Genomic DNA, 43261 nt, shown 5'->3' with positions numbered 1-43261 from the left:
GGGGACCAGGGCACGGCGGGCCCGGTCGACGAGGGTGCGCAGGCCGGACTCCAGGCGGGTGTTCCACACACCGGGTCCGGTGGCCCGGGCGTCGGCCTCGGTGAGCACCTCGAGGAGGTCGAGGGTGTCGCGGTCGTAGTGTACGGCGTCGAGAAGCAGGTCGCGGGTGTCGTCGGCGGTGGGGTCGTGCCGTGTCGCCAGGCGGGCGATGGTGGTGTGCTCGGCGACGAGTGTCTGCACCCGGGAACGGTCCGGCAGGTTGAGGCCGAGGCGGGCGGCCATCCGGGCGACGAACTCCGCGCCGACCTGCTCGTGGGGCCGCCCGTAGCCCTTGCCGATGTCGTGGAACAGCGCCCCGAGATAGAGCAGGTCCGGCCGCGCCACCGAGACACCCACCGCCGCGCAGTTGGCGACCGTCTCCAGGCTGTGCTGGTCGATCGTGTGGATGTGGGTGCGCTCGCGGGGCATGCGGCCGCGGATGTGCCCCCACTCGGGCACCAGCCGGGTCCACAGGCCGTGTCGGTCGAGTTCGTTGACCACCTCCGGGTGGGCGAGCAGCCCGAAGAAGTCCTCGGCGGCGGTCGCCGGGTACACCGCCGGCATGTCGGGCAGTTCCCGCAGGCGCTGCCAGGTGTGGGTGGTCACGGGCAGCCCGGTCCGCGCACTGGCCGCCGCGACGCGCAGCACCAGGGCGGGGTCGTGGAAGTTGGGGCGGCGCGACAGGGTGATCTCGGAACCGGCGGCGACGACGTCGACGTCGAGGGGGCGGCGCACCCGGCGGACGCGCGAACCCAGCGCCGCGCGGGAGGCGGCCAGGGCGGCGGTGACGGCGGCGTCGATACGCCGGGCGGCGGCGGCCACCTCCCCGGAGAGCTCATGCCGGTCCGCCATGCCGAGGTCGGCGGCGATGTCGGTGGCGAACTCCGGGTCGAGGACGTCGCGCCGACGGCGGGCGTGGGTGTGGAGGAGCGCGCGGACGTCGAGAAGCAGCTGCCTCTCGGCGGCGAGCGCCGGCACGTCGCAGAGCTGCGCCAACGCCAGCGCCCGGAGCAGATCCAGGTCACGCAGGCCCCCGCGGCCGTTCTTCAGGTCCGGGTGCGTCATGGTCACCACCGACCCCGACAGCCGCCACCGCGCGATCGCCGCGTCGACGAGCGCGTCGAAGTTGCGGTGGATCTCCACCCGCCACTCGCGCAGCACCAGCTCCCGGGTCCGCGCGGTGAGCTCCGCGTCCCCCGCGAGGTGCCGCATCTCCAGCATCGCCAGCGCCGCGGTGGAGTCCGCGTTCATCATCCCCGCGCACTCCGCGGGCGTGCGCACGGCATGGTCGATGCGCCACCCGCTGTCCCACAGGGGGTACCACAGCTTCTCGACGTCCGGCTCCACCCCCTCCGGGTGCAGCAGCAGCAGATCGAGATCCGAGTGCGGCGCCATCTCCCGCCGGGCCAACGACCCGGTGGCCACGAGGGCGCACCCGGGTGGGACGGGCAGGTCAGAGAGCAGCTTCATCGTGTTCGCCGGTGCGCACCCGGACCACACGCTCCACGGAGCTGACCCACACCTTGCCGTCACCCATCTTGCCGGTGTACGCCGCACGGGTGATCGCGTCGATGACGTCATCGACCTGCGCGTCGGTCACCAGTGCCTCGATCTTGACCTTCGGCACGAAGTCGGTGGCGTACTCCGCACCCCGGTACACCTCACTGTGTCCCCGCTGGCGGCCGTAGCCCTGCACCTCGGTGACGGTGAGTCCGCCGACGTCGAGCGCCTCGAGCGCGTCCCGGATGTCGGAGAGGGTGAAGGGCTTGATCACGGCGGTGACGAGTTTCATGGCCCAGATTCTAGGTCACCGGGCAGCAAAAAAGGGGCCCGTGGGCCCCTTCCTCACTTCCCGACGTCTACTTGCCGCCGAGCAGCGCGTCCACGAAGCCCTCGACCTCGAAGGGGGCGAGATCATCCGCACCCTCACCCAGGCCGACGAGCTTGACCGGCACGCCCAGCTCCTCCTGCACCTGGAAGACGATGCCGCCCTTGGCGGTGCCGTCCAGCTTGGTCAGCGCCACGCCGGTGATGTCCACGACGTCACGGAACACACGCGCCTGGGTCAGGCCGTTCTGGCCGACGGTGGCGTCGAGCACCAGGAGGACCTCGTCCACCACGGCCTTCTTCTCGACGACACGCTTCACCTTGCCCAGCTGGTCCATGAGACCGGTCGCGGTGTGCAGACGGCCGGCGGTGTCGACGAGCACGACGTCCGCGCCCTCCTCGACGCCCTTGGCGACGGCGTCGAAGGCCACCGAGGCCGGGTCCGCACCCTCGGCACCACGCACGGTGGTCGCACCGACGCGACGGCCCCAGGTCTCCAGCTGGTCGGCGGCGGCCGCACGGAAGGTGTCCGCCGCACCCAGCAGCACCTTGTGGCCCATGGAGACGAGCACGCGGGCCAGCTTGCCGGTGGTGGTGGTCTTGCCGGTGCCGTTGACACCGACGATGAGGATCACGGCCGGCTTGCCCTCGTAGGGCATCGCCTTGATGGAACGGTCCATCTCCGGGTGGCAGACCTCGATGAGGGTCTCACGCAGCATGGCGCGGGCCTCGGCCTCGCTGGAGACACCCTGCTCGGCGATCTTCTCGCGCAGGGAGTCGACGACGTTCATGGTGACGGTGGTGCCCAGGTCGGCCATGAGGAGGGTGTCCTCGATCTCCTCCCAGGCGTCCTCGTCCAGGTCACCGGCGCTGAGGATGCCCAGCACACCCTGACCGATGACGCTCTGGGAACGCGCCAGACGACCACGCAGACGACCGATGCGGCCGGCTGCCGGGGCGATCTCGTCAACCTCGGCAGGGGCCGGGGCCGGCTCCGGGACGGTGTCCGGCACCGGGGTCTGCTCGAGGGCGGCCTCGACGGCACCGGCGGTGACGGAGGCGGCGGCCGCCGCTTCGGTGGCCTCCTCCTCGACGCGCTCGCGCTCCTCGACGACCTCCTGGATCTCCGGCTCCTCCTCGACCCCAGTCTCAGCCTCGACCTCGGCGGGGGTGTCCAGCTCCGGCTCCGGTGCCTGCTCCTCGACCTTCTCCTCGGAGATCTCCTCGAGCTTCTCGGCGACCGGCTCGGTCACCTCGATCTCGACGGGCTCCTCCGGCTCCTCAGGGACATAATCGGCGGCCTCGGCGGCACCCTCGAGGGAGAAGGACGCCTCCTCGTGCTCGAGAGGCTCGGCGACCTCCGCCGGCTCGGGGACGACCGGCTCCTCATGCGGCGGGAGGTCCTCGGGCTGCGGCTCGGGCGCGGGCGGCTCAGCGGCGAGGCGCTGACCGTCGAGAAGCTCCGGCTCCCGCTCCTCGGCCTTGGCGGGGGCGAAGTTGAAGCCTCCGGTGGCCTGGTAGTTGCCGGACTTCTCCTGCTGGGTGAGCTCCTTCGGAGTCTCCTCCTTCTTCTCGAAGCTGACCGTCTTGGACTTCTTGCGGTTGAGCCCGATGATGACGAGCAGGATGAGCAGCAGAATCGCGACTACTGCGATGCCGATGATGAGGTAGGTCGTGTTCATGACCTCCATAGTGTCAGTCCGGGCGTGAATATTCACGCCGGACTCTGTGCCGGACTCATCCGCTGGCTGATGACGCGGGTGACGCCGTCGCCACGCATGGTCACGCCGTAGAGAACGTTGGCGACATCCATCGTCGGCTTCTGGTGCGTGATGACGATGAGCTGCGAGTCCTGCCGCAGATCCTCGAACAGGGCGATGAGGCGGCGCAGGTTGACGTCGTCGAGGGCGGCCTCGACCTCGTCCATGACGTAGAAGGGGCTGGGGCGGGCCTTGAAGATCGCCACGAGCATCGCCAGCGCGGTCAGCGATTTCTCGCCACCCGAGAGGAGCGAGAGGCGGCGGATCCTCTTGCCCGGCGGGCGGGCCTCGACCTCGATGCCGGTGGTGAGCATGTCGTCGGGGTCAGTGAGGAGGAGGCGGCCCTCGCCGCCCGGGAACAGCGTCTGGAACACCAGGGGGAACTGCTTCTCCACGTCCACCCACGCATCCGTGAACAGCTGCAGGATCTTCGCGTCGACCTCGTCGATGACGCCGCTGAGGTCCCGGCGGGCCTGGAGGACGTCGTCCAGCTGCGTGGACAGGAACTCATAGCGTTCCTCGAGGGCCTTGAACTCCTCGAGTGCGAGCGGGTTGACCTTGCCCAGCGAACGCAGGTCCTTCTCCGCCTGTGCCAGCCGCTTCTCCTCCTCCGCGCGGTCGAAGTCCGCGTCCGGGGTGTAGTCGGCCATGAGGTCGGCGATGGCCAGGCCGAGCTGTTCGACGATCTTGGCCTCGGCCTCGTCGATGCGCACCTGCGCGCGGGAACGGGCGATGTCGCCGGCGTGGGCGTTGTCGGCCAGGCGCCCGAGCTGCTGCCGGGCCGCGTTGATCTTGTCCTTCGCCCGCGCCAGGCGGGAGTTCAGTTCGGTGCGCTGCCGGGCCAGCTCATCGCGTTCCGACGCCGCCCGCTCCGTCGCACCCGCCACCCGCGCCGCCACGTCGAGGGCCCCACGCTCGACGACGGCCGCCAGCTCCGCCGCCTCCCGACGCTTCCGCATGACCTCCTCGTGCCGGGCCTTCGCCTGGCGTTCGTGGGCGGCCTGCCGACGCAGGGACTCTCCCCGACCGGTGGCCTGCCCGGCGCGCTCCTCGGCGGTACGCAGGGCGAGGGTGGCCTCCATCTCCATGGCCTTGACCTGGGCGAGGGCGGTGTTCGCCTCATCGCGGGCGGCGGTCGAGGGCTCCTCGGGGGCGTCGGAGTCCTCCACGCGGGCGAGGCGGTCGCGGGCCTCGGCGAGCTGGTCGCGCAGGTCGGCGAGGCGGGCGTCGGCACCCGTGGCCCGCTCCGCGGCGCGCTGGTGCTCCGCGCGGTTGGCCTCGTACTGCTTCTGCAGGCGCGCGAGGTCCCGCTCCCAGCCGGTGACGGCCTGGTCGTGTTCGCGCAGGGCGGCCTTCCTGGCGGCGGCGTCGACGCGTGCCTCCTCCGCGGCGATCCGGGCGCCCTCGAGGGTGCCGGAGAGCTGGTCGAGGAGGGCGCGGGCGTCGAGAAGTCCTCTTTCGGCGGCGGCGATCTGTGTGCCCACCTCGACGGGGGACACGGTGCCGTGGCCGGCCTGCAGCCACCCTTCTCCGCACAGGACGCCGTCGGGGGTGACGGCGCGCAGCCGCGGGTCGGCGTCGACGGTGGCCTGCGCGGTGGGCAGGTCGGGGGCGAGGGCGACGTCGGCGAGCAGGCGGTTGAGGGTGCGCGTGATGCGCGCGTCGGCGTCCAGGTGGTCGAGCAGCCACGTCACACCCGCGGGCAGGTCCGCGGTGAGGCGCCAGGGGTCAACGTCGGTGGTCTCATCGATGAGGACGGTGCGCGAGGCCCCGTCGAGCTTCTCGACGACCCCCTCGTCCACCACACCCACCAACGCCTCAGCGTGCGCGCCGAGTGCCGCGGACACCGCCCGGCCCTGCTCCGTGCGGAGGAGTGCCGCCAGTCCCGGCCAGTCGAGGTCCACGGCGGCGACGGGCACGTTCTGCCGCAGCGTGTCGATGCGCGACTGCAGCGAGTACACCGCCCGTTCCCTCTCCCGCTGCTCATCGCGGAGCTGGTCGAGGCGTTTGTCGGCGGCCCCGGCCTCGCTGGCGGCACGGATGTGGGCGTCCTCGAGCGGGGTGCGCTCCCCCTGCAGCCCACGGATCCGCTCGGCCACCTCCTCGGCCTCCCGCTGCGCCGACCGTGTGCGCGCGAGGGTGCCGGCCAGGGTCTCCGCCTGGTGGGCGATCTCCTCCTCCGCGGCCGCGACCTGCCCGGCCAACGACTCCTCGGCCGCGATGAGCCGCACGACACCTTCCCGACGGTCCGCGATCGCCTGCACCTGCGCCATGTGCTCGGCCTCCGCTTCCCGACGTGCCTCCTCCCGTTCAAAAACCTCGTCGCGGATGGACTCGAGCCGTTCGGCGGCAATCTCCACGGCCTCGGTGAGCTCCGCGAGCTCCTCGTCGGCCTGCTCCGCGCGTCGCTCGAGGGCCTCCGGGTCCGGCCCGGTGTAGGCGACGACGTCTGCGTTCGCGGCCCGTTCCGCGGCGATGCGGGCGGTGGCGGAGACACGCTCCGCCAGCGTCGAGAGGGTGAACCACAGCTGCTGCGCGGCGTCGGCCTCGGGGACGAGGGTCTCGAGCTCCATCTCGATCTCCAGCTGCTCCCCGCTGGCCTCCTCCAGCAGCTCGGTGACCTCCTCCACCTGCTCCGCCAGCAGGCGGGCGCGCCGGTCGGCGTCGTCGAACTCGCTGCGCAGACGGTGGAGCCGGTCCCCGGCGAGGCGCAGCCGGGCGTCGCGGAGCGTGGCCTGCACGGTCTGCGCACGCTGCGCGGCCTCCGCCTGCCGGGCCAGCGGCTTGAGCTGCTTGCCCAGCTCATCGGTGAGGTCCTGCAGACGGTCGAGGTTGGCCTGCATGCCGACGAGCTTGCGCTGCGCCTTCTCCTTCCGGCGGCGGTGCTTGAGCACGCCGGCGGCCTCCTCGATGAAGGCGCGGCGCTCCTCCGGGCGGGACTCCAGGATCTGCGCCAGACGCCCCTGCCCGACGATGACGTGCATCTCCCGGCCGATGCCCGAATCGGAGAGCAGCTCCTGGATGTCCATGAGCCGGGCCCGCGAACCGTTGATCTCGTACTCGCCGGCCCCGTCGCGGAACATGCGGCGGGTGATCGACACCTCGGTGTAGTCGATGGGCAGCGCACCGTCGGAGTTGTCGATGGTGAGGGTCACCTCGGCGCGCCCCAGCGGCTTCCGGTCCCCGGCACCGGCGAAGATGACGTCCTCCATCTTGCCGCCACGCAGGGTCTTCGCGCCCTGCTCACCCATGACCCACGCCAGGGCGTCGACGACATTGGACTTACCTGACCCGTTCGGGCCCACCACCGCACAGATGCCGGGCTCGAATTTCAGGGTCGTCGCAGACGCGAAGGACTTGAATCCCCGGAGCGTCAACGATTTCAGATGCACCCGATCAGGGTAACAGCTGCTGATGCCCGGTCCCGGTCACCGCGGGAGGGAACGCTGCTGCGTCTCTCCCGCGTCCGGGGTCGGCACCGGGCTGAGGTTGTTCCTGCTCATGTAGGCGAGGGCGGCGTCGACGGCCCGGAGCTTCCGGTCCAGCTCGACGATGATGTCGGCCCGGGGGTCCGAGAACTCCGCCAGGCGGGCACGCTCCCGGCGCAGCACTCGTTCGGTGTCGGTGAGGCTCAGCCAGATGGAGTCGTCCGCCTCCAGGTGGTGCCGCGCCCGCAGGATGACCAGGGCCAGCTGCGATTTCACCAGGGACTCCACGGATTCGGCGCTGGTGGCGGGACTGAGCACACCCACGGCGATGCCGGTCGTGCCCGCCGACACGAGTGTGCCCGCGGTCAACAGCCCACCGATCATGCCGCCCGGCCCGAAACCGGCCAGGGCACTGGTGATGGCGGCCGCCCCGGCCAGCCCCGGCGTGGCGGTCAGCGCCAGCCCACCGGTGGCCACCGTCAGTGCGATCGCCCCGACCCCGACCAGACCCCACTTCACCCAGGATCTGCCCCGGTCGGTCCGCAGTACGTCGGCTGCCTCATCGAGTGCCTCGAAGACGTCGGTGCCGAAGGATGAGCCCAGCCCCATCCCCTCGGTGAGATCCTCCATCGCCAGCTTGCGGATCTTCTCGTCGACGTTGATCTCGAAAGGGGCTAGCAGGTTCTGCTCGGCCAGGGTCACCAGGAGGGTCACCGCCTCCTCCCTGCTCAGATGCCTGGTGGCGTCCGGCATCCGAGGGTCCTTCTCCATGTCCGTGAGATCGACATCCAGCTCGGCGATCGCAGCAGCCACCGGACGTCTCTCCCGGTGCGCCCGGGCCCTGATCTCGGCGACCGTGCCGGCCTGCACCTGTGCCAGTGCACCGAGGTACCGTTGCTTCTCATCCCCCTTCATCCGTTCGCTGATCAGGTGGGCGTAGCGCAGGGCCTGCAGACCGTCGCGCTCCTGCGAGTCCAGGGTGATGTCCACGCCCCGGCTGACCAGGTCGAGCTCCCGGGACCGGGAACCGAAGAGCGCGTACCCGATCGCGGTGGCCACGGCCGGGGAGGCGAGATACTCCCGGGAGGAGTGCGCCGACCCCGGGAACGGTGTCGTGGCCACCTTCTGGTCCAGCACCCACGGGAACACCGAGGACACCCCGCGTAGTGCTGCCACCGGGTCGGAGGGACTCCAGAAGTTGACCCACCAGGCGAGGTTCGTGGGCGGGACGGCCAGTTCCTGCCGCAGCTTATCGACGTCGAACTGCTGGTTCGTCAGCGGACTACCCACCGTGACCAGGCCGGTCACTTCCAGCCCCACCGGCAGCCGCCGCACCAGATCAGCCGCGATCACCGAACCGAGGCTGTGTCCCACGATGAGGATGCGCCCCTCACCGGGAAGCTCCTCCAGGATCCGGGTGAGCACCCCGGCACGGACCCGTTGGTCGGCCAGGTAGTTGCGGGCCTGCGCGAAGTTCGGGACACCCACGGCGACGTTGATGACGGCATCAGCCAGCGGGATGTGCCGGCCCCCGGTGTGCCGGCCCACCAGCTGCTCCATCGCCGACACACGCTGCTCGAAGTCACGGCGGTGGTCCCGCAGGGCTTTCCGGGCAGGTTCCTTGACCGTGAGCGGAGGCATCCGGAGATCATCCTCCACCCCGTGCAGGGCGTCGGCGTAGCGCGGCGCGATGACACGCACCCCGGAGAGATCGGAATAGCCGACGGCCTGCAGGGCCGGTTCCAGGGCGGTGCGCCACCGTCCGTCCGGATCCCCCTGCCCCACCCCGTGCAGGAAGAGCAGAATCGGCCGGCTCACCGGACGAGAAAACCCTGCTCGCCGAGCGGGTCCTCCCAGACCCATGTCACGGAGGTGACCTGGCCGGGGCGTCGATGAGCGGACGGCTGCGCCTCCAGACGCTCGAGCAGAGCCTGCACCGAGTCCCGGGTGCCCTCGGCGACGATGCGGACACGACCGTCCGGCAGGTTCTCCGCAGATCCATCGAGGTTGAGGTCCACGGACTGGCCGCGGACCCACCAGCGGAAACCGACACCCTGGACCTGGCCGTCGACATGAGCTGTGATACGGGTCATGCCGTTCATCCTATCGGCGATCCTCCAGTGCGCGGCGGGTGACGGGGTCGGAGCCGTCCCAGTACTCGACGTTCTTCAGCTCGGGCAGCATGTCGCGGTGGAAGACCGGGTCGATGCCGCGGCTGCGCTGCTCGCCGTAGTTGCGCAGCAGCTTGATGGCCACGCCGCCGAGCGGGACGATCGCGATGAGGTTGATGAACACCATCGTCGCGGCGAAGGTGTCGCCGAGTGCCCAGACGAGCGGCAGGGAGCCGACTGCGCCGAAGAACACGAAGCCGACGACGACCACCCGGAACACGGTGAGCCACAGATCCGACCGGGTGAGGTACTCGATGTTCGTCTGGGCGAGGTAGTAGTTGCCCAGGATCGAGGAGAACGCCAGGAAGAAGAGGATGAACGTGAGGAAGTGCGTGCCCCACGCTCCGACGGTGCCGGCCAGTGCCTCCTGGGTGAGCGAGGCACCCTGGACGGTCTCCCCGTAGGCGATGTCCCCGGCTCCCAGCAGGATGATCACGGCGGTGATGGAGCAGATGATGATGGTGTCGAAATACACGCCGAGGGTCTGCACCAGGCCCTGCTTCACGGGGTGGGAGACGGTCGCGGCGGCGGCGGCGTTGGGGGCGGATCCCATGCCGGCCTCGTTGGAGAACAGGCCGCGGCGCATGCCGTTCATGAAGGCGGCTCCGACCGCGGCACCGGCGATCTCCCGCAGGCCGAGGGCGTGGCCGACGATGTCGGCGATGACTCCGGGCACCTCCTGGATGCGCAGGGCGATGACGATGAGCGCCACGACGAGGTAGGCGACGGCCATGAACGGCACGATGATCTGGGTGGCGCTCGCGATACGACGCACACCACCGAAGATGACCAGCGCGGTGAGCAGGGCGAGGATGCCGCCGACGACCATCTTGAACATGTTGTCGTCGCGTTCGAGGGACCCTCCGACGGCCTCGACGATGGAGTTGGTCTGGATGGCGTTGTAGACGAAGCCGTAGGTGATGGAGATGAACACCGCGAAGATGAACGCCAGCCACTTCGCGTTGAGGCCGCGGGTCATGTAGTAGGCGGGACCGCCGTGGTAGTTGCCGTGGGCGTCCTTCGTCTTCCACAGCTGCGCGAGGGTGGACTCGACGAAGGCGGTGGCGCCGCCGATGACGGCGATCATCCACATCCAGAACACCGCGCCGGGCCCGCCGAGGGTGATGGCGACGGCGACGCCGGCGATGTTGCCGGTGCCGACGCGGGAGGCCGCGGAGATGGTGAAGGCCTGGAAGGCAGAGATGCCGCCGTACTCATCGTCCTTGTCCTTGCCCGGTATGCCGGGCTTCTCCATGACGGAGCGGAGCATGTCGGGCAGCATGCGGATCTGCACGAGGATGGTGCGGATGCCGAAGTACAGGCCGGCCGCGATCAGCAGCCAGGGGACGACGGTCCAGAGGTTGTCGTTGACCGTCCCTGTGACGAATGATTCGAGGGATTCCATTCCTCAAAGGTAGCGCCAAATGTGGCTCAGGTCACTGACACTTGTCGCAGAAATGAGAGGAACGCCCGCCGACGACGATGCGCCGCAGCGGGGTGCCGCACCGGTGGCACGGCTCCCCCTCCCGCCCGTACGCGTTCAGGGACCGGGAGAAGTATCCCGATTCGCCGTTGACGTTGACGTAGAGCGAGTCGAAGGAGGTGCCGCCCTCGGCGAGGGCGCGGCGCATGACGTCCTCGGCGGCGTCGAGAAGCGCCACCGCCTCCCGCTGCAGCAGGGACGAGGCCCGGCGGGTCGGGGCGATGCGGGCCTGCCACAGGGCCTCGTCGGCGTAGATGTTGCCGATGCCGCTGACGACCTCCTGGTTGAGCAGCACCGACTTGATCGGCGAGCGCTTCCGGCGGATGAGGCGGGCCACGGCCACCCGGTCGAAGTCTGATTCCAGCGGGTCGTGCGCCACATGGGCCACCGGCACCGGCACCCCGCCGACCTGCGGGGTGTACAGCCAGCGGCCGAAGGTGCGCTGGTCGACGAAGGCGAGCTCGCGTTCCCGCCCGGCGGTGTTGGTGAGCAGGGAACGGATGCGCATGTGCGGCGAGGTGCACACGCCGGGGTCGCCGACGAGCATCTGTCCGCTCATGCCGAGGTGGACGTAGAGGGCGTCATCGCCGAGGTCGAGCCAGAGGTACTTGCCGCGGCGCCGCACGGCGTCGATACGCGCACCGACGAGCAGGTCCGCCAGCGGCGCGTCCTGACCGCGGTTCGCACGGGGGTGCAGCACGGCGACGTCCTCGAAGGTGGCGCCGTCCAGGTGCGTCTCGAGCCCCCGGCGGACGACCTCAACCTCGGGGAGTTCCGGCACGCGGATTCTCCCTCAGCGCGAGGTAGGCCTCACGCGCGGAGGCCTGCTCGGCGATCTTCTTGCTCGGCCCGACACCGCGGCCCAGCTCGATGCCGTTGACGGTCACCAGGGCACTGAACGTGAGGTCGTGCTCGGGGCCGGTCGACGTGGCGTCGTACACCGGCATCGGGTACTTGAGCTCGGCGGCCCGCTCCTGCAGGGTCGTCTTCCAGTCGCGGTGGATGTTGCTGGCCGAGGCGGTGTTGATCTTCTCCTCGAACAGGCGCAGGACCACGCCGCGGGCGGTCTCGAAACCGTGCTCCAGGTAGATGGACCCCAGCAGGGCCTCGGTGGTGTCCGCGAGGATGGAGTCCTTCTCCCGGCCCTCGGTGACCAGCTCTCCCCTGCCGAGCAGGATGTGCGGGCCGAGGTTGATCTCCCGGGCGATGTCGGCCAGTCCGAAGCGGGACACGATGGAGGCGCGCATCTTCGAGATGTCCGACTCCGGGCGCGACGGGTACTGGTCGTAGAGCTGGTTGGCCACGGACAGGCCGAGGACGGCGTCGCCGAGGAACTCGAGGCGCTCGTTGTTCGGCAGGTTGCCGTTCTCGTTGGCGAAGCTGCGGTGCGTCAGGGCGAGCCGCAGGTGGTCGTCGGAGATGGTGACACCGAGGGCGTCGAGAAGCGGGGTGTGATCGACGGCCGCGAAGGCCGCGGCCCAGGCCTCCTCACCGGTGGGACGGGAACGCCTCCGGCTCACAGGAACTTCTCCAGGTCGGCCCAGCGCGGGTCGAGCGGCTCATACTCGCCGGAGACGCCGTCCGGGGCGGGGGTCTCGGAGTCGTCGCAGCCGTCCGCGCACTGCGGGTTGAAGGGCAGGGTGAGGCCGGCCTCGTCGATGACGGACTGCAGCAGGTCGATCTCGTCGCCGACGATCTCCGGCAGCTCGTCGACCTCGTCGTCGTCCTCGGCGTCACCGGTGACGAAGTCGTCCGAACCGGAGAACACCTGCTGGACACGGATCTCCAGCGGCGGGTTGAGGTCGGCGAGGCAGCGGACGCACTGGCCGGTGAGCTCGGCGGTGACGGTGGCGTCGACGAGCACTCCCCCGCCCAGCTGGGTGAGGGTGGCGTCGACGGTGACCTCCGCGCCCTCGGCGATGCCGATCATCTCCGGCCCGATGCGGGTGGGGGCGGGGCCGGTCTGGGTGCGCTGCTCGAAATCGGTGAGACGGGCGACGTTGAACACGAAAGGTGAAGTCATAACGTACCGAGCCTACTCACTTCGGCGGCGGGACACACCTGCGCCCCGACGCAGTGCCTGACGGTCCCGCGTGACGGTGCGCAGGACCTCGTTGAGGGAGCCCTCGAACTCGGAGAGCTTGTTGTCGACGAACTCGTCGCACTCGCTGCGCAGCCGTTCGGAATCGGCGTGGGCGGTGTCGACGATGCGGTGCGCCTCCTCGTTCGCGCGGCGCACGACCTCGGACTCGGAGACCAGGCGTTCCTGCTCGGCGATGCCCTCGTCGACGCTGCGTCGGTAGGAGTCGTTGCCGTCCTCGATGAGGCGGTCGGCCTCGACCTGCGCGCGGTGGATGGTGTCGTCCGCTTCGCGACGCGCCGACGTCACCATGTGGTCGGCGTCATCCTCGGCCTTCGCCACCATGGTGGTGGCGCGGTGCTGGGCGTCGTCGACCATGTGGTCGGCGTCCGCCTGGGCGCGGGAGACGATCTCGTGGGCCTCGGCCTCGGCCGCGGCGATCATGTCGCGGGCCCGGTCCTCGGCCCCGCGGAGGATCTCGTCCCGCTGGTCCAGGACATCCTGGGCGTCGTCGATCTCCACGGGCAGGGCGTTGCGCAGATCGTCGAGAAGCGCGAGGGTGTCGTTGCGCGGCACCATGCAGTTGGAGGTCATGGGCACACCGTAGGCCTGCTCCACGGTCTGGTTGAGCTCGTCCAGGGCTTCGAAGACTCTATACATGACTCAAAGATTACTGGCCCTGCCGCACAATGTGTGGTGCGGCAGGGCCAGGAGGCTGAAGGGTTCTCAGATGACGCCCTGGGCGAGCATCGCGTCGGCGACCTTCTTGAAGCCGGCGATGTTGGAGCCGACGACGTAGTTGCCCTCGTGGCCGTACTCCTCGGCGGTGCGGGACATGGTGCGGAAGATCTTGGACATGATCTTGTGCAGACGCTGGTCGGTGTACTCGAAGGACCAGGAGTCACGGGAGGCGTTCTGCTGCATCTCCAGGGCGGAGGTGGCCACGCCGCCGGCGTTGGCGGCCTTGCCCGGGGCGAAGTGGATGCCGCGCTTGCGGAAGACCTCGATGGCCTCCGGGGTGGACGGCATGTTCGCGCCCTCGGAGACGTAACGGATGCCGTTGTCCGCCAGGGTGCGGGCGTGGTCGCCGTTGAGCTCGTTCTGGGTCGCGCACGGGAGGGCGACGTCGGCCTTGAGGTCCCAGATGGAGCCGTCGGCGTGGAAGGTCGCGCCGGTGGCCTCGTCGGCGTAGCAGGAGACGCGCTCGCGGCGCTTCTCCTTGACGTCGTGGAGCAGCTCCACGTCGACGCCGTCGGGGGTGGAGACCCAGCCGGAGGAGTCGGAGAAGCCGACGACGGTGGCGCCGAGCTCCTGGGCCTTCTCGATGGCGTAGATGGCGACGTTGCCGGAGCCGGAGACGATGATCCGGGAACCGGAGAGGGAGTCGCCGTGGGCCTTCATCATCTCCTGCGTGAGGTAGACGGCGCCGTAGCCGGTGGCCTCGGTGCGCACGAGGGAGCCACCCCAGGCGAGACCCTTGCCGGTGAGGACACCGGACTCGTGCTGGCCGGCCAGGCGACGGTACTGGCCGAAGAGGAAACCGATCTCGCGGCCGCCGACGCCGATGTCACCGGCGGGGACGTCCTTGTACTCGCCGATGTGGCGGTGCAGCTCGGTCATGAAGGACTGGCAGAAACGCATGATCTCGAGCTCGGACTTGCCCTTCGGGTCGAAGTCGGAGCCGCCCTTGCCGCCGCCGATGGGTAGGCCGGTCAGGGAGTTCTTGAAGATCTGCTCGAAGCCGAGGAACTTGATGATGCCCAGGTTGACGGACGGGTGGAAGCGCAGGCCGCCCTTGTAGGGGCCCAGCGCGGAGTTGAACTGCACCCGGAAACCACGGTTGACCTGTACTACGCCGGTGTCGTCGATCCACGGCACCCGGAAGATGAGCTGGCGCTCCGGCTCGCACAGGCGCTGGATGAGGCCGTAGTCCGCGTAGTGCGGGTCCTTCTCCAGGACGATCTTGAGGGAGGCGAGAACATCTGCGACTGCCTGGTGGAACTCCGGTTCTCCTGCGTTCCGCTTGAGCAGCATGTTGTAGTAGGAGGAGACCTGCTCGTCAATAGACATACGAGTCCTTTCCGGCCCGCAGTCGCGGGCAGCCCGGGGGGTGGGTTTTCTAACGGCCTATAGTTTTCACGGGCGGCGGCGTTCACGCAAGTCACCACGGAGTTGAATATGTCACTCCCACTGGCCCTAGACTGCTTCCCATGGTCCACATCATCATCGCCCCCGACTCCTTCAAGGGCACTGCCACCGCTGATCAGGCCGCGCGGCTGATCGGCGAGGGTGTCCGCTCGATCATCCGGGACGCCGAGATCACCCTCGCACCCATGGCCGACGGGGGTGAGGGCACCGCCGCCACCTTCGACGGCCAGACCATCACCCTGCCCACCACCGACGCCGCCGGCCGCCTCACCGAGGCCTCCTACGTCTTCGACGGCACAACGGCCTACATCGACATCGCCGCGGCCTCCGGCCTCCCGGCGGTGGCCGACAACCCGGTCCCCCTCACCGGCGACACCTACGGCACCGGCGTGCTCATCGCCGACGCCCAGACCCGCGGCGCCACCCGCATCGTCCTGTGCCTGGGAGGTTCCGCGACCTCCGACGCGGGCACCGGCATCCTCGTGGCGCTCGGCGCGTCCCCCCTCGACGCGGAGGGATACTCCCTGCCGAAGGGCGGAGGCTCGCTCGGTCAGCTGGCCAGCATCGACACCGCCCAGCTCAACATCCCCGCCGCGGCCGTCGAATGGGTGCTGCTCACCGACGTCAACGCGACGGTCCCCGAGGCCGCCACCGTCTACGCGCCGCAGAAGGGCGCGTCCGCCGAGGACGTCACGCTTCTCGACGCCGCCCTCACCCACGCCGCCGAGACCCTCGGCATCGACCCGCACACCCCGCGCTTCGGCGCCGCGGGTGCCGTGCCGGTGGGCATCCACTGGCTGTCGACGATGCTCCACGGCACCGACAGCCACGTCCACGTGCTGCCCGGCGCGCCGCTCGTGGCGGACGCACTGGGGCTCAACGAGTCGATCCCGCAGGCGAACCTCGTCATCACCGGTGAGGGCGCCTTCGACGCGCAGTCGCTGACCGGCAAGGTCGTCGGCACCATCGCCGACATCGTCGCGGGCACCGACGCCACGCTCGGCATCGTCGCCGGACGCATCGACGTCGACCCGGGCGCGGACGTGCTCACGGTGGAGATGGGCGAGCCGGTGGACGTCGAGAAGCAGCTTTTCGACGCCGGCGCCCGCCTCGCCGCGGACTACCTCCGGATCTCCACCGCCCAGGGGTAGATCGCGTCCACCTCGTAGTTCTGCTCCTGCTCGAGGAGCAGGGCGTCCTGCGGCAGGTCGGCCTGCGGGGTGAGGAAGCGGGAGAGGACCATGGCCAGCTGGTTCACGGAACCGGTCTGACCCTCCACCCGGATGACGTAGCGGTGGACCTGCGCGTCGTAGAGATCGTCGCGATCCTCGCGCAGGCCCTCCTCGATGCCCTCGTAGAGGGCGGGGGCGTGGTGGTGGGTGACGTCGGCGGCGGTGAGCTTCCCGGCGTCGAGAAGCTTCTTCATGGCGTCCTCGAACACCTCCTGGAGCTGGAGTGCGGCGGAGTCGGGGATGAGGACATCAAACTGGATCGCAGGCATGAGGAAAGACTAGCCAATAACCTGGAGGGTATGAACCTCCCCGTCAATGCGCACCGCGACCCCATCACCATCATGGCCGACGGAACGATCAAACAGGTCAACCCGTTCTCCGGGACCGAGGTGTGGACCGTACCCGGCCGGGGCAACCGTCCCCTGTCGAAGCCGGCCGTCGACCCCGCACCCCTGGGGCCCCACGACCGCGACCACCGCTGCGCCTTCTGCGCCGCCACCCCCCTGGCCACCCCGCCGGAGAAGTCCCGCATGGTCCGCGACGGTTCCGACTGGAGGATCCTCCAGGGCCTGCTCCCCCACGAACTCGACGACACGGTGCCCGAGTTCCGCCGCGTGCCCAACCTCTTCGAGATCATCTCCTACGACTACTGGTCCAAGAACTACGGCTACGAGATGGACCCGGAGACCGTCGCCCGCATGGCCACCTACCTGGCGGACCCGGCGGGACGCGAGCACGTGCTCGACATCGTGCGCACCCGTCTCACGGCGGGCGGGCAGTCCGCGGACCTCTCCGAGGAGGAGCTGCTCGGGTACGCCCCCGCCTACTTCGGCGGCGGCCACGACGTCATCATCTCGCGCCGCCACTTCACCGACGACGCCACGCACGACAATGAACTCGCCTCCTCCGGCACCCTCACCCCGGAGGAGCACTTCGCGCTCACCCTGTTCACCATCGACGGCATCGACGACCTCTACCAGCGCAACCGTTATGCGCCGTACGTCGCGGCGTTCCAGAACTGGCTGGCCCCCGCCGGCGCGTCCTTCGACCATCTGCACAAGCAGCTCGTGGCCATCGACGCCCGCTCCGTCCAGGCCGAGCTGGAGATCTCCCGTCTGCGCACCAACCACAACATCTACAACGAGTGGGGCGTCGACTACGCCGGCTACCGCAACCTCATCATCGCGGAGAACGAGCACGCCGTCGTCCACGCCGGTTTCGGCCACCGCTACCCCACCCTGACGATCTACTCCCGCTCCGCCACCCCGGAGCCCTGGCTGATGTCCAACGCCGAGATCCGCGGCATGAGCGACCTCATCCACGCCTGCCACGCCGCCACCGGCCCCGATGTGCCCGTCAACGAGGAGTGGCACCACCGCCCGGTCGATCTCGACCTGCCCATGCCCTGGCGTGTGAACATCAAGTGGCGCGTATCGACGCTCGCCGGCTTCGAAGGCGGCACCAAGATCTTCGTCAACACCCTGTCCCCCGACAATGTCCGCGACCGCATGGTCTCCGCCATGTACCGCCTGCGTGACGAGGGGAGGATCGCCCAGGACATCCGGATCGCCACCGAGTGCTCCACCCGCCGCAATTCGCTGCTCTACAACCCGCTGCTGCAGTAGCCCCGGAGTGCGCAGTTGCGCACTTTTCACACCCCCTGACCTGCGGACACCCCCTTTCGGGGCCTCGTGTCGGGGGCGCCTGTTACGGTGGCCGTGATCGAACACCAATTCGACTTCCGGGGGAATTCTTGCTCGCCACGATCACCGAGCCGTCCACACTCACCGACCGTCAGCTGACCACCACCCTCACCCACGCCCACCGCTCCCTCACCCGCCACAAGGCGGCCTTCATCCTCCACCTCGCCGAGTTCGACGACCGCGGGCTGGCCCGCGCCCACGGTGCCACCACCACCGCCGACTGGGCCGTGCGCACCCACGACCTCTCCCGCCGCACGGCCTACGAGTACCTCCAGGTCGGGCGCTCACTCCGCCCCTTCGTGCTGTTCACCGAGGCCTTCGCCGTCGGCGACCTCTCCTACTCCAAGATCCGCCTGCTCCTGCAGTACGCCACCCTGGACAACGAGTCCGCCCTGCTCGAGCTCGCCCTCGCCCACGCCATCACCGAACTCGAGGCCCTGCTCGCCGGCCACGACCGTGTCGGTGGCCGCAGGAGGAAGGCCGGCAACCGTCTCTCCGTCACCGTTGAACCCGACACCGGGCGGCTGAACTTCTGGGGCAGCCTCGATCCCGAAAGAGGTGCCGAGTTCCTCGCCGCCCTCAAGGCCGCGGAACTGAGCCCCTCCGGTGCGGCACCAGAGCCGGAGGAGGGCCCGGATTCCTCGAACACGCGCTTCGGCGCCCCTGTCGCCGCCACCCGGGTCGGCGCCTTCATCACGATGTTCCACATCACGCGCACCAACGCCACCGAGGCCGCCCGCACCGCCCCCGGCGCGCAGGTCAACATCGTCATCGGCCCCGACGACCGGGCCTTTCTGCCCACCCAGCCCGGCGCCGAGAGCGGTGAGCTGCTGCGCAGCATCCTCAACGGGTTCTTCTCCGTCCAGATCCGGGACGCCCGTGGGCGCGTGCTCAACCTCTCCCGCACCTCGCGTCTGGCCAACGCCGCGCAGGTCAAGGTGCTGCTGACCCGTTGGCATTTCCGCTGCGCCACCCCGGGGTGCACGTGCACCCGCTGGCTTGAGTTCCACCACATCCACGCCTGGGCCTCCGGGGGCGCCACCGACCTCGACAACCTCATCCCCCTGTGTCCGACGCACCACGCGATGATCTCCAACGGGGAACTGGCCATCGTCGTGGATCAACGGGACCCGTCCCTGCTGCGGTTCCGTTTCCCCGGCGGGGAGTCCTACACCTCGGAGGACAACCGGCCCCCGGTGCTGGACCGGGCCATGGGGCAGCACGCCGACAGCTACTCACACGGCCCGGTGCCGAAGGGGGATGAGAAGCTTCTCGACGTCTGGGATCACCAGGACACCTTCGACGACATCATCCCAGGTCAGACACACTGATGAGTGCGCAACTGCGCACTTTTCCGACACCCCTCCCCCTCCCCTGCTCTACTCTGGACACCAGTCATCCGCCCCACCCCTCAAAGGAGTCTCCGAACACCCCCATGAGCGACATCGCCCGTCTCCTCGCCCACCACGACGTCGATCTCAGCTGGCAGCAGTCCTTCTACGAGGACCTGCACGAGCGTCCGGAGCTGTCCGGGCACGAGCACGAGACGGCGGAGAAGATCGCGGCGAAACTGGAGGACTTCGACTGCGAGGTCACCACCCACATCGGCGGTTTCGGCATCGTCGCCGTCTTCCGCAACGGGGAGGGCCCGACCGCCCTGTTCCGCGCCGACTTCGATGCCCTGCCCATCACGGAGAAGACCGGCGTGCCTTTCGCCTCCACGCGCGTGCGTCCGGGCCCGGACGGCACCCGAACGGGTGTGATGCACGCCTGCGGACACGACATGCACACCACCGCCCTGCTGGGCACGTGCGCGCTTCTCGACGCCCACCGGGACGCCTGGTCCGGCACCTTCATCGCCCTGTTCCAGCCCGCCGAGGAGACCGGTGAGGGGGCGGCCGCGATGGTCGCTGACGGCCTCGTCACCCGCATCCCCCGCCCCGACGTGTGCCTCGGGCAGCACATCATGCCGGGCCGTGCGGGAGAAGTACAGACAATGGCCGGCCCCCAGTTCGCCGCCTGCGACTCGATCCGCATCACCATCCCGGGACGCTCCGCCCACGGTTCCATGCCGCACAACGCGATCGACCCGACCTACATCGCGGCGATGGTCATCATCCGCCTGCAGGGCATCGTCGGCCGCGCGGTGGACCCCAATGACTTCGCCGTCATCTCCGTGGGTTCCCTGCACTCGGGGACGACGAACAACATCATCCCCGCCTCCGCTGAGCTGGTGCTCAACTGCCGTTTCTACAGTGAGACCACGAAGCGTCGCGTGTACGCCGCCATCCGCCGGGTGGTGGAGGCGGAGTGCATGGCGTCGGGAAGCGAGGAGGCACCGACCTTCGAGTTCTTCGGCCACGGCGAGCTCGTGGACAACAGCCCGGAGGTCTTCGGGACGGTCCGCCCGGTCTTCGACGAGGTCTTCGGGAAGGAGTCCGTGGACGCGCAGCGGACGACGGTGTCGGAGGACTTCGCGAACATCCCCAAGGCCTTCGGGGTGCCCTATCTGTACTGGGTCGTGGGCTGCACGCCGCAGGACCTGTGGGACCGCGCGGTGGCGGAGAACCGGGTCAAGGAGGACGTGCCCGTCAACCACATGAACACCTTCCTCCCCGAGTACGGGCCCACCGTCTCCGCCACCACGCGGGCGGCCACGGCGGGGGTGCTCGCTTATCTGGGTCACTGAGGCGCACAACCCCCTGGGTGCCTATATGCTGAGACAAGTGGCTACTTAAGGTAGCCCTTACACCTGTTGCCACCCCGACAACCCAGGAGCTAACCCATGAGTGACACCCTGCCCGCGCTGAACTCGACCGTCGGCGGACATGTCCGCGCCGCATCCGGCGAGACCCCGGAGAGTGCCACCGACTACAAGTTCTGGTTCGGTCTCTCCCGCGGTGTGATGGAGCAGATCGCCGACAAGTGGGAGGCCACCACCAAGGCCTACGCGGGCGGCCGCCAGCAGCACTACTTCTCGGCGGAGTTCCTCATGGGCCGCGCGCTGCTGAACAACCTCACCAACCTCGAGATGGTCGAGGAGGCCTCCGAGACCGTCCGTGAGCTCGGCCATGAGCTGGGCGACGTCCTCGAGGCGGAGAACGACGCGGCCCTGGGCAACGGTGGCCTCGGCCGCCTCGCCGCCTGCTTCCTGGATTCCTCCACCACCCAGAACCTGCCGGTCACCGGCTACGGAATCCTCTACCGCTACGGTCTGTTCAAGCAGGCTTTCGACAACGGCTTCCAGACCGAGCACCCGGACGCGTGGAAGGAGAACGGCTACCCGTTCTACATCCGCCGTGAGGAGCAGCCGCGCATCGTCCACTTCGACGACATGACCGTGCGTGCGGTGCCGTACGACATGCCGATCACCGGCTACGGCACCGACAACGTCGGCACCCTGCGCCTGTGGAAGGCCGAGCCGATGGAGGAGTTCGACTACGACGCGTTCAACTCCCAGCGTTTCACCGACGCCATCGTGGAGCGTGAGGCCGTCATGGACCTCTGCCGTGTCCTGTACCCGAACGACACCACCTACGCCGGCAAGGTCCTGCGTGTCCGCCAGCAGTACTTCTTCGTGTCCGCCTCCCTGCAGGCCATGATCGAGTCCCACCTGGAGAACCACGGCGATCTGGAGACTTTCGCCGAGTACAACTGCATCCAGCTGAACGACACCCACCCGGTGCTCGCCATCCCGGAGCTCATGCGTCTGCTGCTCGACGAGCACGACATGACCTGGGAGGCGGCCTGGAAGATCGTCACCGAGACCTTCGCCTACACCAACCACACCGTGCTGGTCGAGGCCCTCGAGCAGTGGAACGTCTCCATCTTCCAGCAGCTCTTCGGTCGTATCTGGGAGCTCACCGTCGAGATCGACCGACGCTTCCGCGAGGATCTGCGTGGCCGTGGCCTCGACGAGGACCACATCGCCCGCATGGCCCCGGTCCAGGACGGTCACGTCCACATGGCCTGGATCGCCTGCTACGCCGCGTACTCCATCAACGGTGTCGCCGCGCTGCACACCGAGATCATCAAGCGTGACACCCTCGGCGACTGGCACGACATCTGGCCGGAGAAGTTCAACAACAAGACCAACGGTGTCACCCCGCGTCGTTGGCTGAAGATGTGCAACCCGCGCCTGTCCGACCTGCTGACCCGCCTGGTGGGTTCCGATGAGTGGGTCACCGACATGGACAAGCTCAAGGAGATCGCGCACTACGCCGACGATGAGGCCGTGATGAACGAGCTGCTCGACATCAAGGCAGCCAACAAGGTCGAGTTCGCCGAGTGGATCAAGGAGCGTCAGGGCATCGAGATCGACCCGGACTCGATCTACGACACCCAGATCAAGCGTCTCCACGAGTACAAGCGTCAGCTGCTCAACGCCCTGTACATCCTGGACCTGTACCTGCGCATCAAGGAGGACGGCCTCAAGGACGTCCCGCCGCGTACCTTCATCTTCGGTGCGAAGGCGGCCCCGGGTTACTACCGCGCCAAGGGCATCATCAAGCTGATCAACGAGATCGCCGAGGTCGTCAACAACGACCCGGAGGTCAACGACGTGATCAAGGTCGTCTTCGTGGAGAACTACAACGTCTCCCCCGCCGAGCGCATCATCCCGGCGACCGACGTCTCCGAGCAGATCTCCACCGCCGGTAAGGAGGCCTCCGGTACCGGCAACATGAAGTTCATGATGAACGGTGCCCTCACCCTCGGCACGATGGACGGCGCGAACGTCGAGATCCACGACTCCGTGGGCGACGAGAACGCCTACATCTTCGGTGCCCGCGAGGAGGAGCTGCCGGAGCTGCGCGCCACCTACAACCCGTGGCACGCCTACGAGACCGTCCCGGGCCTCAAGCGCACCCTCGATGCGCTCATCGACGGCCACCTGGACGACAACGGCACCGGCATGTTCCACGACCTGCGTTCCTCGCTTCTCGACGGCGGCGGCTGGGAGACCCCGGACGTGTACTACGTCCTCGGTGACTTCGCCGACTACCGCGAGACCCGTGACCGCATGGCCGCCGACTACGCCGACCGCCTGCACTGGGCCCGCATGTGCTGGGCGAACATCTGCGCCTCGGGCCGTTTCTCCTCCGACCGCACCATCAACGACTACGCGCGTGAGGTGTGGAAGCTGGAGCCGACCCCGGTGAAGTAGCCACCCACCAACGCTGAAGCGGCGGAGAGGATGATCCTCTCCGCCGCTTCTGTTGTTCTCAGGTCCGGTTACTTCCCGGTCGGGGAACTGGTGTCCTCGCCCAGCAGGTGGACGTGGATCATGTTCGTGTTGCCGGAGACCCCGGGCGGGGTGCCGGCGACGACGACCATCATGTCGTCGCGGTGGTAGTCGTCCATGGCGAGCAGGGAACGGTCCAGCTCGGCCATCATGTCGTCGGTGGACAGGGCCTGCGCGCAGAGGAAGGTCTCCGCGCCCCAGGTGAGCGCCAGCTGCGAGCGGACCGCCGGGTGCGGGGTGAACACCAGCAGCGGCAGGTGCGAATGCAGGCGGGCCACGCGGCGGGCGGTGTCACCGGAGGTGGTGAAGCAGACCAGGGCGCGGGCGTTGAGGCGCTCGGCGATGTCACGGGCCGAGTAGGAGATGACGCCACGCTTGGTGCGCGGGACGTGGCTCAGCGGCGGCACATGGCCGTCGGTCTCGGCCTGGGTGACGATGCGTGCCATGGTGCGCACGACGTTGTGCGGGTCCACACCGATGGAGGTCTCACCGGAGAGCATGACCGCGTCGGCGCCGTCGAGGACGGCGTTGGCGACGTCGGAGGCCTCTGCGCGGGTCGGGGTGGAGTTCTCGATCATGGAGTCGAGCATCTGCGTGGCGACGATGACCGGCTTCGCGTTCTCGCGGGCGATCTGGATGGCCCGCTTCTGCACCAGCGGGACCTGCTCCAGCGGCACCTCGACGCCGAGGTCACCGCGGGCGACCATGATGGCGTCGAAGGCGAGGACGATGGACTCGAGGGCGTGGACGGCCTCCGGCTTCTCCAGCTTCGCGATGACCGGCACGTGACGGCCCACGCGATCCATGACCTCGTGGACGAGGTCGACGTCAGCCGGGGAGCGGACGAAGGACAGGGCGATGAAGTCGACGCCCAGCTTGAGGGCGAACTCGAGGTCGGCGATGTCCTTCTCCGACAGCGCCGGCACGGAGATGTCCATGCCCGGGAGGGAGACGCCCTTGTTGTTGGAGACGGGGCCGCCCTCGGTGACCTCGCAGACGACGTCGTTGCCGTCGACCTCGAGGCAGGTCAGGCCGACCTTACCGTCGTCGACGAGCAGACGGTCGCCGGGCTTGGCGTCCTGCGCGAGGTTCTTGTAGGTGGTGGACACGCGGTCGTGCGTGCCCTCGACATCGTCCACGGTGATGCGGATGACCTCACCGGTCTCCCAGACGGTGGCACCGTCGATGAAGCGACCGAGGCGGATCTTCGGGCCCTGGAGGTCAGCGAGGATGCCGACGGCACGGCCGGTCTCATCGGTGGCTTCCCGGACCCACTTGTAGTTCTGCTCGTGATCGGGGTGATCACCGTGGGAGAAGTTCAGGCGGGCGACGTCCATGCCGTCCTCCACCAGACGCGTGATCGCGTCCTTGGAGGCGACGGCAGGACCGAGGGTGCACACAATCTTGGTTCGTCTAGACACGGTTACCAACCTACTCTGTTTCTCGGACAACAGCCCGCTGACGTCGCTGCAACCACACGAATACCGCGATCGAGACGAGGAACACCACGGCGGAGACCCAGGTGTTGACCCGCTGGCCGAGGATCATCGTGGCGGAATCGTCGCGCATGAGCTCGATCCAGAAACGGCCCAGCGTGTAACCGGCGACGTAGAGGGCGAACAGTCCACCCGGTGCGATGCGGAAGCGGCGGTCGATGAGGATGAGCAGCCCGAAGATGAGGAGATTCCACAGCAGCTCGTAGAGGAACGTCGGGTGCACGGACGTGATGACCTCACCGGTCGAGGTTCCCGTCAGCGGGGCGAACTCACCGTTGGCGTCGACGCGGTAGTAGATGTCCAGCGCCCACGGCACGTCGGTGGGGCGGCCGTAGATCTCCTGGTTGAACCAGTTGCCCAGGCGGCCGATCGCCTGCCCGAGGATGACGGCGGGTGCCACGGCGTCGGCGAAGGGCGCCAGGGGGACCTTCTTCCAGCGGAACAGCAGCGCCACGCCGACCGCACCGAGTGCCACCGCACCCCAGATGCCCAGGCCGCCGGCGGTGATGTTGAGGGCGGCGGCCGGGTTGCAGGTGTCGCAGAAGTACTTGTCGCTGTCCGTGATCACGTGGTACAAGCGGCCGCCGATGATGCCGGCGGGGATGGCCACGATCGCCGCGTCCCACACCATGTCGGTGTCGCCGCCACGGGCGGCGTAACGGCGGTGGGTCACCCACAACGCCAGGAGGATGCCGATCATGATGCATATCGCATACGCCCGGAGTGGGATCTGCCCCAGGTACCAGACGCCCCGGGGTGGGGACGGGATGTTCGCGAGGATAGTGGTCTGCACGTTAAGACAGTGTGCCAGAGTCCTCAGCGCGAAGGGCAGGACGGGTGCTGGCCCGTGGCGACCAGGGTGCGGGTCAGGCGGCGCGGATCCTCCGCGGTCATGAGTTCCTCACCGACGACCACGGCGTCCGCCCCGGCGGCCGCGTAGTTGAGCAGGTCCCGTGGCGAATGCACCCCGGACAGGGCGATACGCACGGTGGATTCGGGCAGTCCCGGGGAGATCTCCGCGAAGAGCTTCTTGTCGACGTCCCCGCCCACCAGCGGGCGCGCGTTGACCGCGACGACCCGCGCGCCGGCCTCCATGGCGCGGTCGGCCTCCGCGGGGTTGCGCACCTCGAGGACGGCGGTCATGCCGAGCGACTCGATGCGGTCGAGGAGGGAGACGAGACGGTTCTGGTCGAGCAGTTCGACCTGCAGGGGCACGAGGTCGGCGCCGTAACAGCGGGCCTCGTGGATCTGGTACGGGTCGAGGATGATGTCCCGGCAGAACATGGGCAGCTCGACGGCCTCACGGGCGTCGAGCATGTCCTGGAGCGAGCCCTGGAAACGCAGGCGCTCAGTCTGGCAGGCGATGAGGTGGGCGCCGCCCTCCTCGAAGTCGCGGGCGAGGTCGGTGATGGGGGCGGTGGCGTCGAGAAGCATCCTGCCGTTCATCGCCCGCTTGATTTCGGCGATGACGCTGCACCCCGTGCGCAGCAGCGCGGACAACCCGTCGCGGGCCGGGCTGGTGTCGCGGGAGCGGGCCTTGATGTCCTGGAACGACAGGAGGGCCTCGCGTGCGGCGACCTCCTCCAGGACCCCGGCGATGAGCCGGTCACGTGCGCTCATTCGCACCTCCGATCGAGATCCCTCTCAGGGTATCCCGTGACCTTGCTCACGAAGAAATCAGGGTCAGGAGGGCTTCTGCGGGTCGGTGGGGTCGATGTCGGCGTCGAGGGCGTCCCACATGACGCGCCCGGAGTCCGGCTCGGCCTCGAGATCGTGGACGATCTTCGCCTCACGGTTCTGCCGGATCTCGTAACGGTTGAGCTTCGCGGAGTCCTGACCCGGATGCATCGCCAGCAGCACACCGCCGAACAGGGCGACGGCGGCACCGACCATGGCCAGGGCGGGGCCCGCGGAGTTGACGCCCTGGGCGGTGATCTCCGCCCAGGCGGAGATGCGGGCCTCGTCGCCGGTGGACAGCAGCTGGTGCACGCGCTGCGGGTCCGGCTCACCGGCCAGCAGCCCCAACGGCGCCCAGCTCACGCCGATGCCGGCGAGGGCGGCGACGACACCGACCAGACGACGGCCCACGCGACGCAGCGCCAGACCCGCCAGTGAACCGGCGAGCAGCAGCAGTGCCACGGCGGTCTGCTCGGTGGACCACAGCCCACCGATGACCTCGTGGACGGCGGTGCCGGACTTGTCGTCGAAGGTGTCGGCCGTGATCCACGACATGCGGGACGCCGCCCACAGCAGGACCGCGGCGACAGCCAGCAGCAGGGCGGACAGACGGTGCAGATTCTTCATGTGTTCCTAGAGCAGCTCATCCGCGTCGAAGCAGGAGCGGTCCCCGGTGTGGCACGCACCGCCGACCTGTTTCACGGTCACCAGGACGGTGTCGCCGTCGCAGTCGAGACGCACGCCGGTGACCTCCTGGGTGTGGCCGGAGGTCAGGCCCTTGATCCAGTACTCGTCGCGGGAGCGGGAGTAGTAGGTGCCGCGGCGGCTGGCCAGGGTGTAGGCCAGCGCGTGGGTGTCCATCCACGCCATCATGAGGACCTCGCCGGTGCCGTCGGCCTGCACGATGGCGGGCACGAGGCCCTGGTCGTTGAGCTTCAGGCGGGCGGCGATGTCCGCGTCGAGGGTGTGGTCGGCAGGGTTGTCCGAGGTCATCGACGCACCTCGTGACCGGCGGCGGCCAGGGCGTCCTTGACCTCGGCGATGGAGACCTCACCGAAGTGGAAGATGGTGGCGGCCAGCACGGCGTCGGCGCCGGCGTCGACGGCCGGCGGGAAGTGCTCTGCCCTGCCTGCGCCGCCGGAGGCGATGACCGGCACGGAGACGGCCTCGCGGACCAGACGCAGCAGCTCCAGGTCGAAGCCGTCCTTGGTGCCGTCCCCGTCCATGGAGTTGAGCAGGATCTCGCCGACGCCGAGCTCCTCACCCTTCTTCGCCCACTCGACGGCGTCGAGACCGGCGGACTTCGTGCCACCGTGGGTGGTCACCTCGAAACCGGAGGGCTGATCGGCGGCGCGGCGGGCGTCGACGGACAGCACGATGCACTGGGAGCCGAAACGGTCGGCCAGTTCGCGGAGCAGCTCGGGGCGGGCGATGGCGGAGGTGTTGACAGAGACCTTGTCCGCGCCGGCACGCAGCAGCTGGTCGACGTCCTCCACGCTGCGGACGCCGCCGCCGACGGTCAGGGGGATGAAGATCTGCTCGGCGGTCTTCCTGACCACCTCGAGCATGGTGCCACGGCCGTCCCTGGAAGCGGAGACGTCGAGGAAGGTGAGTTCATCGGCGCCCTCCTCGTTGTAGCGGGCGGCCAGCTCGACGGGGTCACCGGCGTCCCGGAGGTTCTCGAAGTTGACGCCCTTGACCACGCGACCATTGTCGACGTCCAGGCAGGGGATGACGCGGATGGCGACGGCCATGAATCCGCCCCTTTCAGTTCATGAGTTCAGGATCCCGTCCATCGTACTCATGATCGCCTGGTGCGCCCGCGCGGTACCCGCCACAACGCCGATCGACCGCGGGGTCCACTCGTTGCCCTCGATGTCGGTGACCACTCCCCCGTTGGCGCGCACGAGCATGACGCCCGCCGCGTTGTCCCACACGTGCGGGGAGAAGCTCACGGCTCCGCCGAAGATGCCCTGTGCGGTGAAGGCCAGGTCGACGCCGACCGAGCCGGTGATCCGGGGGCGCAGGTACGTCGCCGACAGTTCCGCCAGCAGGCCCTGCCGCAGCAGCGAGGGGAACCGGGAACGCACCTGGGAGGCCACCGAGGAGAAGCCCACCTGGGCGACGAGCTGGTCGGCCTCGGTCAGCGGGGTGATCGGCTGTCCGTTGAGGCGGACAGGTCCCCCCTCGTAGGCGGTGAGCCGGCGTCCGAGCAGCGGCATGGAGGTGATCGCCACGACCGGCCGGTCCTCGACGAGCAGGCTGATGAGGATCGCGCACATCGGGTTGCCCGCGGCGTAGTTGGCGGTGCCGTCCACCGGGTCGACGACCCACACGGCCTCGTGGTTGTAGCGGCCGCCGGCCTCCTCCCCGAGCACCGGGATGCCGGTGAACTGGGTGAGGGTCTGCCGCAGGTAGGCCTCGATCGCGAGGTCCACCTCCGTGGCGAAGTCGCCCGGGCTCTTCATCGCGGCCGGGTCCGAGCCGACCCCGTCGAGGAACATCCTCTCCGCGTCGTCGCACACCGCCTCCGCGACGGCGAGCAGTCCCCGGGCGTCCATGTGCCTAGAGCTTCTCGACGGCCGCGAGCGCCTCACGCAGCGTGAAACGCTTCTCGTACAGTGCCTTGCCGATGATGGCAGAGTCGATGCCCTCGTCGGTGTACTTCGCCAGCTCGATGACGTCGTCAAGCACCGAGATACCACCGGAGGCGACGATCCTGGCGTCGGTGGCTGCGGCCACCTCACGCAGGAGCTGGACGTTCGGGCCCGCGAGGGTGCCGTCCTTGGAGACGTCCGTGACGACGAAACGGGTGCAGCCGGCCGAGTCGAGGCGCTCGAGGACCTCCCAGAGGTCACCGCCGTCGGAGACCCAGCCGTTGCCGCGGGTGCGCCACTCGCCGTCGATCTCCCGGACGGCGATGTCGACGGCGACCTGCTCACCGTGGGACCTGAGCACCTGGGCGATCCACTCCGGCTTCTCCAGCGCGGCGGTGCCGATGTTGACGCGCGTGGCGCCGGTGGCCAGGGCCCGCTCGAGGGAGGCGTCGTCGCGGATGCCGCCGGTCAGCTCCACCTTGATGTCGAGCTGACGGGTGATCTCCGCCATGAGCTCGTGGTTGGAGCCGCGGCCGAAGGCGGCGTCGAGGTCGACGAAGTGCAGCCACTCCGCGCCCTGGGCCTGCCACTCGAGGGCCGCCTCCAGCGGGGAACCGTAGGACTTCTCGGTGCCTGCCTCACCCTGATCGAGGCGGACGGCGTGGCCGTCGACGACGTCGACGGCGGGAAGAAGGGTGAAATCGCTCATGGTTGCCAATCCTATCGGGAATCAGAGGGTCTCAAGCCAGTTGGCCAGCAGCTGCAGCCCGGCGTCGCCGGACTTCTCGGGGTGGAACTGGGTGGCCCACAGCGGGCCGTTCTCCACGGCGGCGACGAAACGGTCGTCCTCGTGCTCCGCCCAGGCGACGGCCGGCGGGGTGGTCAGGTCATCGGTCTCCAGGGTCCAGTCGCGGACGCCGTAGGAGTGGACGAAGTAGAAGCGCTCCTCGTCGGAGAGCTGCGCGAACATCTGCGAGCCGGGGGCACGGGAGACGGTGTTCCAGCCCATGTGCGGGAGGATCTGCGCGTGCAGACGCTCGACGACGCCGGGCCACTCCCCCGCGCCGCTGGTCCGGACGCCGTGTTCGTGGCCCTCGTCGAAGAGGATCTGCATGCCGACGCAGATGCCCAGCACCGGGCGGCCACCGGCCAGGCGCTGGCCGATGATGCGGGGGCCGTGGACGGCGTTGAGTCCGGCCATGCAGGCGGCGAAGGCGCCGACGCCGGGGACGAGCAGTCCGTCCGCCCCGGTAGCGACGGTGGGGTCAGAGGTGACTGTCACATCGGCACCGACCTTCTCCAGTGCCCGGTGGGCGGAGCGGAGGTTGCCGGAGCCGTAGTCGAGGAGGGCGACGGTTTTTGCCATGGCCGTGAGTGTAGTCGGTGGGTCCCCCTGCCCTGTCAGCCTGCCCCGCTACCGCCGCCGCGGACGACGGGGCACCGGGATCTGGCGCAGGCGGGTGCGGATGTTGTCGTGGTCGGTGACCCGGTGGGCACCCAGGTAGCGGTCGGCGAGGGTGGCCAGGATGCCCAGCGCGACCAGTCCCGCCGCCACCGCATACGCCCCGGAGTAGGCCGCCCGGGCCGCGACGAAACCGAGGACCACGGAGCCGATGCCCGTGCCGGCGTCGTAGGACATGTTCCACACCGCGGAGGCCTCGGAGACCTTGGTGCGGGGCAGGCGCTGGAACATCTCCAGCAGGGCCTCGTTCTGCACCATGCCGAAGCCGCCGCCGAAGAGCACGCCCGCGAGCACGAGCCACCACACGGACCAGCCGTTGGCGATGACCAGCGCCATGAGCGCGACACCCGCGAAGCCCATCGCCTGGCCGGGGAGCATGGTCACCCCGGCATGCCCCGCCCGGTCAGCGACCACCCCGGAGAAGTAGCGCAGCACCATCGCCGCGCCGCCGATGATGGAGAGCATGAAACCGCCGATGACGGCCCCGGTGACCGGGTCGAGGTCCTGCACCGCCGCCGGCAGGAAGGAGGAGACGGCACCGAAGCTCATGGCCAGGGTGTTGACGGCCACCGCGGGCACGGCAACGAGCTTCCACATGGACACGTCGCCGCCGGGTGCGTCCTTCGGGCGGCGCTGGGCGCGGATACGTGGGATCCGCAGACACATGACCGCGGCGACGAGTGCCACGACCGCGGCGGTGACGTACACCGTCGGGTAGCCGAACTCCCCCGCCAGCCACAGGCCCGTGGGCAGCCCGATCATCTGGGCCACGCCGAGGAACACGCCGAGCATGCCGGAGGCCTTGCCCAGGAAACGGGCGGGCACGATCTCGGCGATCAGCGCGGACTCCGCCACCGTCAGGGCGCCGAAGCCGACGCCGCGCAGGGCGGAGAAGAGCAGGAGGATCCAGGCGTCCGTGCCCAGCAGGTGGCCGAGTGCGGGCACACCGAGCATGAACGCCGCGGCGACCATCACCGGGTTGTACCCGATGCTCCGCAGCATCATGGGCGTGAAGATCTGGGTGGCCACCGTGGCGGCCATGAACACGCCGGTGGTGGCACCGGCGAGGGTGGCGGAGTGGCCGTGGTCGAGCGCGGCCAGCGGGATCACCGGCAGCAGCAGCGACCAGGCACCGAACGCGGCGAACACCGCGATGAGGGTGGGTATGAAACCGGGGGCCTTCCACATGCTGTCGAGGTTCTCGATCTCCGCGCGTGTCAGTCCCGCCTGTGCCACTTAGCCCATCGCTCCCATCATCCAGAACACGGCACCCGCCAACGACACGATGGCGCACAGTGCCAGGAATATCGCCAGTCCCCTGTTGTCCGCCTGGTGCGCGGACCAGGTGCCGCCGACCAGGAGACCGGCGACGATGAACATCAGGTACACGAGCCAGAGACTGTCGTCCTGGCTCTCCTGTGCCACCGTAGCAATGGAGAGCACTTTCTACAGAGCTCCCTTGGTGGAGGGCACGCCCTCGACGCGCGGATCCTTCTCGACGGCCTCCCGCAGCGCACGGGCGACGGCCTTGTACTCGGCCTCGGTGATGTGGTGCGGGTCGCGGCCGTGGTGGCAGATGACGTGGAGGGTGATGCGGGCGTTGAGTGCCAGGGTCTCGAAGAAGTGCTCGTTGATCACCGTGGCGTAGTGCCCGCCGATCACGGCGGTGATCATCTGGTCCGGCTCACCGCGCATGACGAAGTAGGGACGGCCGGAGATGTCGACCACCGCCTCGACGAGGGTCTCGTCCATCGGCAGCTGACGGGAACCGAAACGACGGATGCCGGCCTTGTCGCCGACGGCGTCGAGAAGCGCGCGTCCCATGACGATGGCGGTGTCCTCGACGGTGTGGTGTGCGTCGATCTCGATGTCACCCTTGGCGTGGACCTTCAGGTCGAAGGAACCGTGGACGGCGAACGCGGTGAGCATGTGGTCGAAGAACGGCAGGCCGGTGTCGACGTCGACCCGGCCCGAACCGTCGAGGTTGATCTCGACGGTGATGTCGGACTCGGAGGTCGTGCGGGTCGCGCTTCCGATACGGTCAGTCACTTGATCTCCTTGATGATGTCGGCTGCGGCGCGGAGGAAGGCGTCGTTCTCCGCGGGCAGTCCGATGGTGGTGCGCAGGTGGCCGGCGACGCCGACGTCACGGATGAGGACATCCGCGTCGAGGAACTTCCGCCATGCCGCCTGCTGGTCGGCGAAGGTGCCGAAGAACACGAAGTTGGATTCGCTGGGGACGACATCGTAGCCCAGTTCCTGCAGGGCGGCGACCACGCGGATGCGCTCCTGCGAGAGCTTCTCGACGGTCGCCAGCGTGTCCTCCCGGTGCCGCAGTGCGACGGTCGCCGCCGCCTGGCTGAGCATCGACAGGTGGTACGGCAGGCGCACCAGCATGACGGCCTCGACGAAGGCGGGGTCCGCGACGAAATACCCGAGGCGACCGCCGGCGAAGTCGAAGGCCTTGGACATCGTGCGGGACACGACGAGCTTCGCCGGGTACTCGGCGAGCAGCGTCGTCGCCGACGGGGACGGCGAGAACTCGCCGTAGGCCTCGTCGACGATGACGATGCCGGGGGCGGCGTCGAGAAGCGTGCGGATGTCCTCGAGCGAGGTGACGTCACCCGTCGGGTTGTTCGGGGTGGTGATGAAGATGACGTCCGGGCGGTGCTCCGCGATGGCGGCCAGCGCCGCGTCGATGTCGATGCGGAAGTCCGCGCCGCGCGGGCAGTCGATGAACTCCGTCTGCGTGCCGGCCGACAGGATCGGGTGCATCGAGTAGGAGGGCTGGAAACCCAGCGCCCTGCGGCCCGGTCCGCCGAAGGCCTGCAGCAGCTGCTGGAGGACCTCGTTGGAGCCGTTCGCGGCCCACAGGTGGTCGACGGTGACGTCCACGCCGGTCTGTTCCGTGACGTACTCCGCCAGGCGGGTGCGCAGCTCGACGGCGTCGCGGTCCGGGTAGCGGTTGAGGTCGGCGGCGACCTTGGTCACCGTCTCCACGAGATCGTCGACGAGCGCCTGGGACGGCGCATACGGGTTCTCGTTGGTGTTGAGGCGGACGGGGACGTCGAGCTGCGGGGCGCCGTAGGGCGACTGGCCGCGCAGTTCCTCGCGCAGGGGCAGCTGGTCAAGAGAGAGTCGGGTCATGGCTCCTACATAATCTCGAAGCGGGAACGGATGGACTCGCCGTGGGCCGGCAGATCCTCGGCGTCGGCCAGCGCGATGATGTGCGGGCCGATCTCCTTCAGTGCGGTGCGGTCGTACTCGATGAGGTTGACCTCCCGCAGGAAGGTGTGGGTGGACAGTCCGGAGGAGAACCGGGCCGTGCCGGAGGTCGGCAGGACGTGGTTGGAACCGGCGGCGTAGTCGCCCAGCGGCACCGGCGAGTAGGCGCCGACGAAGATGGCGCCGGCGTGACGGATACGCTCCGCCACCTCGCGGGCATTCTCCGTGTGGATCTCCAGGTGCTCGGCGGCGTAGGCGTCGGCGACGGCGATGCCCTGCTCCAGGTCGTCGACGAGCACGATGCCGGACTGCTGTCCCCGCAGTGCCCCGGCGACGCGCTCGGCGTTGCGGGTGACGGTGTACCGCTCGTCGATCTCCTTGTCGACGGCGCGCGCCAGCTCCTCATCGTGCGTGATGAGCACCGACGCCGCGAGGTCGTCGTGCTCCGCCTGGGAGATGAGGTCATAGGCGATGTAGACCGGGTCCGCGGAGGAGTCCGCGAGGATGGCGATCTCGGAGGGGCCCGCCTCCGCGTCGATGCCGACCACACCGTTGACCAGGCGCTTCGCGGCGGTGACGAAGATGTTGCCCGGGCCGGTGATGATGTCGACCGGTTCGAGTGCTGTCTCATCATCACCGTAGGCCAGCAGCGCCACGGCCTGGGCACCGCCGACGGCCCACACCTCCTCGACACCGAGCAGGTGGCAGGCGGCGAGGATCGTCGGGTGCGGCCAGCCGTCGTGGTCCGCCTGCGGCGGGGACGCCACGACGAGGGAACGGCAGCCGGCCTCCTGGGCGGGGACGACGTTCATGATGACGCTCGACGGATACACGGCCTTGCCGCCCGGCACGTAGAGGCCGACACGGTCGATGGGCAGGTGCACCTCGGTCACGGTCGCGCCCTCCGCGACGGTCGTGGTGTGGGGGTCCGGCTTCTGGTCGGCGTGCACCTTGCGCACGCGGGAGATCGCCTCCCGCATGGCGGTGATGACCTCCTCGTCGAGCGTGTCGACGGCGCGCTGCAGAAGCTCCGCCGGCACCTTCACCGAGGTCGGGGTGACGCCGTCGAACTTCGCGCTGTACTCGAGCGCCGCCTGTGCACCACGTTCACGGACCGCCTCGACGATGGGCGCCACGGTCGGGAGAACAGCGTTGACGTCGGTGCCACCGCGCGGCAGGGCACGTCGCAGTTCGCTGGTGGACGGGGTACGACCGCGCAGGTCGATGATGTTGAGCATCGTGAAGGTTCTCCTCGAACTGCCAGGATGAAAGCGGATGGGCCAGAGTCTATGTTGCCTTATTGTAGAGGTCAGGGGCCTACCACCCGAGCACGGCCCGGAGAATGCAGGAGGTGTCAGCCTGATGGTCACGCTGACCGAGGTCTACGTCGCTGCCGAGTCCTTCGGTTTCCACGCCTATGTGGGCGCTGACCGGCTGGTGTTCCCCTGGCACGACCACATCGTCACCGCCTACCTCGACGAACGCAGCCCCGGCGCGCTGGTCTTCGACATGGACATGCGCAGCACCATCGGCATGGAGCACACCGGTGCCCTCGCCCGCACCATCACCGCCTGGAACCATGAGCGCCTCGGCCCGACCCTGTCGCTGCGCGTCGGGCACGACACGGCGGTGAGCCTCCACGCCCGCTCCAGCATGCTCGTCGACACGGGGATCACCGACGCGCAGCTCGCGGACTTCGTGCGCCTGTCGATGGAGACCGCCCGCCTGGCCGTCGACCATCTCATCGGGGACTTCCCCGAGCTGGCCATGCCCGACTCCGAGGACACCGCCGCGCGGCGCCGCAAGCAGGACACCGCCGCCCTCAACGGTCCGCTCCCCCGTGACCGCCACGTCAGCGTCAATGAGCTTGACGACGACACCGTGCGACTCCGCGACCTCGACCACCGCCGCAGCCGGGAGGACATCGAACCCGGCGAGGAACCCGACCCCCATGAGGAGTACTCCGCCAGCATGAGCACCGACCACGGGTGGGATCCCGGTGAGGAGTTCGACGCCCCCGAGGGGGAGCCCACGGGGGTCACCCTCGAGCGGGTGCGTGAGGCACTGGGCAATCTCGGCATCGAGAAGACCCACGGTGACGAGGACGTCATCATCGCCTGGATCAATGACGTGCTCTTCGGCTTCTTCCTGGACAACGGGCCCAGTTACCTCATCAAGGGGCACTGGGACCCGGGTCTCGACCCGGAGGCCGATTTCCTGCGCATGTTCCTGCTGTGCAACGACTGGAACGAGGCGTCCATCACCACGAAGGCCTTCTGCCACGAGGACAACGACGGCCTGCAGGTGCGCGTCGAGTTCACCGCGCCCGTCCGGGAGGGCATGACGGAACTCCAGCTGGAGCACAACACGGCGGTGGCCATCAACCAGGTGCTGCACGCCATCGACGAGATCAGCACCGACGCCACGGGCGAGTCCGCCGTGGCGTGGCCCAGTTAGAAGTCCAGCCCCAGGTCGAGTGCCGGCGCGGAGTGGGTCAGGGACCCGACAGCGAGGTAGTCGACGCCGGTGCGGGCGTAGTCGGCCGCGACGTCGAGGGTGAGGCCACCGGAGGCCTCGAGGAGGGTGTCGGGCGAGACCGCGTCACGACGCTGCACCGCCGTCTGCACCATCCACGGCTCGAAGTTGTCGAGCAGGATCTCGTCCGGCTTCTCCGGCAGCAGCTCGTCGAGCTGTTCCAGGGTGTCGACCTCGATCTCGCACCATTTGTCCGGGAACTGCTCGCGCACGGCGCGGAACGCCGGGAGCACGCCACCGGCGGCGACGACGTGGTTGTCCTTGATGAGCGCCCGGTCGCCCAGGCCCAGTCGGTGGTTGACTCCCCCGCCGGTGGTCACGGCGTACTTCTGTAGCAGACGCAGGCCGGGCAGGGTCTTGCGGGAGTCACGGATCTGCGCGCCGGTGCCCTCGACCGCGTCGACCCAGCGGGCCGTCGCCGAGGCGATGCCGGAGAGGTGGGTGAGCAGGTTGAGCAGGGTGCGCTCCGCGGTGAGCAGGTCACGGGTGCCGGCCTCGATGCGGGCGACCACGTCCCCCGGGCCGACGCGGCTGCCGTCCGGGGTGATCTCCTCGACGCGGAAGTCGGAGGTGGCCACCTGACGCAGCACCCGGTCGACGACGAAGAGTCCGGCGATGGTGCCCGCCTGGCGGGACACGATCTGCGCCTCGGAACGGTGTCCGGAGGGCACGGTGGCCCGGCTGGTGATGTCGGGACCGTAGGTGAGATCCTCGTCGAGCGCGGTGGCGATGAGTCGGTCCACGGCCTCCGGGTCGATCTCGACGGTCGGGAAAGCGGGGGTGTCAGGCGGCGTCATGTCTCTCACTGTATCGGCAGGGTCGGGGTGTCGGTCTCCGGGGTCACGAGGGCGGAGCACCAGTAGGCGAGGGCGGCGAGGAAGGGGGCGACCAGCCACCCGACGCCCGGGTCGAGGCCCGGGACCATGCTCACGCGGTCCCCCTGGGACAGCAGGTCGGGGTCCCCGATGTCGTGGAGCAGGCCGGAGGTCACCGTCCCCACCGCCAGGAAGGAGAAGGCGGAGAGGGCCGCGACCGCCATGAGCCACCAGAGCATCGCCGGGCCGCGCGTGTCCGGTGACAGGACGTAGGTGCTCAGGGAGACGAGCGTCGCGAGCAGGCCGGTGGCGACGACGAAGCTGCCGAAGGAGATGAACTCGACACTGCCGGCGGCGGCGTCGATGATCACCTGCCCGCCCTCCGCGAGGGTGCCGGAGTACGCGGGCCGCAGCAGACCCCAGAGGCCGCCGACCACGGAATGGATGAGGAGGGACACGGCCGCCACCCCGGCGGCGGTGCCCACCGTGCGTGGGATCCTCACCGTCAGTTGCAGAACTTCCAGCGGCCGTCCTCGTGCAGGTAGCGCTGGGTACGGGTCTCCGTCTGGCCGGCCGAGACCGCGGTGACCACGGCGGAGGCGTGGTTGCCCTCGACGCGGATGTCATCGACGGAGGCGATGTGCGGCTGTGCGGCGGCGTAGACGTCCCACTGGTGCAGCGGCTGGTCGGGGATGCCGGCCAGGTCCATGGCCTGCGGGCCGCCCTGGGCGGCGACGGCCTCGTTGCAGGTGTTCTCCGGGACGTAGCGGAGGAACTGGTGGAAGGTCTCGACCTCGTAGATGCCCCGGACCAGCTGCTCGATCTCGGCGCGGTCCGTCTCGCTCGCCGCGTGGCCGCCGGTGACCGGCTCCGGCTCCTCGTAGAGCTCGTCGAGCAGCGGGTCGACGGCCGGCGGGGCCGGCTCCTCGGCGGGCTCCTCCACCGGCTCCTCCGTGGGCTCCTCGGAGGTCGGCTCCTCGCTGCTGGACTCCTCCTCGGAGGTGACCGACGTCGTCGACTCCGTGGTGCGGGTGGAGGTCACGGTGTTCGCCGTCGGCACCCCGGTGGCGGTGCTCTCAGCCGTCTCCCCGCCACCGCAGGCCGCGACGAACATGAGGGGAACGGTGAGGGCGAGCGCCACGATGGTCTTCTTCACAGTCACTGCTGGGAACTCCTGCCGGAAGGTTTGGGTACGTCGAGTGGTCACCATATCAACCACCGCACCCCGCGGGCTGAAGGAACCCTGGGAGTTTGGTCACCAGGTAGGCTCCAGGATGTGCAGTTGACCCGCGAATCCATCGTCACCGCCGCCGTCACCATCCTGGACACGTACGGCCTGGCGGACATGACCATGCGTCGTGTCGCCACGTCCCTCGGTGTCGCCCCGGGCGCACTCTACTGGCACATCGCCAACAAACAGCAGCTCATCGCCGCCATCGCGGAGGAGATCCTGGCGCCGGTGCTCACCGACGCCGCCCCGCGCACCGCCCCGGCCCTCGCCGGGCTGCTGCGGGAGTCGATGCTCTCGCGCCGCGACGGCGCGGAACTCGTCGCCGCCGCCCTCTCGCAGCCGGAGTCGGAGACGCGGGAGGTCGTCGAGAAGCAGTTGGCGGGAACCCTTGAGGGGGACGCCGACCTGCGGCGTGTCGGCGCCGCCTCCCTCCTCCACCTGGTGCTCGGAGCGACCGCCCTGGAACAGGCACGGGCGCAGCACGCGGCGGACACGGGGGCCGAGAAGCCGTGTGACGCCTCCGGCGACTTCCACCGGGGAGTGGAACTCATGCTCGCGGGGCTCGACACGGCCCGCGCGTGAGCAAGTGGATCGCGGCGCACTACATTATGATCTGTCCATATGACTACTGAGTCCGACCATGATTACACGGTCTGGCCGGGTGACCCCTACCCCCTGGGTTCCACCTATGACGGCGCAGGCACCAACTTCGCACTCTTCTCGAATGTTGCAGAGAAGGTGGAACTGTGCCTGATCGACCGGGAGGACAACGAAGTCCGCATCAACCTCGAGGAGGTCGACGCCAACGTCTGGCACTGCTACCTCCCCGGAGTGCAGCCCGGACAGCGCTACGGCTACCGTGTCCACGGCCCCTACGACCCGCACAACGGCAAGCGCTGTGACCCCAACAAGCTGCTCGTCGACCCCTACGCCCGCGCCTTCGACGGCGACTTCGACGGCGACCCCTCCCTGTTCTCCTACGACATCTTCGCCGACCCGCCGGGGTCCGGCCGCAACACGGAGGACTCCCTCGGCCACACGATGAAGTCCGTGGTCATCAACCCCTTCTTCGACTGGGGCTCCGACCGCGCACCCCGCATCCCCTACTACGAGACCGTCATCTACGAGACCCACGTCAAGGGCATGACGATGACGCACCCGGACGTGCCGCCGAACCTGCGCGGCACCTACGCGGGTCTCGCGCACCCGTCGATCATCTCCTACCTCAAGGATCTCGGTGTCACCGCCATCGAGCTCATGCCGGTGCACCAGTTCCTCCAGGACGACCGTCTCCGCGACCTCGGCCTGCGCAACTACTGGGGCTACAACACCTTCGGTTTCTTCGCCCCCCACCAGGACTACGCCGCCGCCCGCAAGCCCGGCGGCGCCGTCTCCGAGTTCAAGGGCATGGTCCGCGCCTACCACGAGGCCGGCATGGAGGTCATCCTCGACGTGGTGTACAACCACACCGCCGAGGGCAACCACCTGGGCCCGACGATCATGTTCCGCGGCATCGACAACGAGGCGTACTACCGCCTCGTGGACGGTGACAAGTACCACTACATGGACTACACCGGCACCGGCAACTCCCTCAACGTGCGGGACCCGCACTCGCTGCAGCTCATCATGGATTCGCTGCGCTACTGGATCACCGAGATGCACGTCGACGGCTTCCGCTTCGACCTCGCCTCCACCCTGGCCCGTGAGCTCCACGACGTCGACCGTCTGGCGACGTTCTTCGACCTCGTCCAGCAGGATCCGGTCGTCTCGCAGGCGAAGCTCATCGCCGAGCCCTGGGACGTCGGCCACGACGGCTACCAGGTGGGCAACTTCCCGCCGCTGTGGACCGAGTGGAACGGCAAGTACCGCGACACCGTCCGTGACTTCTGGCGTGGCGAGCCCGCCACCCTGGGTGAGTTCGCCTCCCGGCTGACGGGTTCCTCGGACCTCTACGCCAACAACGGCCGTCGCCCCACGGCGTCGATCAACTTCATCACCGCGCACGACGGCTTCACGCTCAACGACCTCGTCAGCTACAACCACAAGTACAACGAGGCCAACGGCGAGGGCAACCGCGACGGTGAGTCCCACAACCGTTCGTGGAACCACGGCGTGGAGGGTCCGACCGACGATCCGGAGATCCTGGCCCTGCGTGCCCGTCAGCGCCGCAACTTCCTCACCACGCTCATCCTGTCGCTGGGCACCCCGATGCTCTCGCACGGTGATGAGATGGCGCGCACCCAGGAGGGCAACAACAACGTCTACTGCCAGGACAACGAGCTGGCGTGGATGAACTGGGACCAGCTGGAGGAGAACGCGTCGCTGCACGCCTTCACCAAGCGTCTGCTCAACATCCGCCGCCGTCACCCGGTGTTCCGTCGTCGCCGCTTCCTCGCCGGTGGCCCGCTGGGTTCCGACGTCCGTGAGCGTGACATCGCGTGGCTGGTGCCCTCCGGCAAGCTGATGACCCAGGACGACTGGGACTTCGCCTTCGGTAAGGCGCTCATGGTCTACCTCAACGGCAACGCCATCAGTGAGCCGGACGCCCGCGGCCAGAAGATCGTGGACGACTCGTTCATCATGATGTTCAACGCGCACTACGAGGAGATCGAGTTCACCCTCCCGCCGCGCTCCCTGGGTGTCCGCTGGCAGCTGCTCGTCGACACCACCGAGGACATCGGTTACCCGATCGAGGCGTCCATCATCGACGCGAAGGGCACCATCACGGTCCCGGCCCGGGCGACGATGGTGCTCAAGCAGATCGAGCCCCCGGCCTTCGACGAGGAGGACGAGATCGAGGACCTCGAGGTCGTCGACGAGGCCGAGCGCGAGAAGGATCTCGGCGTCGTGGGTGACAAGGTCACCGCCGACTCCGCGGCCACCGCGGAGAAGACGGCCACCGAACCGCCGGTCGAGGAGCTCGACGCGGAGCCGGAGGAGACCCCGGAGGAGCCGGAGGACGAGCCCGTGGTCGACATGCCGAGCCTCTCCGAGATGAGCGAGGAGGAGCAGCTCGCCGCGAAGCGTCGCGCCGCCCTCCGCGACGAGTACACCGACGAGGAGCACTGACCCCCCGTTCAGCGGTGGTGTTCCTCCACCGTGGCGTAGTTGTCCGCGACCCAGTCGACGAGAGCCTGCGCCACGGGCAGGAGGCTCCTGCCCAGGTCGGTGAGTTCGTACTCGACCCGCGGCGGGATCTCCTCGTAGGCCCAGCGTGCGATGAGGCCGTCCCCGGTCATGGTGCGCAGGCGTTGGGAGAGCATCTTCTGGGAGATGCCGTCCACGATCTGCTCGATGCGTCCGTAGCGCAGGGGCCGTTGCTCCAGCGCGAGGATGATGAGGATCGTCCATTTGTCCCCCACGGAAGTGAGCAGGTCGCGGCTGGGGCAGGTCCGGTCGAAGGGGTCGTACCGGCGCGCCCACGAACGCTGGCGGCTGCTCATACCCCCCGATCGTAGCCGGGTAGACTGGCCTGACCCAGCCCCCGAAGAAACGGAGTCGACGAGTGATCCCGGCCCACGGCGCGCATCTCAGCGTCACCGAGACGAGCATCCGCATCGAACAGTCGGCGCTGGCCGCCGCCCTCACCGGGCAGACCGTGGTCACCGTCCCGTTGGCGGAGGTCACCGGTGTGCGGTGCACGCCGCCCACGCTTCTCGACGTCGGCGTGGTCCTCCTCGAGGGCCCCGGCACGACGGTGACCTTCGCCCCCGGCCAGGACCGGGCGGCCGAGGACTTCATCGCCGACGTGGAGGCCGCTCTGCGGGGTGAGGCCCCCACCGCCTCCGTCGGCGGGGTCACCGGGCTCAGCTTCGTGGGATTCGACGTGGAGACCGCCAATTCGGACGTGGGGTCCATCTGCCAGATCGGTGTGGTCCGGTTCATCGACGGCGTGGAGGTCGCGGCCGAGTCGTGGTTGTGCGCTCCCCCGTCGGAGCTGGCGGGTTTCGAGGACGGCAACGTCGCCATCCACGGCATCACCCCGGAGATGGTGGCGGACCAGCCGGGCTTCGCGGAGCGGCTGCCCGGTCTGGTGGAGTTCATCGGTGATCTGCCGGTGGTCGCCCACAACGCCCAGTTCGACATGATGGCGCTGCGTCGTGCCTGTCTGGCGTCCGACCTGCCGGTCCCGGAGCTCACCTTCGGCTGTTCCCTGGTGCTGTCCCGGGCGGCCGAGCTCGGTCTGCCCGACCACCGGCTGCCCACGGTGGCGGCCGGTCTGGGTGTACCGCTGGGCAGGCACCACGACGCGACCGAGGACGCCCGCGCGGCGGCCGGCATCGTCGTGGAACTGGCCCGGCGCGCGGATCACCGGGGTCCCTTCCGGGAACTGCAGGAGGATTCCGGCTTCCTCACCGGCACCCTGCGGCAGGATGCGGTCCACCCGGTCCTGCGTCAGCGTCCCGGCCTGCCGGCCGTCCCCGCCCAGGCCCCGGCGCAGAAGCCCGCGCGTCGTGCCCCCTGGCAGTCGGTGGCCACGCCGGACGTCATCCCCGAGCCCAACCCGGACGCGGATCCGACGGGTCCGCTCTTCGGCCAGCACGTCACCCTGACCGGTGACTTCGAGCCCTTCGACAAAGGGCGGCTGTGGTCGGCGATCGCGGACATGGGGGCGGACATCGGGAAGAACGTCACCCGGAAGACCACGATCCTCGTGGCCGGCACCTGGGCGACGAAGACGTCCAAGGAGAAGCGGGCGGAGGAGCTCATCGCCAAGGGACAGGACCTGCAGATCTGGACGGGTGACCAGCTCATCGCCGTCCTCGGCCTGAGCGCGGACGGCAGCGAGGACGAGCAGCCCCCGTTCTAGGAATTTTCGGGGGACAGGGAACCTCCGGGCGGTTTCCGGAGTCCAACAGTGGTGAAGGAAGAAGCTCCCGACCCGAGGATCGCCCATGTCGCCCCTGTCCCCGTCCACCCTCCTCCCGGCCCTGCGCCCCGCCACGTGGGTCCGTCGTCGCGGTCTCAGCGACGACGGATTCAGTGACACCGTCGTCTCCATCTCCCTGTCCCGGGACCTGTGCGTGACCTTCGTCTGCGACGGGGTGGACGTCAGCTACCGAGGCCTCGGCGAACTCGATCTCTCGGCGCACCGGGCGTGGGAGCTGGCC

Annotated in this window: 40 protein-coding genes and 1 pseudogene; 10 read left to right on the top strand and 31 right to left on the bottom strand. The window is 68.9% G+C overall.

Annotated elements, in window-relative coordinates; translation table 11 throughout:
- From GXZ33_RS05580 to gdhA, 12 genes are all read right to left on the bottom strand, one after another.
- Positions 1-1509, bottom strand: a 1509-nt coding sequence (locus GXZ33_RS05580) for an HD domain-containing protein (protein WP_291339878.1), incomplete at its 3' end; no start/stop codon positions are given.
- Positions 1493-1831 carry a P-II family nitrogen regulator gene (locus GXZ33_RS05575; RefSeq protein WP_040086138.1) on the bottom strand — a complete coding sequence of 113 codons (339 nt, stop codon included), beginning with the start codon at positions 1829-1831 and terminating at the stop codon, positions 1493-1495. The genes GXZ33_RS05575 and GXZ33_RS05580, both read right to left, overlap by 17 nt.
- 67 nt (positions 1832-1898) lie before the next feature.
- Positions 1899-3548, bottom strand: a complete 1650-nt coding sequence (gene ftsY / locus GXZ33_RS05570) for a signal recognition particle-docking protein FtsY (protein ID WP_291339877.1) — start codon at positions 3546-3548, stop codon at positions 1899-1901.
- A gap of 32 nt (positions 3549-3580) precedes the next feature.
- Positions 3581-7018 carry a chromosome segregation protein SMC gene (smc, locus tag GXZ33_RS05565; RefSeq protein ID WP_291339876.1) on the bottom strand — a complete coding sequence of 1146 codons (3438 nt, stop codon included), beginning with the start codon at positions 7016-7018 and terminating at the stop codon, positions 3581-3583.
- Between the two features lie 36 nt (positions 7019-7054).
- On the bottom strand, positions 7055-8872 hold the full coding sequence (locus tag GXZ33_RS05560) for an alpha/beta hydrolase (RefSeq protein ID WP_291339875.1): 1818 nt from the start codon (positions 8870-8872) through the stop codon (positions 7055-7057).
- Positions 8869-9147, bottom strand: a complete 279-nt coding sequence (locus GXZ33_RS05555; RefSeq protein WP_291339874.1) for an acylphosphatase — start codon at positions 9145-9147, stop codon at positions 8869-8871. The genes GXZ33_RS05560 and GXZ33_RS05555 overlap by 4 nt, the downstream gene beginning before the upstream one ends.
- A gap of 10 nt (positions 9148-9157) precedes the next feature.
- Positions 9158-10630, bottom strand: coding sequence for an alanine/glycine:cation symporter family protein (locus GXZ33_RS05550; protein WP_291339873.1), 1473 nt, complete (start codon positions 10628-10630; stop codon positions 9158-9160).
- A gap of 31 nt (positions 10631-10661) precedes the next feature.
- Positions 10662-11489 (bottom strand): bifunctional DNA-formamidopyrimidine glycosylase/DNA-(apurinic or apyrimidinic site) lyase, encoded by an 828-nt coding sequence (gene mutM, locus GXZ33_RS05545; RefSeq protein ID WP_291339872.1) that lies wholly within the window; start codon positions 11487-11489, stop codon positions 10662-10664.
- Complete coding sequence (gene rnc, locus GXZ33_RS05540; protein ID WP_291339871.1) at positions 11467-12228, bottom strand: ribonuclease III; 762 nt, start codon at positions 12226-12228, stop codon at positions 11467-11469. Before rnc ends, mutM begins: the two co-directional genes overlap by 23 nt.
- Positions 12225-12731, bottom strand: a complete 507-nt coding sequence (locus GXZ33_RS05535; RefSeq protein ID WP_291339870.1) for a YceD family protein — start codon at positions 12729-12731, stop codon at positions 12225-12227. The genes rnc and GXZ33_RS05535 overlap by 4 nt, the downstream gene beginning before the upstream one ends.
- Before the next feature lie 12 nt (positions 12732-12743).
- Entirely contained in the window at positions 12744-13448 is a 705-nt protein-coding gene (locus GXZ33_RS05530) for a DivIVA domain-containing protein (protein WP_291339869.1), read from the bottom strand.
- A gap of 66 nt (positions 13449-13514) precedes the next feature.
- Entirely contained in the window at positions 13515-14858 is a 1344-nt protein-coding gene (gdhA, locus tag GXZ33_RS05525; protein ID WP_291339868.1) for an NADP-specific glutamate dehydrogenase, read from the bottom strand.
- Positions 14859-14998: 140 nt separating this feature from the next.
- Here gdhA and GXZ33_RS05520 point away from each other — a divergent pair, with 140 nt between their 5' ends.
- On the top strand, positions 14999-16087 hold the full coding sequence (locus GXZ33_RS05520; protein ID WP_291339867.1) for a glycerate kinase: 1089 nt from the start codon (positions 14999-15001) through the stop codon (positions 16085-16087).
- On the opposite strand, the gene GXZ33_RS05515 is transcribed toward GXZ33_RS05520, so the two are convergent.
- Complete coding sequence (locus GXZ33_RS05515; RefSeq protein WP_291339866.1) at positions 16057-16437, bottom strand: hypothetical protein; 381 nt, start codon at positions 16435-16437, stop codon at positions 16057-16059. The two genes, GXZ33_RS05520 and GXZ33_RS05515, sit on opposite strands and share 31 nt — an antisense overlap.
- A gap of 30 nt (positions 16438-16467) precedes the next feature.
- On the opposite strand from GXZ33_RS05515, the gene GXZ33_RS05510 reads away from it, so the two are divergent.
- From GXZ33_RS05510 to GXZ33_RS05495, 4 genes are all read left to right on the top strand, one after another.
- Entirely contained in the window at positions 16468-17793 is a 1326-nt protein-coding gene (locus GXZ33_RS05510; protein WP_291339865.1) for a DUF4921 family protein, read from the top strand.
- A gap of 128 nt (positions 17794-17921) precedes the next feature.
- Positions 17922-19202 (top strand): HNH endonuclease signature motif containing protein, encoded by a 1281-nt coding sequence (locus GXZ33_RS05505; protein ID WP_291339864.1) that lies wholly within the window; start codon positions 17922-17924, stop codon positions 19200-19202.
- A 104-nt stretch (positions 19203-19306) separates the two neighbouring features.
- Entirely contained in the window at positions 19307-20560 is a 1254-nt protein-coding gene (locus GXZ33_RS05500; RefSeq protein WP_291339863.1) for an amidohydrolase, read from the top strand.
- 96 nt (positions 20561-20656) lie between these two features.
- Positions 20657-23035: a glycogen/starch/alpha-glucan phosphorylase gene (locus GXZ33_RS05495; protein ID WP_291339862.1), complete on the top strand. Its 2379-nt coding sequence runs from the start codon at positions 20657-20659 to the stop codon at positions 23033-23035.
- A 68-nt stretch (positions 23036-23103) separates the two neighbouring features.
- On the opposite strand, the gene pyk is transcribed toward GXZ33_RS05495, so the two are convergent.
- From pyk to hisD, 14 genes are all read right to left on the bottom strand, one after another.
- Entirely contained in the window at positions 23104-24534 is a 1431-nt protein-coding gene (gene pyk, locus GXZ33_RS05490) for a pyruvate kinase (RefSeq protein WP_291339861.1), read from the bottom strand.
- Between the two features lie 10 nt (positions 24535-24544).
- Positions 24545-25402 carry a prolipoprotein diacylglyceryl transferase gene (gene lgt / locus GXZ33_RS05485; RefSeq protein ID WP_291339860.1) on the bottom strand — a complete coding sequence of 286 codons (858 nt, stop codon included), beginning with the start codon at positions 25400-25402 and terminating at the stop codon, positions 24545-24547.
- A gap of 23 nt (positions 25403-25425) precedes the next feature.
- Positions 25426-26229 (bottom strand): indole-3-glycerol phosphate synthase TrpC, encoded by an 804-nt coding sequence (locus tag GXZ33_RS05480; RefSeq protein ID WP_291339859.1) that lies wholly within the window; start codon positions 26227-26229, stop codon positions 25426-25428.
- Between the two features lie 63 nt (positions 26230-26292).
- Complete coding sequence (locus GXZ33_RS05475) at positions 26293-26913, bottom strand: TIGR02234 family membrane protein (RefSeq protein WP_291339858.1); 621 nt, start codon at positions 26911-26913, stop codon at positions 26293-26295.
- Positions 26914-26919: 6 nt separating this feature from the next.
- Entirely contained in the window at positions 26920-27279 is a 360-nt protein-coding gene (gene hisI, locus GXZ33_RS05470) for a phosphoribosyl-AMP cyclohydrolase (protein ID WP_291339857.1), read from the bottom strand.
- Positions 27276-28040 carry an imidazole glycerol phosphate synthase subunit HisF gene (gene hisF / locus GXZ33_RS05465; RefSeq protein ID WP_291339856.1) on the bottom strand — a complete coding sequence of 255 codons (765 nt, stop codon included), beginning with the start codon at positions 28038-28040 and terminating at the stop codon, positions 27276-27278. The genes hisI and hisF overlap by 4 nt, the downstream gene beginning before the upstream one ends.
- Before the next feature lie 18 nt (positions 28041-28058).
- Positions 28059-28847 carry an inositol monophosphatase gene (locus GXZ33_RS05460; RefSeq protein WP_291339855.1) on the bottom strand — a complete coding sequence of 263 codons (789 nt, stop codon included), beginning with the start codon at positions 28845-28847 and terminating at the stop codon, positions 28059-28061.
- 4 nt (positions 28848-28851) lie between these two features.
- The gene (priA, locus tag GXZ33_RS05455) at positions 28852-29592 is read right to left on the bottom strand and encodes a bifunctional 1-(5-phosphoribosyl)-5-((5-phosphoribosylamino)methylideneamino)imidazole-4-carboxamide isomerase/phosphoribosylanthranilate isomerase PriA (RefSeq protein ID WP_291339854.1); all 741 of its coding nucleotides are present in this window, start codon (positions 29590-29592) and stop codon (positions 28852-28854) included.
- Positions 29593-29613: 21 nt separating this feature from the next.
- Positions 29614-30249: an imidazole glycerol phosphate synthase subunit HisH gene (gene hisH / locus GXZ33_RS05450; protein WP_291339853.1), complete on the bottom strand. Its 636-nt coding sequence runs from the start codon at positions 30247-30249 to the stop codon at positions 29614-29616.
- 48 nt (positions 30250-30297) lie between these two features.
- Positions 30298-31533, bottom strand: a complete 1236-nt coding sequence (locus GXZ33_RS05445; RefSeq protein ID WP_291339879.1) for an MFS transporter — start codon at positions 31531-31533, stop codon at positions 30298-30300.
- A 48-nt stretch (positions 31534-31581) separates the two neighbouring features.
- Positions 31582-31788 (bottom strand): hypothetical protein, encoded by a 207-nt coding sequence (locus tag GXZ33_RS05440; protein ID WP_291339852.1) that lies wholly within the window; start codon positions 31786-31788, stop codon positions 31582-31584.
- A gap of 3 nt (positions 31789-31791) precedes the next feature.
- Positions 31792-32394, bottom strand: coding sequence for an imidazoleglycerol-phosphate dehydratase HisB (hisB, locus tag GXZ33_RS05435; RefSeq protein WP_291339851.1), 603 nt, complete (start codon positions 32392-32394; stop codon positions 31792-31794).
- Positions 32391-33491 (bottom strand): histidinol-phosphate transaminase, encoded by a 1101-nt coding sequence (locus tag GXZ33_RS05430; protein WP_291339850.1) that lies wholly within the window; start codon positions 33489-33491, stop codon positions 32391-32393. The genes hisB and GXZ33_RS05430 overlap by 4 nt, the downstream gene beginning before the upstream one ends.
- 5 nt (positions 33492-33496) lie before the next feature.
- Positions 33497-34807: a histidinol dehydrogenase gene (gene hisD / locus GXZ33_RS05425; RefSeq protein ID WP_291339849.1), complete on the bottom strand. Its 1311-nt coding sequence runs from the start codon at positions 34805-34807 to the stop codon at positions 33497-33499.
- A 124-nt stretch (positions 34808-34931) separates the two neighbouring features.
- Here hisD and GXZ33_RS05420 point away from each other — a divergent pair, with 124 nt between their 5' ends.
- A complete protein-coding gene (locus GXZ33_RS05420; RefSeq protein ID WP_291339848.1) occupies positions 34932-36026 on the top strand; it encodes a YbjN domain-containing protein in 1095 nt (364 codons plus the stop codon).
- Here the strand turns inward: GXZ33_RS05420 and nadC are convergent.
- Genes nadC through GXZ33_RS05405 form a run of 3 tightly spaced genes read right to left on the bottom strand, consistent with a single transcriptional unit; the run spans position 36023 to position 38081 of the window.
- Positions 36023-36901: a carboxylating nicotinate-nucleotide diphosphorylase gene (gene nadC / locus GXZ33_RS05415; RefSeq protein ID WP_291339847.1), complete on the bottom strand. Its 879-nt coding sequence runs from the start codon at positions 36899-36901 to the stop codon at positions 36023-36025. The genes GXZ33_RS05420 and nadC overlap by 4 nt on opposite strands.
- A gap of 5 nt (positions 36902-36906) precedes the next feature.
- Complete coding sequence (locus GXZ33_RS05410; protein WP_291339846.1) at positions 36907-37422, bottom strand: hypothetical protein; 516 nt, start codon at positions 37420-37422, stop codon at positions 36907-36909.
- Positions 37423-37424: 2 nt separating this feature from the next.
- The gene (locus GXZ33_RS05405; protein WP_291339845.1) at positions 37425-38081 is read right to left on the bottom strand and encodes a hypothetical protein; all 657 of its coding nucleotides are present in this window, start codon (positions 38079-38081) and stop codon (positions 37425-37427) included.
- Positions 38082-38195: 114 nt separating this feature from the next.
- Here GXZ33_RS05405 and GXZ33_RS05400 point away from each other — a divergent pair, with 114 nt between their 5' ends.
- Both GXZ33_RS05400 and glgX read left to right on the top strand, forming a co-directional pair.
- Positions 38196-38732: a TetR family transcriptional regulator gene (locus tag GXZ33_RS05400; protein WP_291339844.1), complete on the top strand. Its 537-nt coding sequence runs from the start codon at positions 38196-38198 to the stop codon at positions 38730-38732.
- Positions 38733-38771: 39 nt separating this feature from the next.
- Entirely contained in the window at positions 38772-41219 is a 2448-nt protein-coding gene (gene glgX / locus GXZ33_RS05395; RefSeq protein WP_291339843.1) for a glycogen debranching protein GlgX, read from the top strand.
- An 8-nt stretch (positions 41220-41227) separates the two neighbouring features.
- Here the strand turns inward: glgX and GXZ33_RS05390 are convergent, their stop codons facing one another.
- Entirely contained in the window at positions 41228-41593 is a 366-nt protein-coding gene (locus tag GXZ33_RS05390; RefSeq protein WP_291339842.1) for a helix-turn-helix domain-containing protein, read from the bottom strand.
- Positions 41594-41655: 62 nt separating this feature from the next.
- On the opposite strand from GXZ33_RS05390, the gene GXZ33_RS05385 reads away from it, so the two are divergent.
- Both GXZ33_RS05385 and GXZ33_RS05380 read left to right on the top strand, forming a co-directional pair.
- Positions 41656-42960, top strand: a complete 1305-nt coding sequence (locus tag GXZ33_RS05385; RefSeq protein ID WP_291339841.1) for an exonuclease domain-containing protein — start codon at positions 41656-41658, stop codon at positions 42958-42960.
- Between the two features lie 85 nt (positions 42961-43045).
- A pseudogene (locus GXZ33_RS05380) lies at positions 43046-43261 on the top strand (hypothetical protein); the annotation flags it as partial.

Source organism: Corynebacterium sp. (assembly GCF_012838985.1).
GTDB lineage: Bacteria > Actinomycetota > Actinomycetes > Mycobacteriales > Mycobacteriaceae > Corynebacterium.
The sequence above is the reverse complement of the archived record's forward strand: the minus strand, read 5'-3'. Positions and strand labels throughout refer to the sequence as shown.

Coding starts and splice junctions, on each gene's coding strand:
- GXZ33_RS05575 (WP_040086138.1), bottom strand. CDS start 1,831: ATGAAACTCGTCACCGCCGTGATCAAGCCCTTCACCCTCTCCGACATC.
- ftsY (WP_291339877.1), bottom strand. CDS start 3,548: ATGAACACGACCTACCTCATCATCGGCATCGCAGTAGTCGCGATTCTG.
- GXZ33_RS05555 (WP_291339874.1), bottom strand. CDS start 9,147: ATGACCCGTATCACAGCTCATGTCGACGGCCAGGTCCAGGGTGTCGGT.
- GXZ33_RS05550 (WP_291339873.1), bottom strand. CDS start 10,630: ATGGAATCCCTCGAATCATTCGTCACAGGGACGGTCAACGACAACCTC.
- GXZ33_RS05535 (WP_291339870.1), bottom strand. CDS start 12,731: ATGACTTCACCTTTCGTGTTCAACGTCGCCCGTCTCACCGATTTCGAG.
- GXZ33_RS05530 (WP_291339869.1), bottom strand. CDS start 13,448: ATGTATAGAGTCTTCGAAGCCCTGGACGAGCTCAACCAGACCGTGGAG.
- gdhA (WP_291339868.1), bottom strand. CDS start 14,858: ATGTCTATTGACGAGCAGGTCTCCTCCTACTACAACATGCTGCTCAAG.
- GXZ33_RS05520 (WP_291339867.1), top strand. CDS start 14,999: ATGGTCCACATCATCATCGCCCCCGACTCCTTCAAGGGCACTGCCACC.
- GXZ33_RS05515 (WP_291339866.1), bottom strand. CDS start 16,437: ATGCCTGCGATCCAGTTTGATGTCCTCATCCCCGACTCCGCCGCACTC.
- GXZ33_RS05510 (WP_291339865.1), top strand. CDS start 16,468: ATGAACCTCCCCGTCAATGCGCACCGCGACCCCATCACCATCATGGCC.
- GXZ33_RS05500 (WP_291339863.1), top strand. CDS start 19,307: ATGAGCGACATCGCCCGTCTCCTCGCCCACCACGACGTCGATCTCAGC.
- GXZ33_RS05495 (WP_291339862.1), top strand. CDS start 20,657: ATGAGTGACACCCTGCCCGCGCTGAACTCGACCGTCGGCGGACATGTC.
- GXZ33_RS05480 (WP_291339859.1), bottom strand. CDS start 26,229: ATGAGCGCACGTGACCGGCTCATCGCCGGGGTCCTGGAGGAGGTCGCC.
- GXZ33_RS05475 (WP_291339858.1), bottom strand. CDS start 26,913: ATGAAGAATCTGCACCGTCTGTCCGCCCTGCTGCTGGCTGTCGCCGCG.
- hisI (WP_291339857.1), bottom strand. CDS start 27,279: ATGACCTCGGACAACCCTGCCGACCACACCCTCGACGCGGACATCGCC.
- hisF (WP_291339856.1), bottom strand. CDS start 28,040: ATGGCCGTCGCCATCCGCGTCATCCCCTGCCTGGACGTCGACAATGGT.
- GXZ33_RS05460 (WP_291339855.1), bottom strand. CDS start 28,847: ATGGACGCCCGGGGACTGCTCGCCGTCGCGGAGGCGGTGTGCGACGAC.
- priA (WP_291339854.1), bottom strand. CDS start 29,592: ATGAGCGATTTCACCCTTCTTCCCGCCGTCGACGTCGTCGACGGCCAC.
- hisH (WP_291339853.1), bottom strand. CDS start 30,249: ATGGCAAAAACCGTCGCCCTCCTCGACTACGGCTCCGGCAACCTCCGC.
- GXZ33_RS05445 (WP_291339879.1), bottom strand. CDS start 31,533: ATGTGGAAGGCCCCCGGTTTCATACCCACCCTCATCGCGGTGTTCGCC.
- GXZ33_RS05430 (WP_291339850.1), bottom strand. CDS start 33,491: ATGACCCGACTCTCTCTTGACCAGCTGCCCCTGCGCGAGGAACTGCGC.
- hisD (WP_291339849.1), bottom strand. CDS start 34,807: ATGCTCAACATCATCGACCTGCGCGGTCGTACCCCGTCCACCAGCGAA.
- GXZ33_RS05420 (WP_291339848.1), top strand. CDS start 34,932: ATGGTCACGCTGACCGAGGTCTACGTCGCTGCCGAGTCCTTCGGTTTC.
- nadC (WP_291339847.1), bottom strand. CDS start 36,901: ATGACGCCGCCTGACACCCCCGCTTTCCCGACCGTCGAGATCGACCCG.
- glgX (WP_291339843.1), top strand. CDS start 38,772: ATGACTACTGAGTCCGACCATGATTACACGGTCTGGCCGGGTGACCCC.
- GXZ33_RS05390 (WP_291339842.1), bottom strand. CDS start 41,593: ATGAGCAGCCGCCAGCGTTCGTGGGCGCGCCGGTACGACCCCTTCGAC.